31 protein-coding genes and 1 pseudogene (1 of these 32 running past the window's edge) are annotated in these 57671 nt (G+C 56.4%); 6 read left to right on the forward strand and 26 right to left on the reverse strand.

The window, feature by feature from the left end; all coding sequences use genetic code 11:
* From C8273_RS08590 to C8273_RS08620, 7 genes are all read right to left on the reverse strand, one after another.
* Window positions 1-779 (reverse strand): restriction endonuclease subunit S (locus C8273_RS08590; RefSeq protein WP_234343984.1); only part of this gene is annotated, 779 nt, incomplete at its 3' end.
* 121 nt (window positions 780-900) lie between these two features.
* Window positions 901-4350 (reverse strand): 4-alpha-glucanotransferase, encoded by a 3450-nt coding sequence (gene malQ / locus C8273_RS08595; protein WP_106627329.1) that lies wholly within the window; start codon window positions 4348-4350, stop codon window positions 901-903.
* 159 nt (window positions 4351-4509) lie between these two features.
* Window positions 4510-5955, reverse strand: a complete 1446-nt coding sequence (glgA, locus tag C8273_RS08600; protein WP_106627330.1) for a glycogen synthase GlgA — start codon at window positions 5953-5955, stop codon at window positions 4510-4512.
* Between the two features lie 108 nt (window positions 5956-6063).
* Window positions 6064-8412, reverse strand: a complete 2349-nt coding sequence (gene glgB, locus C8273_RS08605; protein ID WP_106627331.1) for a 1,4-alpha-glucan branching protein GlgB — start codon at window positions 8410-8412, stop codon at window positions 6064-6066.
* A gap of 59 nt (window positions 8413-8471) precedes the next feature.
* Window positions 8472-10937 carry a glycogen/starch/alpha-glucan phosphorylase gene (locus C8273_RS08610; protein WP_106627332.1) on the reverse strand — a complete coding sequence of 822 codons (2466 nt, stop codon included), beginning with the start codon at window positions 10935-10937 and terminating at the stop codon, window positions 8472-8474.
* A gap of 164 nt (window positions 10938-11101) precedes the next feature.
* Window positions 11102-12208: a glucose-1-phosphate adenylyltransferase subunit GlgD gene (glgD, locus tag C8273_RS08615; RefSeq protein ID WP_106627333.1), complete on the reverse strand. Its 1107-nt coding sequence runs from the start codon at window positions 12206-12208 to the stop codon at window positions 11102-11104.
* A 30-nt stretch (window positions 12209-12238) separates the two neighbouring features.
* Window positions 12239-13393 carry a glucose-1-phosphate adenylyltransferase gene (locus C8273_RS08620; RefSeq protein ID WP_106627334.1) on the reverse strand — a complete coding sequence of 385 codons (1155 nt, stop codon included), beginning with the start codon at window positions 13391-13393 and terminating at the stop codon, window positions 12239-12241.
* Window positions 13394-13799: 406 nt separating this feature from the next.
* Here C8273_RS08620 and rpsT point away from each other — a divergent pair, with 406 nt between their 5' ends.
* Window positions 13800-14066, forward strand: a complete 267-nt coding sequence (gene rpsT / locus C8273_RS08625) for a 30S ribosomal protein S20 (RefSeq protein ID WP_106627335.1) — start codon at window positions 13800-13802, stop codon at window positions 14064-14066.
* A 51-nt stretch (window positions 14067-14117) separates the two neighbouring features.
* On the opposite strand, the gene C8273_RS08630 is transcribed toward rpsT, so the two are convergent.
* The gene (locus C8273_RS08630; protein WP_106627660.1) at window positions 14118-15263 is read right to left on the reverse strand and encodes an MFS transporter; all 1146 of its coding nucleotides are present in this window, start codon (window positions 15261-15263) and stop codon (window positions 14118-14120) included.
* 250 nt (window positions 15264-15513) lie between these two features.
* Entirely contained in the window at window positions 15514-15912 is a 399-nt protein-coding gene (locus tag C8273_RS08635; protein WP_159060752.1) for a hypothetical protein, read from the reverse strand.
* Between the two features lie 124 nt (window positions 15913-16036).
* On the opposite strand from C8273_RS08635, the gene C8273_RS08640 reads away from it, so the two are divergent.
* Complete coding sequence (locus C8273_RS08640) at window positions 16037-17224, forward strand: MFS transporter (RefSeq protein WP_106627337.1); 1188 nt, start codon at window positions 16037-16039, stop codon at window positions 17222-17224.
* A gap of 12 nt (window positions 17225-17236) precedes the next feature.
* On the opposite strand, the gene C8273_RS08645 is transcribed toward C8273_RS08640, so the two are convergent.
* Window positions 17237-19039, reverse strand: a complete 1803-nt coding sequence (locus tag C8273_RS08645; protein ID WP_407695412.1) for a M48 family metalloprotease — start codon at window positions 19037-19039, stop codon at window positions 17237-17239.
* A 160-nt stretch (window positions 19040-19199) separates the two neighbouring features.
* The gene (locus C8273_RS08650; protein ID WP_106627339.1) at window positions 19200-20042 is read right to left on the reverse strand and encodes an ankyrin repeat domain-containing protein; all 843 of its coding nucleotides are present in this window, start codon (window positions 20040-20042) and stop codon (window positions 19200-19202) included.
* 161 nt (window positions 20043-20203) lie between these two features.
* Here C8273_RS08650 and C8273_RS08655 point away from each other — a divergent pair, with 161 nt between their 5' ends.
* The gene (locus tag C8273_RS08655) at window positions 20204-20716 is read left to right on the forward strand and encodes a nitroreductase family protein (protein WP_106627340.1); all 513 of its coding nucleotides are present in this window, start codon (window positions 20204-20206) and stop codon (window positions 20714-20716) included.
* 85 nt (window positions 20717-20801) lie between these two features.
* Window positions 20802-20945: a secretion protein HlyD gene (locus tag C8273_RS13215; protein ID WP_106627661.1), complete on the forward strand. Its 144-nt coding sequence runs from the start codon at window positions 20802-20804 to the stop codon at window positions 20943-20945.
* 16 nt (window positions 20946-20961) lie between these two features.
* Here the strand turns inward: C8273_RS13215 and C8273_RS08665 are convergent, their stop codons facing one another.
* The 9 genes and pseudogenes from C8273_RS08665 to C8273_RS08705 all read right to left on the reverse strand — a co-directional run.
* On the reverse strand, window positions 20962-22305 hold the full coding sequence (locus C8273_RS08665) for an ANL family adenylate-forming protein (protein ID WP_199821056.1): 1344 nt from the start codon (window positions 22303-22305) through the stop codon (window positions 20962-20964).
* A 2-nt stretch (window positions 22306-22307) separates the two neighbouring features.
* Window positions 22308-23015, reverse strand: coding sequence for an SDR family NAD(P)-dependent oxidoreductase (locus C8273_RS08670; RefSeq protein WP_106627341.1), 708 nt, complete (start codon window positions 23013-23015; stop codon window positions 22308-22310).
* Window positions 23008-23307 (reverse strand): acyl carrier protein, encoded by a 300-nt coding sequence (locus C8273_RS08675; RefSeq protein WP_106627342.1) that lies wholly within the window; start codon window positions 23305-23307, stop codon window positions 23008-23010. The genes C8273_RS08670 and C8273_RS08675 overlap by 8 nt, the downstream gene beginning before the upstream one ends.
* A 15-nt stretch (window positions 23308-23322) precedes the next feature.
* Window positions 23323-23898, reverse strand: coding sequence for a UDP-4-amino-4,6-dideoxy-N-acetyl-beta-L-altrosamine N-acetyltransferase (gene pseH / locus C8273_RS08680; protein WP_106627343.1), 576 nt, complete (start codon window positions 23896-23898; stop codon window positions 23323-23325).
* 532 nt (window positions 23899-24430) lie between these two features.
* On the reverse strand, window positions 24431-25735 hold the full coding sequence (gene eno, locus C8273_RS08685; protein ID WP_106627344.1) for a phosphopyruvate hydratase: 1305 nt from the start codon (window positions 25733-25735) through the stop codon (window positions 24431-24433).
* A 486-nt stretch (window positions 25736-26221) separates the two neighbouring features.
* Window positions 26222-26335: a secretion protein HlyD gene (locus C8273_RS13220; RefSeq protein WP_106627663.1), complete on the reverse strand. Its 114-nt coding sequence runs from the start codon at window positions 26333-26335 to the stop codon at window positions 26222-26224.
* 194 nt (window positions 26336-26529) lie between these two features.
* Complete coding sequence (locus C8273_RS08695) at window positions 26530-27309, reverse strand: ZIP family metal transporter (protein ID WP_106627345.1); 780 nt, start codon at window positions 27307-27309, stop codon at window positions 26530-26532.
* A gap of 141 nt (window positions 27310-27450) precedes the next feature.
* The gene (locus C8273_RS08700; protein ID WP_106627346.1) at window positions 27451-28122 is read right to left on the reverse strand and encodes a response regulator; all 672 of its coding nucleotides are present in this window, start codon (window positions 28120-28122) and stop codon (window positions 27451-27453) included.
* 65 nt (window positions 28123-28187) lie between these two features.
* Window positions 28188-28361, reverse strand: a pseudogene (locus tag C8273_RS08705) (pilus assembly protein PilQ); the annotation flags it as partial.
* A 75-nt stretch (window positions 28362-28436) separates the two neighbouring features.
* Between C8273_RS08705 and C8273_RS08710 the strand changes: the two are divergent.
* Window positions 28437-28775, forward strand: coding sequence for a transposase (locus C8273_RS08710; protein ID WP_106626145.1), 339 nt, complete (start codon window positions 28437-28439; stop codon window positions 28773-28775).
* The gene (locus C8273_RS08715) at window positions 28772-29680 is read left to right on the forward strand and encodes an IS3 family transposase (RefSeq protein WP_106626146.1); all 909 of its coding nucleotides are present in this window, start codon (window positions 28772-28774) and stop codon (window positions 29678-29680) included. The genes C8273_RS08710 and C8273_RS08715 overlap by 4 nt, the downstream gene beginning before the upstream one ends.
* A 26-nt stretch (window positions 29681-29706) precedes the next feature.
* Here the strand turns inward: C8273_RS08715 and C8273_RS08720 are convergent, their stop codons facing one another.
* The 6 genes from C8273_RS08720 to C8273_RS08745 all read right to left on the reverse strand — a co-directional run.
* Window positions 29707-30852, reverse strand: a complete 1146-nt coding sequence (locus C8273_RS08720) for a type II secretion system protein GspD (protein WP_106627347.1) — start codon at window positions 30850-30852, stop codon at window positions 29707-29709.
* Window positions 30853-30856: 4 nt separating this feature from the next.
* A complete protein-coding gene (locus C8273_RS08725; RefSeq protein ID WP_106627348.1) occupies window positions 30857-31429 on the reverse strand; it encodes a hypothetical protein in 573 nt (190 codons plus the stop codon).
* Between the two features lie 162 nt (window positions 31430-31591).
* Window positions 31592-33040, reverse strand: coding sequence for a glucose-6-phosphate isomerase (locus C8273_RS08730; RefSeq protein WP_106627349.1), 1449 nt, complete (start codon window positions 33038-33040; stop codon window positions 31592-31594).
* 30 nt (window positions 33041-33070) lie between these two features.
* Window positions 33071-34426 (reverse strand): phosphohexomutase domain-containing protein, encoded by a 1356-nt coding sequence (locus C8273_RS08735; protein ID WP_106627350.1) that lies wholly within the window; start codon window positions 34424-34426, stop codon window positions 33071-33073.
* 244 nt (window positions 34427-34670) lie between these two features.
* The gene (locus C8273_RS08740) at window positions 34671-56000 is read right to left on the reverse strand and encodes a leukotoxin LktA family filamentous adhesin (protein WP_159060753.1); all 21330 of its coding nucleotides are present in this window, start codon (window positions 55998-56000) and stop codon (window positions 34671-34673) included.
* A 24-nt stretch (window positions 56001-56024) separates the two neighbouring features.
* Window positions 56025-57671, reverse strand: partial view of a ShlB/FhaC/HecB family hemolysin secretion/activation protein gene (locus tag C8273_RS08745; protein WP_159060754.1) — the 3' portion only. It continues 27 nt past the right edge of the window; only the last 1647 of its 1674 coding nucleotides appear in the window; the start codon falls outside the window, past its right edge — the gene reads right to left on this strand; its stop codon occupies window positions 56025-56027.

Raw genomic sequence — 57671 nt, forward strand, 5'->3', positions numbered from 1 at the left:
CTCTCATAATACGAGTTATCCGCACCTTGGTAGATGACAGATTCTCTCTTGTCACGTTTTATTTTTCCCTGCTTGATGAGTTCTTCTTTCTCCGCTCGAATCCGATCCAACAGCGCTGAGGCTGGTTCGTCACTTTCATCTTGTTGGACGAGTTTTCCCTGTACTGCATATTGAAGGACTGATCTTTTTAGTTGTTGAGGAAATTTTATATCAAGTTCTTTAACTCGGCTATAGGCACTATCATATTCGGATATAATAGGAGTTACTTCATTGAGTTTTCTTACGATCCTTTGCTGCTCTTTTATCGAAGGAATTGGAATAAACAGTGAAGACATTGTCTCTGTACTTACTCGTGGCATTTTCACACCATATGTTGCAGAATTGATGAGGTTGTCAATATAAGGACATTTTAAAACGGTAATCACATATTCTGAAATGATTCCACCATAGAGACTGAATGGAACGATTTCTGAAGAGCAAATACCATCTTTTTGAGCTATTAATATTTTCAACAAATACGGACGCAATTTGCTATACAGAATATTTCCTGCCTTGAAGATATTTCTATCTCCTACAGTTTTTCTGTCTTTGGCAGTTTTATATTCCAGTAATCGTCCACCTTTTTCTATATCTTCAAGATCAAGTGACCAAACATCAGAAGGAGCCTCCTGTATGTTGATTTTTCTCTTAGTCTCTGCATAAGTGGATATGGTTCCTAGCCTCACCCACGCCCAACTCTCGGGAATCTCAAACGGAATCTCATCCTCAATGCACTTCACCGTACCATCGGCGAATTTCTCATAATGCAAATTATCCGTACTTCTTACAAACGAAAAGAGTCATTGCAGAAAGGTGTGCAATGACTCTTTTCGTTTGCTTATGTACGCTCGTCTTACCTCGTCACCGATGGTAGCGCACACAAAGTGCCTGCAGCTTCTTCGGATCGAGTTCGAGGAGGTAGTCCTTCTTGAGGCTCCAACGCCAGTTGATACCGACGGTGCCGGGGGTGTTCATGCGGGCGCGCTCGTCGAGGGCGAGGAGATCCTGCATGGGGATGATCGCCATGCGGGCGCGCGAGGCGTACGCCGCCTTGATGAGGCGCTTGCATATCGTCTTCGGGCGATCAGAGGTCGTACCCGTCATATTCGCGAGCGTCTCACGCAGCACTTCATCGATATCGTGCGTGAACCAGCCAACGGTGGTGTTGTTGTCGTGCGTCCCCGTATAGATGATGCTGTTCTCGGGCGTAACGAAGCCGACGCGTCCCGACTCGTTCGGCTCAAGCATGAAGTGGACAATCTTCATGCCGGGGAAGCCGCAGTCGTCACGCAGACGCTCAACCTCGCTCGTGATGATGCCGAGATCCTCGGCGACAATGTTCATCTCACCAAGCTCCCTCTCAATCTCATCGAAGAAGGGCTTGCCCGGCCCCTTGAGCCAGCGGCCGTTGATCGCGGTCGTCGCCTTGCCGTCGACCGACCAGTAGGACTCGAATGCGCGGAAGTGGTCGATGCGAATGATATCGACCTGTTCGTGCAGCTTGCGGAAGCGACGCTTCCACCATGCGTAGTTCTCCGCCTTCATCGCGTCCCAGTTGTACTGCGGGTTGCCCCAGAGCTGTCCATTCGCGGCAAAGTAGTCGGGCGGTACGCCCGCGACGGTACGCGGTGTACCATCCTCATTGAGGTCAAAGAGGTGCTGATTCGCCCATGCGTCTGCGCTGTCCTGTGCGATGAAGATCGGCATGTCGCCGAGGACTTCGATGCCTTTCTTTTTCGCATAGTCATGCAGACGATTCCATTGGAGATGGAAGATGTACTGCTTGAAGCGATCCAGTTCCACCTCATCCCTCTGCCGCTCGGCAAGTGCCTTGAGCGCCGCAGGATCGCGGTGCTTGATCTCGTCCGGCCACTCTGTCCAAGGTTTGCGTGCGTATTCTTTCTTTGCCGCATGGAAGAGGGCGTAGTCATCGAGCCAGTACGCTTCTTTTGCACAGAACTCTTGGAATGCCGGATCCTGTGCATTTTTCTCACGAAACGCGTAGAATGCCTTTTCGAGCAGTTCCTTCTTGAACTGTTTGACGCGTTCAAAGTCGATGAACGCTGTGTTCGCCTCATAAGGCAGGAAGAGATCCTTCTCTGTCAGCCAGCCGCGCGCGGCAAGATCCTCGGGATCAATCATCATGATATTGCCCGCGAACGCGGAGATGGACTGATAGGGCGAGTAGCCATGTCCAACGGGACTGAGCGGCAGAATCTGCCAGATCTTCTGCCCCGCCTCGGCAAGGAAGTCGAGGAAGCGATATGCCTCCTTGCCGAAGTCGCCCACGCCGTATTTCGACGGCAGGGAGGTCGGGTGCAGGAGGACACCCGCCTTGCGTTCATAGCGTTGTGGCTCCTCACGCTGACGCAGGAGCAGTCCAAAGAGCGGCGGAATCTTGATCCGCAGGCGTCCGCGCTCCACCTCGTATGTGCGCGAGGGCTTGAACGCATCCTCAAACACGCCGCAGGCGAAGTCGCTCACCTCCACATCAATGGTCTGCGTCTCGGTAAGGTTACGGTTGAATGCGGCGATAAAGACACCGTCCTCCTTCTCCTGATTGAACACATCGTAGCCCGAGCGAATGGTGCGTGCATAGGCGATGACATCACCCGCACCGTAGAGCGGCAGGATATCGCCCGTGCGCAGTGCATCGTTCTCGTTGCGGATCGCGATAAAGCGCTCAAACCAGCTGCGGATCTCCTTGTTGCCATGCACCCAGTCGTAGGGGCGGCGGTTGAACGGATCCTTGAAGCCCTCCATGCCGATCTCGTCGCCATAGTAGACGCTCGGCACGCCGGGATAGGTCATCTGCCAGAGGGCCGCCATGAGGAGGCGGCGCGAGCCGAGATCGAACTGCTCCGGCGTCATGCGCACGCGCGACTGCTCGATGGCGGGCATCCCTTCATAGTAGGGGACGCCGGCGAGTACGGTGATCGCGCGCTGTACGTCATGGCTGCCGATGAGGTTCATCATCGCATAGAGATTTTCCTTCGGATAGTTCTCGATCTGACTTGCGAGCCGTCGTGCTGTCTGGCGTCCATCGACCGCGCCCGTGAGGAAGTCGAGCATCATCGTGCGCAGCGGGTAGTTCATTGCTGAATCCATCTCGCTCCCAGAGAGGTATTCGCGCGGCGTACCGTAGGCGACCTTGTTCGAGGCATCCTCCCAGACCTCACCGATCATGACGGCATCGGGGTTGCGCTTCTTCAGCTCGGCAAAGAACGTCTTGGAGAACGTCGGCGGGAGCTCGTCGATCACGTCGAGGCGCCAGCCCGCAATCCCCTCGTTCATCCAGTGGTGAAGCACGCTGTCCTTGCCTGTAATGACGAAGTCCATGTAGGCAGGGTCGGTCTCGTTGACGTTCGGCAGAGTCTCGAAGTCCCACCAGCAGTCGTACTCGTTCGGATAGTTGCGGAAGTGGTACCACGAGTAGTACGGCGACTCCTTCGACTGGTACGCGCCGAGCGAACTGTACTGATGCTGGCGGTTGAAATAGATGCTGTTGCTGCCCGTATGGCTGAACACGCCGTCGAGGATGATGCGGATACCGCGCTCCTCTGCCGCCGTGACGAGGGCACGAAAGTCCTCAATATCGCCGAGCACGGGGTCGATCTTGTGGTAGTCTCCCGTATCGTAGTGATGGTTGCTCTCGGACTCGAAGACGGGGTTGAAGTAGATGCACGAGATGCCGAGCTGCTTCAGATAGTCCAGCTTCTCCATGACCCCGCGCAGGTTCCCGCCGAAGAAATCATAAGCGATGATCTCCTTTGTGTCGGGATCCTTGAGATACATGGGGTCGTCCGTCCAGTCCGTGCGGATGACCGCACCTTTCTTGCGGACGATGGTATCACCCGAACGCGCGAAGCGATCCGGAAAGATCTGGTACATCACGGCATTCTTGAACCAGTCCGGTGTACGTGCGCCCTTGTTGTAGATCGTGATCTGATAGGACTCGGGAGCCTCCATGGTGAGCGCTCCAATGCCGCCCAGCATCTCCGGGTTGTTCCCATAAAAATAGGTGCCGCTTTCCGCTGTAATGATGAAGTAATACCAAACCAGACAGCCATAATCCGGCAGATTGATCCATGCCGTATAGAATTTCTGCTCGTTCTGTCCGTCCTTTGTTTCGAGTGGGATCAGACGCTCCCCCGTCTGATCCTGCCAGAGGCGCACGAGTACCTGATGGATCGGCTCGAATGTCCGAATGCGAATGCCGAGCCGCAGACGGCTCCCCGCCTCCGCCGCTCCGACGATGGAGCGAAAATAAATATTCTGTGAGTTGTGCTCCACCTGATACGATTCCAGCATAGCATCCTCTCCTTTCCTAAAAATAAACGCACAGAAACCACTGGAGAATCAAATGTTCTTATTTGAACCAAATTCACCAGCGGTTTCTTAGGGGGTGCGTCGTGGAAGACTCAAATACGGTCAACCCACGCACAAACCGAAATTCTGCAAGGGACAATCTCAGCCTTCGAGCAGGAGGCGCTCGTAGAGTGTCTCATACTCTTTCGCGGAACGCTTCCAGCTAAAGTCGCTGTGCATCGCTGTAAAGATGAGCTGGCGCCACTCACGCAGATTCCCGTATGCAGCAAGCGCACGCTTCAGGGCATACATCATCTCATGCGCATTGTATTCGTAGAACAGGAACCCGTTTCCCTTGTCCACATCCGAGCGATCAAACTGGACGACGGTGTCCTTGAGACCGCCCGTCTCACGCACAACGGGAATCGTCCCATAGCGCATGGCGATGAGCTGTCCGAGTCCGCATGGCTCGAACATGGACGGCATGAGAAAGATATCGGACGCTGCGTAGATGCGCTGTGCAAGCTCGTTCGAGAAGCGGATGTTGATGGACACCTTGTTCGGATAGCGCCACGTGAGTTCCTTGAACCAGTCCTCATAGCCGCGATCCCCTGTCCCCAGGAGGACGAACTGTACGTTCTCATGCTGTAGGATCTCGTCCAGTATGCGTATGACCAGATCCAGTCCCTTGTTCGCAACGAGCCGCGTGATCATGGAGACCATCGGTGTGCGGCGGTTCTCAGGAAGCCCGAGATCACGCTGCAGGCGCACCTTGTTGTCGCTCTTTCCCTCGACTGCCTTCTTGATATCGTAGTTGACGTAGAGGTTCTTGTCCGTCTGCGGGTTATAGATATCGTAGTCAATCCCGTTGACGATGCCGAACAGTTCCTCCCGACGCTTGCGCAGAAGCCCGTCAAGGTGTTCGCCGTAGTAGTCGTATTGGATCTCCTCGGCGTAGGTCTTGCTGACGGTCGACACATAGTCGGCGTAGATGATGCCGGCTTTCATGAAGTTGACCGCATCGAAGAACTCGAAATCCCCGTTGTTGAAATACTGCCAGTCCAGTCCGAGCACATCCGTCATGACATTCTTGGGGAAGACGCCCTGATACTTGAGGTTGTGGATCGTAAAGAGCGTCTTGATCCCCTGATAGCGCGCATCGTCCCTGTGCTCCAGTTTAAGGAATACGTTGACGAGTGCGGAATGCCAGTCGTTGGAGTGGATGATGTCCGGCCAGAAATCGAGCGCAGGCAGGAGGTTGAGCACAGCACGGCTGAAAAACGAGAAGCGCTCCGCATCGTCCGGATACCCGTAGTGACCCTCGCGGTTGAAATACTCCTCGTTGTCCACAAAGTAGTAAGTCACACCATCCAGCACATACTTGTCAATGCCAACGAATTTATCCCGCCATGCAACATTCAGCACACCGTCATAAATGTGCTCCATCGTGTTCCGGATATCCTCGGCAATCGTGCCATACTTCGGCAGTATGACGCGGCAGTCCACGCCGTCCTTTACGAGTGCGGCGGGGAGCGAGCCAGCCACATCCGCAAGACCGCCGGTCTTTACAAAAGGAACTGCTTCTGATGCTACATATAGTACCTTCATCCCAATATCCTCCTTTTCCGCGCGGAAGGGTGCCGTAATCACCGCTCCGCGCGTCTATCATCCTCTATTTTTAGCCTTCGTCATTCTCCTATCAATACGTACAGCGCCTCAGACCTTTGCTGCACGCGTTTTCTTTGGCTTTTCTTCCGCCTCTGCTGTCTTCTTGCGGGTCGTTTTCTTCTTGGTCGCCGTCATGGACGCCGCCTTTGTTGTCTTTTCGGTGGATTTCTCCGCAGACTTTCCCGTCTTTGACGGAGCAGATGCTGTGGCTGCCTTCTCCCCCTCCGTCTTTGCCTTGGCAGACTTCTTGGGAGACGATTTCTTTGCAGGGGCAGCCTCTGCCTTTGTCGCTGACGTTTTGCTTGTTTTCTTCGCCGCAGTTTTGGCGGCAGGCTTCTCTTCCGCGGTATTCGTCGTACGCTTCTTAGGCGCCGGCTTTTCCACTGCTGTATCCGCCTGCTTCGCAGCAGCAGCAGAGGTCTTAGACGTTACTGCTTTTTTTTTTGCAACGGCATCCACCGTCTCGGGAATCTCGTGCTCAGGTGTCCCCGCACCGCTCTGACACTTGAGGCGATAGAACGTCGAGGCAAGCGGCGGCACCGTGATGACGATGGACTGCTCGCGTCCGTGGAACGCATAGTCCTCACTCACGATATCCCCTGTATTGAGAACGCCGCTGCCGCCGTACGCCTCCTCATCGGAGTTGAACACCTCAACATAGGTGCCCTTCGTCGGTACGCCAATGCGGTAGCCATGGCGCACCTCCGGTGTGAAGTTGTGCACGCAGACGATGAAGTCGCTGCGATCCTCGGCGCGACGAACGAGTGCGATAATGCTGTTCTCGTTGTCGTTGCAGTCGATCCACTGGAAGCCGTTCCAGTCGAAGTCGACCTGCCAGAATGCCTTGTTGTCGACGTAGAACTTGTTGAGCGCCTTCGAGTACGCAAGCATCTTCGTGTGCATCGGATACTGCTCGACGAGGTGCCAGTCCATGCTGTCGTCGAAGTTCCACTCGATGAAGTGTCCAAACTCGCCGCCCATGAAGAGCAGCTTCTTGCCCGGGTGTGCGATCCAGTAGCCGAAGAATCCGCGCAGCCCCGCGAATTTCTGCCAATAGTCGCCCGGCATCTTGCTGATGAGGGAGCACTTTCCGTGTACGACCTCGTCATGCGAGAGCGGGAGGACGAAATTCTCGGAGAAGGCATACATGAGGGAGAACGTGATCTTGTCCTGATTCCACTTGCGGTAGATCGGATCAAGGCTCATGTAGGAGAGCATATCGTTCATCCAGCCCATGTTCCACTTGTAGTTGAAGCCCATGCCTCCCATGTAGACGGGTTTGGAGATGAGCGGCCACGCGGTCGATTCCTCCGCGATCATCAGCGCGTGCGGATGGTACTTGAAGATCGTTTCGTTGAGCTTCTTGAGGAAATCCATCGCCTCAAGGTTGCCCGTGTCACCGTACTTGTTCGGCTGCCACTCGCCGTCCTTGCGCCCGTAGTTGAGGTAGAGCATATTCGCAACCGCGTCGATGCGCAGACCGTCGATGTGGAACTCCTCGAACCAGAAAAGCGCGTTCGAGATGAGGAAACTCTGCACCTCCGTACGCCCATAGTCAAAGTTCGTGGTGCCCCACTCCCAGTTCTCCGCGCGCGTCTCGTTGTCGGACTCATAGAGGTTCTTGCCGTCGAAGTGGCGAAGCCCTTGCTCGTCCTTGCAGAAATGCCCCGGCACCCAGTCCATGATGATGCCGATGCCGTTCTGATGTGCGGTATCGACGAGATAGCGGAAATCGTCGGGCGTGCCGTAGCGGCTCGTCACAGCGAAATACCCCGTCGCCTGATAGCCCCATGAGCCGTCGTAGGGATGCTCGCAGAGCGGCATGAACTCGATATGGGTGTAGTTCATGTCCTTGACATAGCTGATGAGCTGGTCTGCGAGTTCGCGATAGGAGAGATACTCCCCCTCAAGCGTGCGCCGCCAAGAACCGGCGTGCACCTCATACGTGAGCATGGGACGCTCATAGGAGGACTCCTCCTCCTTGCGTTTCAGCCACGCCGCATCGCCCCACTCGTAGTGGTTCATGTCGTAGGTACGGGATGCCGTCTGCGGCTTCTTCTCTGCATAGAATCCGTAGGGGTCTGCCTTCATGATGCGGGGACCGCCCCACTGTGGTTCGATCGCATACTTGTAGATCTCGCCCTCGCCGAGTCCCTCGACAAAGGTCTCCCAGATCTCGCCGTCGTCAATGCGGTTCATTGGGTGGATAAAGACATTCCAATCATTGAACTCTCCAACGACGCTGACTGCATTTGCATTCGGTGCCCATACTGTAAATCGGATACCTTTTTTCCCATCCTGTTCCACGAAATGCGCTCCGAGCATTTCCTGTGCATGATAGTTCGTGCCCTGATGAAAGAGGTACAGATCAAACTCACTCAGTGCGGATGTTTTCATACGATCCCCTCCTGTATTTTCCTCAGGGCGTGCGTTTCCTACGCGCACGCCCCTGCCTCTTACGAGATGATGACGGGGTGGATGTTCCAGATCTCCCGTGCATACTCGTCAATCGTGCGGTCAGACGAGAATCCGCCGGAGTGCGCGACGTTCATTGCCGCCGTACGCGCCCAGCCATCCTTGTCCTTGAACCGCCGCATGACCTCAATGCGTGCGTTGTCGTACGCATTGAAATCCTTTAGAATAAAGAATTCATCGTTCGCGTGCAGGAGATAGTCATACAGCGAACGGAAGTCTCCGTAGGTACCGTCAACGAGCTGGTTCATCACCGTGCGTACTTTCTCGTTCGTGTGATACTCATCCCACGCGGAATACGCGCCCGTCGCGTAGTAGTTCATAACCTCCTCGGCCTTGAGACCAAAGATCACGCAGTGCTCATTGCCGACCGCATCGCGGATCTCGACGTTTGCGCCGTCGAGCGTGCCGAGCGTGATTGCGCCGTTCATCATGAACTTCATGTTGCCCGTACCCGACGCCTCCTTCGACGCCGTGGAGATCTGCTCGCTGACATCCGCTGCCGGATAGACCAGCTCACCGATGGAGACGCCGAAGTTCTCGATGAAGATGACCTTCATAAAGTCATTGACGCGCTTATCCTTATTGATTCGATCCGCGACCACGTTGATAAGGCGGATTGTCTCCTTCGCGATGTAGTAGCCCGGCGCCGCCTTCCCGCCGAAGAAATAGGTCACAGGCTGCGTCAGGAAGGACGGCTCGCTGAGTGCACGATGGTAGCGGTACATGATGTGCAGAATGTTCATCAGCTGCCGCTTGTAGGAGTGGATACGCTTGACCTGAATGTCGAACATCGAATCAGGATTCAGCTTCACTCCATTGTGGTGCTCGATGTAGTGCGCAAGCCCCTCACGCCGCAAATGCTTGATCTTCATGAGCTGTTCGAGGAAGTTCTTGTCCTCGACATGATCATGCAGACCGTCCATCTTCTCTGGATGACGATGCCACTCACGGCTGCCGAGCATATCGTCAATCAGTGTTGCAAGCTCGGGGTTCGCCCCCATGAGCCAGCGGCGATGCGTAATGCCGTTGGTCTTATTGTTGAACTTGCGCGGCGTATAGTCGTAGAAATCCTTCAGCGTTGTCGACTTCAGGATACCCGTGTGGATCTTCGCCACCCCGTTGACGCTGTGCCCACCGACAATGGAGAGTCGTGCCATGTGGATCACACCGTCCTGAATGATGGAGAGTGCACACACCTTGCCCTCATTCCCCGGATAGCGGCGGCGCACCTCCTCAAGGTGGCGGCGGTTGATCTCGTCGATGATCATGTAGATGCGCGGCAGGAGCGGCTGGAACATATCAATGCCCCACGTCTCAAGTGCCTCCGGCATGATCGTGTGATTCGTGTACGCGATTGTGTCGCGCGTAATCGCCCACGCATCCTCCCACGTCAGTGCCTCTTCGTCGACGAGGATGCGCATGAGTTCTGCGACGCAGAGCGCGGGATGCGTATCGTTGATATGAATGCCGATCTTCTTGCCGAAGTCGTAGATGCTCATGCCCGTCTTCTTGTAGTGGCGGACAATGCTCTGCACACCCGCCGAGACGAAGAAGTACTCCTGAATGAGACGCATACGGCGTCCCTCGAACGTACTGTCGTCCGGGTAGAGGTAGCGCGTGATGGACTCGACGAAGCTGCGGTAGTCGTTGCGCTGCTGGATCTGTTCCTGCGTCAGCATGCCGTAATCGGAGAAGTCACGGTTGACCTCGGCGTTCCACATGCGCAGCGTATTGACCGTCGCGTTGTGGTAGCCGACAATCGGCATATCATACGGCACCGCCATGACGATCATGGGGTTCTCATGGACAAGTTCAAGCTTGCCGTTCCCCATGTCGCGCATATAGGCATGACCGCCAAACTTGACATCGACCGACTTATCCGGCTTGCGGTACTCCCACGCAAAGCCATCGCGCAGCCAGTTGTCCGGAATCTCCACCTGGTTGCCGCCGACGATCTTCTGCTCGAAGAGGCCATACTGGTAACGGATGGTACACCCGTGTCCCGGCAGGCGGTGCGCCGCCAACGAGTCAATGAAGCATGCTGCGAGACGCCCAAGACCGCCATTGCCAAGCCCCGCATCCGGCTCCACCTCATAGGCGTCCGAGAGGTTCAGCTTGAAATCCCCCAGAACCTCCTGCAGCGCCTCCTCAATGCCGAGATTGATGAGGTTGGATTTTAGGAGACGACCGAGCAGGAACTCAATGGAGAAGTAGTAGATCTGCTTCTCCTTGCGCTGCCCATACTGTTTATTCGTCTTGATCCAATTATCCGAGATGGACTGTTTGGCGGTTGCCGCGATCGTTTTGTAGATCTCGATCTCCGTCAGTTCCTCCACATCGCGGCCAAACATAACATGCGCGGTTGTAATAAAACGGCTCTTCAAGATCTTCTTCATCGTCTCGAGAGCCTTTCCGGTCGGCCTATTGACTTGATCCTTCTGTGCCAAATCGTCCACTCCTTTTCCAATTCTCTTGCCTTTCCCGATCTTCTCTCTTCCTGCCGGCGGCAGTAATCCCCATAAGAAGTACCAGAAACAAGAAGCCGTTATAGCCTCTCCCGTCTCAGCTGCTGAGGCGGGAAGGGGACACTAACGGCAATCATAAACAACCTTTAAATCGTGATATTCTTCTTGATAACGAGCGGATATTCCGTGGCACCCTTTAACCACTTCTCCGCCGTGATCACAACGTTCTTGTCGCAGATGACATTTTCGACAAGCGCGCCATCCTGAATATCGCATTTCTGCATGATGATCGAATTTCGGATCTTTACATCCTTGCCCACCTTTACCCCGCGGAACAGGATGCTGTTCTCCACCTCGCCGCTCACAATGCAGCCGTTTGCGATGAGCGAGTTCGTGACCTTTGCCGTCTCCTTGTACTGCACGGGCACGCCGTCCTTGATCTTCGTGTAGACGGGACGCTCTCCCATGAAGAGGTTCTGCCACACCTCAGGATCGAGGATCTCCATATTCGCCCGATAGTAGGTCGACATGGAGTCCACATGCGCCATATAGCCATCATGCTCGTAGGCGAACATCGTGTAGTCCGCTGCCCGGCGAATGATCCCATCGAGTACGAAATCCTGTCCGCCATGCTCGTAGGCATAGCGGACAATCTCGACAAACGCCCGCTTGTCCATGAGGTAGATCCCCATGGATACCTTCATTCCCTGATAGGCGACCGGCTTCTCCGCAATATCAAGGATAAGGCCGTTCTCCGCCAGCTCAATCACGATGTTGTTGCCCGTGTTCTCGTCAATCGTCGTATGCGAGACAAGCGTGATATCTGCGCCCGTATTCTGATGAAACCGCAGCACCTTGTTGAAGTCCACATTGTAGACAAAGCTGCCGTTCGTCAGCAGGATGTACCGCGAGGACGCATGCTCAATGAAGTCCAGATTGTGATAGAAGTTCTTGAGATCACCCTTGCGCCGCTGGGCATCGTCCTGTGCGGCGGGCAAATAGAAGAGACCGTCGTGGCGCCGTGCCAAATCCCAATCCTTGCCGGAGCGGAGATGGTCGAGCACCGAACGCGGCTCATCGGGCAGCATGATGCCCACCTTGTTGATGCCGGAGTTAACCATGCTCGAAAGGGAAAAGTCAATCAGTCGATAGCGTCCGGCGAAGGGAATGGATTCAACTGCACGCCGCTCGGCAAGTTCACGGATGAGACTCCCGTCCTCCTGCAGGTTGATAAGACCCATTACGGTATTCATTGTATGTTCACCCCATTCTCTTCCTATGGCTCAGCCGACACGCTGCTCGGTGGACGTTACCGCCACGGTCTCTCCCTCTGGGATGACCGTGATCTGCGACTCCTCGCCGATGACCTGCGCCCCTGCCTCGACCGCAGCGTGCTGTGCCAAGATCGCATAGTTCACCACGGCGCCATCCTCGACCACAGCCGAGGGCAGCAGAACCGAGTTGCGCACGACCGCTCCTTTTCCGACGCGGACACCCGGGAAGATCACAGAATGCTCAACCGTGCCAAGGATCATTGTCCCCTCGCTGATCATCGAGCGCGTGATCTTCGCCTCTTTGCCGACAAACTGCGGCGGCATGGACGGATTGAACGAATAGATGCTCCATTTGCCGGAGAGGTCGAACGGAGGCTCCTCCTGCAGGAGATCCATATTTGCCTGCCAGAGGCTCTCGATCGTACCGACATCCTTCCAATAGCCGTTGAAAGCGTAGGAGTAAAGGCGTCCCTCGTCCGCGAGCATCTTCGGGATAATATCCTTGCCGAAGTCATGGCTCGACGTATCGCTCTTTGCGTCAGCGCTCAGATATTCCTCAAGGTAGTCACGGTTAAAGATGTAGATCCCCATCGAGGCAAGATTGCTCTTCGGCTTTGCCGGTTTTTCCTCAAACTCGACAATCCGTCCGGTCTCATCCGTATTCATAATGCCGAAGCGCGGCGCCTCATCCCAAGGCACTTCAAACACACCGATGGTGGCCTGTGCCTTGTTTTTCTTGTGCGACTCAAGCATCCACGCATAGTCCATCGTGTAGATGTGATCTCCGGAGAGGATGAGCACATAGTCCGGATCTGCCATGTCGATAAAATTGAGGTTCTGGTAGATTGCATCCGCCGTGCCGCGGTACCACTCCGCGCCTTTTTCCCGCGCATAGGGCGGCAGAACGAAGAGACCGCCGTCACGCTTGTCGAGATCCCACGCGCTGCCCGAGCCCAGATACTGATTCAGCTCAAGTGGACGATACTGCGTCAGGACGCCGACCTTTTCGATGCCGGAGTTCACACAGTTGCTCAGCGGAAAATCAATGATGCGGTACTTCCCCCCGAACGGAACCGCCGGCTTTGCAACGCGCTTCGTGAGCGCACCAAGGCGGCTGCCTTGTCCGCCTGCCAGAATCATTGCCAAGCACTCTGTTTTTCTCATAGATAATTCTCCCCTCACGGATACCGAGTGGTATCCCCAACATATATGCAATGGCAAATCGGTTGGGCTTGCCGTACACCCATCCGTTTCGCCGTATTCCTGCCGAGTCTAATGAGATGGAACTCATTTCGTCGTATTTATCTTCCGTAATTCATTTTAGATACTTAACTAATTCGATAAACAAGCCGAATTTCCTGCATTTTTTTGCGGTACTTTCAGCCTTTTTCAAATTTGTCACAGAATATTGGAGGGACTTTCGGGAGGTATTCTCCCCGTTTATTGTACCATTATTTTACAATATGTTTGCGTGCGAATCAAGCAGTTCTGTAAAGAAAAAAATATTGCATTTCATGAATCTGTGTGATAAAATAACGCAGAACATTTTTCGTCGAGGGGGGTGAACGATTTGCCAAACATCAAGGCATCCATTCTGAGTGTAAAGTCTGACGCCAAGCGCCGCGCACGCAATGTTGCGGAGAAGACACGCGTCCGCCGTGCCATCCGCAGCGTCAATGACGCTGTTGCTGCCGGCAACGCAGAAGAGGCGAAAAACCTCCTCGTTGCGGCTTACAAGTCCATCGATCAGGCTGCTGCGAACAACGTCTATCACAAGAACGCTGCAGCACGTAAGAAGTCGCGTCTTGCCAAGAAGGTCAACGCGCTGGCACAGTAACATAGAAAACACCATTCCATAGGGAATGGTGTTTTTTGATGTCCGTTTTCCTCAGACCATCTTCCGGAACACATAGAAGCCGACAAGTGCCTGCAGGAGACTGAGTGCAGCGAGCATGCCGAATGCGGTCTGGAGATTCGTGAGTGCGGAGACAAAGCCAATGGCGGCAGGCCCCGCAAGGATGCCGAGATAGCCCATCGTACTGACAGCAGAGACAGCGGTGCCGATGGGCATGACATTCTGCCTGCCCATCAGCGAGAAAAATACGGGCACGATGTTCGCGCTGCCGATACCAATGGCAAAAAATCCAAGATAGAGCAGGGCATCCACAGGGGCAAACATGACGAGCAGGATGCCGGCAAAGGTGAGGAGCGCGCCGCCAACGGCAACGGGACACTGTCCGATGCGCTGCACGACGCGATCCCCAAGAAAGCGCATCAGGAGCATCGCGGCAGAGAATACCGAGAACCCCATGCCCGCAAGCGAGAGATCCATGCCGCGTACAGTCGTGAGATAGACACCGCTCCAATCCATCACGGCTCCCTCACTGAGAAACGCAATGAACGCTGTCACGCCGACAAAAACGACAATCCCACGCGGAATGGCAATGAGTGCCCCTCCACCTCCGCCGTAAGGAATGAGACGGCTGCCAAAAATCTCCGTCAACAGAAGTACGATCGCGGCCGCAATCGCGGTGGACTGAAACGCCGTGAGTCCGAACAGTCCGACCCACACGCCGTAAAGCCCCGCACCGACGAAGCCGCCGAAGCTCCAAAAGCCATGCATCCCACTCATGATGCGTCGCCCGATTCCCTTCTCCACGATGACCGCCGCAATATTGATGACAACATCAATGCAGCCCATGAGCGCACCAAAAAAGAGAATCACAGGCACGGCAATCCAGAAGGAATCCACGAAGCAGATCGAAAGCAGGACGGCAGCATATATAACGCCTGCGGCTATGAGCACGCGACGGCAGCCGAGGCGTGCCGAGAGCGCCCCCGAAAGCGGCATGGTCAGCAACGACCCAACGCCAATGCAGAGCAGCAGCAATCCGAGCATATCGTCCCCGATGGCAAGCCGCCCCCGCAGAAGCGGCACGAGCGGCGCCCATGATGCCGAGCCAAATCCCCCGATAAAGAAAAACGCACGCGTCGCATTCACCTCACGCATGCCGATCTGTTTCTGCTCCGCCATCATCGTCTCCATATACATCATCTCCCATTCCCGCCCCGTCCCCACGGGACGCTGAAAAACTCCTGCCATTCTATCATAGGAGTTCAAAAAAACAAGCTTTTTTCACGCAAAAGAGGGACTGCCGTTATTCTACCCCTTCCCCGTTATGTCGGGGAAGGGGCACAAAGGAGGGGCGTTGTACGAAGTTGTTTGCTTCGTACAACGCCCCTCTTTATGAACGGCTTGTCCGTTTCGATGCCATGATAAATCACTACGAAACCGCAACCCCATGCTCCTCGGCCATCTTTCGGATGACAGCTTCCGGCAGCTCTGCCATTTGTGCCACTGTCGAAACCGGCGTCCCAGAACGCAACATGTTCATCGCCATGTGTGCGATACCAAGCTGGCGTCCTTGACTCATACCTTGTTTCATACCTTGCTTTATGCCTTGCTCCATCCCAACTGCTCGTCCCTCCTTCCACGATCCCTCCATATCACTCACATAGTCATGCTCGAATTTCTCGCGCTGTTCGTATTTGCGCCGCTGCCCGGCATCGCGCATGAACGCTTCGATTTTGTCCCACGCAGTATTGATTGCCGCCTCACTCATCGCAATCGCCTCCATTTCTTCATCACTGAGTTTAGGAAGCACTGCCTCCTTTGTTCTCATTATAAAGTTTTCAGCTATCTGCGTCAAGAAATCAGTGTCATGAAGTACCTTCCGCCTTTACACGCCCGTTGATTCGTAGTATATTGAACAACACACTGCAGAAACAGGAAATGGTAGGGGTCTGATGGACAGAACAAAAAGCGAAGCACTCTGGACGCGTGAATTTCTCGGGATGAGTCTGAGCAATTTCTTCATCTATATCACGCAGTATGCCATGATCGCAGCGCTGCCCATTGTTATCATGACGGAGTACGGCGGCGGCGATGTGGAGGCGGGGCTTGCCATGACATTTTTCCAGATCGGAACGGTCACCGCGCGCCCCTTCGCAGGAATCCTGATCGACGCCGTCAACAAGCGGCATCTGATGATCGCGATTACGGTGGCGTTCTTCCTCGTCATGACTGCATTTGCCTTTGCCGCAGCACTCTCCGCCCTCTACGGGCTGCGCCTCCTGCACGGCGTGATCTTCGCCGTCGCAACGACGACGGCTGCCGCGCTCGTGGCTTTGGTTCTTCCGCCCGCACGTAAAGGGGAGGGCATCGGCTACTTCGCCCTCTCGACAAATCTCGCCATGGTCGTGGGGCCGATGATCGGGCTTCTGCTGATGGAGCATTCCTCTGCGACAACGCTCTTTGTCGCGCTCAGTATACTTGCCGCCATCTCCATCGCTGCGGGCGGCGGGCAGAAACTCCCCGACGAGGTCATCCTGCCGCAAAAAAAGGCTGGACGCACACTTTCCGTCAGTACGTTCATCGAGCGGCGCGCCCTTGCCCCCGCACTTATCGCAGGCATTCTCTTCTTCGCCTACGGCAGCGTCCTCACCTTTATCCCGCTCTATACACGCAGCCTCGGGCTGTCCTCTGAGACAAGCCTCTTCTACGCGTGCTATGCAGGTGCCATTCTCGTGACGCGCCCCTTTATCGGACGTATCTTTGACCGCAAGGGACCGGACTACACCGTCTATCCGGGGCTGCTGCTCTTCGCGGCGGGGATGTTTCTCCTCGGCACGATCACGGGGCTCGCAGGGCTCATCACAGCAGCGCTTCTCCTCGGCACAGGCTTCGGCGCGGTCACGCCAGCCCTCCAAACGCTCGCCGTACGCAGTGCTCCCGCCGCGCGCGCAGGTGTCGCGACTGCCACCTACTTCTGGTCGCTCGACATCAGCGTCGGACTTGCCGCTGCGGGTCTCGGCGTCGTTGCGGTCACCTACGGCTACGCATTTACCTACAGCATCGTCGATGTCGTTGTCATCGCTTTCGGCACACTCTGCTACGCTCTGTGGCGAAAGCACGGTAAAAAAAGAAGCGGCTGAGCCGCCTCCTCATCAATCTGTATTGCCGTCCGTCGGACGGCTTTTTTGATCGAGTTTTTCGCGGATTTCCTTCTCGCGCGCCTCACGCGCTTTCGTTTTCTCCTTCATCCGCTTTTCATACGCACGCTTGTCCACAGCCTCTAGGTATTCATCTGGAATGCGATCCAGAGCCTTTGGTTCAACGGCGTAGAGTTTCTTGTAATACTCCTGCGCCTTTGCCGTATCCTCCATCTCATCATAGAGTTCGGCGGCAATCAGATAGCCGTATGGATTCTTTGCATCTATTTCGATTGCCTTCATCGCATCGGAGAGCGCACCATCGCGATCACCGAGCATACGGCGCACATCGCTGCGGTTCAGCCATGTATAGACATCCTTCGGATCGTCCGCAACGCCCTTGTCCGCATCTGAAAGCGCACGCGCTGCGTCGCCCTCCACGGCATAGGCGCGCGCACGAATCACGTGACTGAGGGCAGGGCTGTCGTCATGCGGTGAGGCAAATACGCGCTCCATCAGTGCAAGTGCCCGCTCGCTGTCCCCATAATCGCTGTACGCATCGCTGTTCTCACGGATCTTCTTGATCGCCTTCGCATCGGCATTCTCCACCTCGGTGCGCTCTGCAGCAAGGGCTTCCGCGCGTGCCTTTTCCGCCGCGCGCAGCTTTTCCCGCGCGCCGCTTGCCGCTTCGCCCGCGTAGGCTGCATGGACGAGTGAGATCAGCCGCTCTCCGGCACGCTCCTTTGCGAGAAAATGCACAAGCAGTTCATTGATGCGCGGATCGCCCGCGAGTGTCGCACCGCCATCCTGCGTCACGGAGAGATTCCAATCCTCCGCACGGTCATAGTCGTGGAAGGCACGCGCCAACGCGCCCGCGACAAGATAGGCATTCTCAGGACTGTTGTCGTAGTCCTCGTTCGTCCATGTGACCGTCAGGAGGGGCGTCCCATCAATACAAATTGTTTTTCGGTCAATCACCGTTACATGACCCGCGCTGTAGTCTGTCATGAAGCCGGCGAGCTTCGCCTCGCGCCGCTCCGTCGCAGGGTGGTCTGAGAAGTCGTCCTGCGGCAGATCCTTTTGCGTCGGATCCTGATACTCCGTGAGATCCTGTGTCACATAGGTCAGATAGTAGCCCATGCGTGCCATCGCAGCAGCCCCGCCGCCGGGATTGAATCCCGCGCTCGTCATGATGCGGAAGCCCCCCTCATCTGCCTCGTACTCCGTCGGCAGCGTGACATTCTTGGCGACGGAGTAGCCCACGAGCGCGTTAAGCTTGTTCCAGTCCATCAGGCCGAAATTCATGTTGAGGAAGCTCATGCCGTAGAACTGCGCTGCCGCCTTCGCATAGTTGTGCGCGCTGTGCTGGCGGATGCCGTGCGTCATCTCATGCCCGAGCACGGCGGCAAGCTCATCCACATTGCCGCCCAGCCCACGAATAAGACCGCGATTGATCGTCACATAGTCCGTCGGATAGCAAGCGGCATTAAAGACGGGACTGTCCGTCACCGCCCATGTGAAGGGGAGCGAATTCACACGCAGCACGTAGGCACCATCGCGTACAAGCCGCTCCATGATCCCGTCCACGAGAATGATATCATTTGCGTTGTGTGCGCGTCCATTTTCGGCGAGATCTTGCCGTCGGCTCTCCACCTGTGCATGCACATCGTTGCCGAGCGCAAGTACTGCGCCGAGTGCCGAGTGGTATGCGCCGAGCACGCCGAGTGCCTGTGCCGCAATCCCCCACGCATCAATCGCCTCCGCGCGTGCAGGTGGGAAGAATGTCCCCACTGTGAGCACGAACGCCGATAGTATCATCACTGCTGTTTTTCGCATCCTTCACCTCACATTTCTGTCTGATCGAGGCTCAGTATAGCAGTTGTTTCCTAAAACAGACTGAAAGGCGCAATACAAAAGGCACGGGCAAACGGCAGACGTGATCCGCCGGATTTGCCCGTACCGAAAGAGTTCATGACGATTACTGACGCTGATAGGTCTGGATATAGCGCGCACTCTCAAGATCGCCGCGATCCATGCAGTAGTCGACCGCCGTCTTTCCGGACTTGTTCCGAACGTCGGGATCCGCGCCCGCATCGAGCAGCATTTTGAGGAGGTTCTGACGCTCTCCTGAGGAAATATACATCGCCGCAGCATTGATGAGCGGTGTTGCACCGGCTGCGCTCGTCACATAGTTTACATTGATTCCCTGTGCGATGAGGTAGCGCCGAATATTCATATCATCGGACGACGTCCCCAGCGTAAAAAGCGCATTGAAAAACCCCGGTCCCCAATCCCACGAGACACCATTGATGTCCGCGCCCCAGTTGTGCAGATACTGCACAAGGGCAAGATCTCCCTTATCGGCGGCTTCTACCAGATAGGAGTGCGTGCGGTTTTCTCCGCGATGAAAGACATAGCCCTGCACATCCGCACCGCGCTCCAAGAGGAACTGGATCGTCGTACGGTTGTTGAGCGCCATGGCGCGCCCGAGCGGCGTCGTTCCTTTTCTTGTGTAGTAGGCATTGATATCAACGCCCTTGTCGAGCATCAGCTGCATCGTATTGTAGTCCGCCTTCTCGATGGCAAGGAAGAACATATTTTCATCCGTTGTAAGGTCACGATCCACAAACGGCGTGATAATCTGTCCGGGGATGTAGACCGAGGGACGTGTACCGGGTTCCGCCGTAGGCGCAGTCACCGCAGACGATACCACAGGAGCATCCGCAAAAAAGACCCCCGCTGCCTCTGCCGAGGAAACGAGTGCCGTGCTGCCCATGCTCAGCACAGCTGCCGAAAGGGTCACTGCCATATATTTCTTCATTTGAAATCCCCCTCATAGACGTGAAAGCCATTCAACAGTAATAATAATTCGTTGTGCGTCTCCTATTTCCTGCAATTTCAAGGGCTGTTCCGAAAAATCCCGCCGATTCTCTCTGTTTTATGCTATACTTTAGGAAGAATCTACACGAGGAGGTAATCATCATGGAATTCAATGAACTCATTCAGGATCGCTTCTCCTGCCGCGCACTGTCAGACAGGGAGATCCCTCACGAATCACTCGACCGCATCTTTGAGGCAGCACGCGTCGCCCCCACGGCGGTCAACAAGCAGCCGTTCAAAATCTGGGCGTTCAAAAGCCCCGAGGCTCGTGCAAGGCTCGCAGAGACGACGAACTATACCTTCGGTGCGGGCGTCTTTCTCGTTGTCGGCGGCAGCGCAGACGACGCTTGGGTACGGCAATACGACGGTCGCAATTTCGCCGACGTGGACGCCGCCATCGTCGCGACCTACATCATGCTTGCCATCCACAACGAGGGGCTGCGCTCGACGTGGGTCGGACATTTCGATGCACCGAAGCTGAAGAAGGCATTCCCGCAGATGGCAGACTACGACCTCATCGCCATCTTCCCCATCGGCTATGCCACGGAAAAGGGTGTTCCCTCTGTACGCCACACGCAGCGCAAGGCTGCAGCGGAGATTGTGGAGGTGCTGTAACGATCCTCTGCATACAAAAGGGACTTCCTAAGCCCCTGTTGCATCCGCAGCAAAATATCTTAAGGAATCGCTGATAAAATGAAGTCTGTCAGATTGGCGTAGATTTTTTCGTCCGAACAAGGAGACAAACCGGACACATAGCGAGGGCTATGTGGAGGATTTGTCGACACAGTGCGGGCAAAAAAGATGCGCTAAGATGACGTGGCTGAATTTATCAGTGCTTCCTTAAAACGCAGCGATCCTCGTCACACTTCCCGCCGCATCTTCTTAAACCGGCTCCCTGTCATCATGTGGTCGATCAGTTCCACCTTTTGCGGAATCTTGTAACTCTCCAATCTGTTTTTACAGAACAGGCGCAGCCGTTTCTTGAAGTCTGCCAAAGATTCATTTCCCGCGATTTTTACCCTTGCCTTGACGATATTACCCAGCATGGGATTTACTTCGCCGCTGACCGCTACATCCTCCACGCCATCCATCTCCTGAATGACGCTTTCCACCTCTGCCGGAAAAACCTTCTGCCCGCCAACGTTGATCATTTCGGAGCGTCTGCCTAGGATACGAAAATATTCTCCATCGACTAGAACTTCATCGCCGGTTCTAAACCAGCCGTCCTCCGTAAACGGACTGGGTGCATTTAGATACCCCAACATCGCCGACTTTGCTCGGACTTCGAGCAGCCCGTCCACCACGCGCGTTTGAAAATCCTCGCCGCCAATTTTCACCCATAGGGAATCCGAAGACAGAGATTTTGATCGCATGATACCGATTTCCGAAAGTCCATAGGTTTGCAGCAGCTTTACATTGGGAAATATGTCGTGGAATCGTTTCAGAGTGCTTTCCGGCATTGCCTCTGTCCCGTATGTTACCATTTTAAGGCTGGATACGTTGTAACTTTTATATGCCTCGCTCAGAAGCAATAAATTGATAAAACTGGGAGATGTCGGAAGAACCTCAGCATGATATTTTTCTATATTGCGGCAGACCGCCTCCGGTTGGCGGGAATCCAATGTAATGATACATCCTGTATTTGACAGCACATACAGCAATGTATTGATCCCACCGATATGGTCAAAGAGCAGAAACGTCATCATCCGCATGCATTTGCGTGGTACCTTGAATTTTTCCAGCAAGGGCAGGAAATCGTGGACTGCTGCCTTGCTCTTTCCAGTAGAACCAGAAGAAAACAAAATCAATCCCGGATGATTTTCTCGTTTGAGTTTTTGAATGATCTCATGGTCAGCTCGGCGATTCTCCGTTTGGAATGAAAAGCTGTCATCCTCATGGAGAATCACAGTGGCTTCCACTTGCGCAATGTCCTTAAATTCTCCTTTTTTACTTGCAACACTTTCTGTCAGCGGAACAATTACACACCCAAGGTCAATCAGTGTCAGCAAAAGCGCAGCTGCATGTGGAGAAAAATCCGCCTCAATGCTCACCACCATAGGGGATGATATGCTCTCCTTTAGTTTCTCTCTATCCTGTTCAATATAGGACAGAATATCATGATACGTGTAGACTTTGTCATGCCAGATCATTGCCTCATTTTCGCTATTCGCACAAAAGCGTTCGAGAAAAAAATCGATATGCAAAACTATACGCCTCCCAGATAAATAACTTGCCCGGTGACAAATGAACTCTGTGGACGCAGGAAAAAATCGATGACATTTCCCACATCATCATAGGTGCCATAGCGATGAATTGCCTGTCTCATCAATAAGGTTTCTATTTTTTCAGAAGGTACGCCGCGAATCAGGTCCGTTTGGATTGGTCCCGGTCCTACCGCATTGACCGTGATTCCATAATCTGCATATTCGCGTGCCAGAGTTTGTGTCAGAGAGACAATGGCGGCTTTCGATGCCGCATAAATCGCTTCCCCTTCCAATTTAAGAGGAGTTGCCACCGTTGCAAAATTTACAATACGCCCATCCTTACTTTTTCTCATGAGTTTGGCAGCCTCGCGGCAAAAAAGAAACGTTCCGATGGTATTGGTGGCAAGCACCTGATATACCGAATCCAACGGCGTGAGGAGGGAATGGTTCATAGAGGCGATCCCGGCATTATTGATGAGGACATCGAGCCTGCCGTATGTTTTTCGAATATATGAGAAAATAGGCCGCACTGCCTGCTCATCGCTCACATCCGCGCAGAAATGAGTATAGCTGTCAGCGTATTCCAATGCCCATTCAGGTTCGTTGCGACTGCAGCCGATTACATGGTCGCCCATCGCAATATAATGCTTCGTCAGATACGCACCGATGCCCTTGCGGGTTCCAGTAATCAGAATAGTCCGTTCACTCATCCCCCTGCTCCTTCAGACGCGATTCGATGTAGGCGGCAAGTGTTCCCACCGTGCGGAATGGGCTGTTCTTCTGCGACATTGCGCGCGCATCGGAAAGTCCGACCACTTGTCCGAACCTGTCCTCAATCATCTGCTCAATATCCACCACCAAGCTAACAAAATCGACTGAATCCAGCGTCCCCCCCACACCAAAAAGTACGCTGTCAGCCCCTTTTTCCAAATCCACCGGGTTTTCGAGCGTACTGTTAAACTCCGCGATATGCTCAATAATGGCTTCCTGAATGTTGTTCATGTTATTCGCTTCCCTTCAAACATAGACAAAGTTCTTGAAGAAGGAAAAATATTTGGCTACATTCTTTTTTTGTTTGAGCCATTTATTCTTCGTCATGATGAGGCGATAAGCCAATTTTTCTTCTCCCTTTTTTTTGACCTGATGATCCTGTGTATGGTCGATATCATATCCCAAAAATGTGTCAAGTTTTAAGGCTCGGCGATTGTCGGCAAAGACATCGGTATTCAGTTGAAGCATATTCATATACTGAAAAGCGTAGTCCACACTGACATAAAACAAACAAAGTGCTGCATCGGGCGGTAGATCGGACACGTCCCCTAAATAGGCACCCGGAGAACAGGTACGACGGTCTTCGTCATACTCTGTATAGCCGATATATCCGATGGACTTTCCTTGATATGCAAAGATAAAATTGCGCTTGATCGACTCCGCCTCCATGCGCTGAAACCATGCGTAATGTTCCTCCCATGTGATTTCATGGTCGGTCAGCATCATGTCATGTACCTTGGGGGAGTTACGCCAGTCCAATACCAAACGCAAATCATGCTCTTCAATGGGGCGCAGATGATATTCCAAAGACATCTCCGACATAGATTCACCCTCTCATTACGTTCTCATATCTTTGAACAGTATAACACAAAGAAACAGACCTGGGAACAGCATTCCGAGAAAATGCAATTCGTAGAGAACTGCTATACATGGACAAAATAGCCTTCGAGCAGCAGCTCTTATTCCCCTGGGTGAGACGACTGAAAAACGAAGAGAATACATCTCTACAAGAAGCCAATAGGAATGACGACTTTTCCCGTTTCCTGTATAATAGACGCATCCAACGAATTCAGCTGTATCAATACAGACATTGTATGCAGAGAGCTGTTATCAACTAGGAGCAAAGAGTCGAACATGTTCCATCAGCATCAAAGTTTGTGGTAAATATTAAGAAAATTATCAATTTGATAGAGAGATAGATCCCTCTATTTCCAGAGTTGAAAAAAAGAGCAGGGATAGATGTGCTTTTTCATCCATCCCTGCTCTTTTTTACATAACGCTGAAGGAAACTATTGGAGAAGTTTTTCAGCAGTCTCACCATTGGTGGGGGATTCGTTTATCCCAAAGGGACTTCTTACTTCATGAAGCTGAACGCGCGCTTGCCCGGATAGACCGCACTTGCGCCAAGCTGCTCCTCGATGCGCAGGAGCTGGTTGTACTTCGCGACGCGCTCGGAACGGGACGGTGCACCCGTCTTGATCTGCGCCGTGTTGAGCGCAACAGCGAGATCCGCAATCGTCGTGTCCTCGGTCTCGCCCGAGCGATGCGACGTTACCGCCGTATAGCCTGCCTTGTGTGCCATCTTGATTGCCTCAAGCGTCTCGGAGACGGAGCCGATCTGGTTGAGCTTGATGAGGATGGAGTTGCCGGCGCCGAGTTCGATGCCCTTCTTCAGGCGCTCCGTATTCGTGACGAAGAGATCGTCGCCGACGAGCTGAACCTTGTGTCCGAGTGCCTTCGTCATCGCCTTCCAGCCATCCCAGTCCTCCTCATCGAGACCATCCTCGATGGAGTAGATCGGGTACTGGTCAACGAGCGACTCCCAGTGCTTGATAAGGTCATCGGACGTGAACTTCTTGCCGGACTTCGGCTGGTGGTAGAAGCCCTTGCCCTTCTCCTTATCCTTCCACTCGGACGATGCCGCATCCATCGCAATGACGAAATCCTCGCCCTTCTTGTAGCCAGCATTCTCGATTGCCTTGAGGATGTGCTCGATCGTGTCCTCATCGGAGTCGAGGTCAGGCGCAAAGCCGCCCTCATCGCCGACCGCCGTCGTCTTGCCTTCCTTCTTGAGGAGTGCCTGAAGGGCATGGAACACCTCGGTCGACCAGCGCAGTGCCTCACGGAACGTCGGAGCGCCGGCAGGCATAATCATGAATTCCTGCGTGTCCACGGAGTTCGTCGCGTGCGCGCCGCCGTTAAGAATATTCATCATCGGTACGGGCAGGACATTCGCCTGCAGTCCGCCGAAGAAACGATAGAGCGGGATATCCTCAGACTTTGCCGCCGCATCCGACGCCGCAATCGAAACCGCGAGAATCGCATTTGCGCCGAGCTTGGACTTGTCCTTCGTGCCGTCTACATCGAACATCGCCTGATCGACCGCATAGATATCGCTCGCCTCAATGCCGACAAGTGCGGGTGCAATCTTCGCGTTCACATTCTCGACCGCTTTGGAGACACCCTTGCCGCCAAACTTCGACTTGTCGCCGTCACGCAGCTCAAGTGCCTCAAACTCGCCCGTCGACGCACCCGAAGGAGATGCACCGCGACCGATTGTGCCGTCCTCAAGAACGACCTCCGCCTCAACCGTCGGATTGCCGCGCGAATCAATGATCTCGCGACCGATAACCTGGGCGATTCTTAAGTAATCACGCATGAGTATTCCTCCTCATCACCAAACAAAGGGAGCATCCCCTCCGAATACGCGAATCAAACGCGCGTATTCTCCTTCTCAATATTATACGTTTTTTCAAACCAAAAAGCAATGCGGGAGCCGTGAGTAACGTCGATTATCCACAACTTTTCTAAGATTTTTTTCAAAACCGCATTTCTCATACTTATCTGCGAAAAAAATCGACAAAAATTTTTTATTACTATATCTTTTTCTCTATTATGTGACCCGAGTCACAAAATTTTCAAAAACAATATGATATAATACAGATGTCAACGGGGAACAAAAAACGTCCTCCCCGACATTTTCCCCCGTTGATCATCCCTCTATAGGAACGTCTCCCTGCGTTCCTCTTGTAAGGCAAATAATCCTTACATCCCATTTCTCAAGCCGCAGGTTTTTCCCGACCTGCGTGCATCCCTTTCCAGGAAAAAGAGCCGCTTGGCATACGCCAACGGCTCTTTTTCTTTGTTATGGAAGCACTGATAAATTCAGTCGCGCTATCTTAGCGCATCTTTTTTGCCCGCTTTTCGTTAGCAAATCCTCCACATAGCTTTGGCTATGCGTCCGGTTTGCTGCCTCAATCGGACGAAAAAATCTACGCCAATCTGCAGGACTGTTTTATCAGCGAATTATTANATCTTAGCGCATCTTTTTTGCCCGCTTTTCGTTAGCAAATCCTCCACATAGCTTTGGCTATGCGTCCGGTTTGCTGCCTCAATCGGACGAAAAAATCTACGCCAATCTGCAGGACTGTTTTATCAGCGATTCCATTATTATTAACCGAGTGCGACATCGAGCATCATCATGACCGAGAATCCCGCCGCAAACGAAATGACACCGACATCGGAGTGTTCCCCTTCGCTCATCTCTGGAATCAGCTCCTCTACGACGACGTAGAGCATCGCCCCTGCCGCAAAGGAAAGCGCGTAGGGCAACACAGGCACAATGAGTGCTGTCGCAAGGATGGTGAGCGCACCGCCGACTGGCTCGACTGCGCCCGAGAGAACGCCGCCGGCGAATGCACGCCACTTCCCCATCCCCGCCGCACGCAGCGGCATGGAGATGATAGCGCCCTCGGGGAAATTCTGAATCGCAATGCCGAGCGAAAGCGCGAGTGCCGCCCCAATCGTAATGCCCTCGCTGCCGCTCAGCCAGCCCGCATAGATCGCACCGACCGCCATGCCCTCCGGGATGTTGTGCAGCGTCACCGCAAGGCAGAGCATCGTCGTCCACGAGAGTCGGCTGTGTGGTCCCTCCGCCTTCTTCGCATTCATGTGCAAATGCGGAATGATATGATCGAGCACGAGCAAAAAGAGTGTGCCCACCCAGAAGCCGACAAGCGCAGGAACGAAAGCAAAGCGCCCCATCGCAGCAGACTCCTCCATCGCCGGGATCAATAGGCTCCAGATCGAAGCCGCCACCATCACACCCGCAGCAAATCCCGTCAGACCGCGCTGCACACTGCGGTTCAGTGCCCCCTTCAAAAAGAACACACAGCCCGCACCGAGCGCCGTGCCGATAAACGGTATCATGAGTCCTTGGAAAATTTCCAGCATATATTTCACCTCATGCTGGATATTATAGCACGTTGCTTTCTCAGCTACAAATGATAATTTATTTCACTTATCTCTGCCGAACGAAAGAAACGGGGGGTTGCACGAAGTTTTTGGCTTCATGCAGCACCCCCGCTTTTCGTGTTACTCCAACGTAACAATCTTATTTTTCAGTACGTATACGAGCGCCTGTGTACGGTCATTGACCTTAAGCTTGTGGAAGATACTCGTAAGGTGATTCTTGACAGTCTTTTCGCTCAGCCCAAGCGCCTTGCCGATATCCTGATTCGACAGCCCCTTTGCGATACAGCCGAGCACGTCCATCTCACGCGGGGTGAGGCGTTCGCCACGGCTTTCATCCCAGATCTCCTTTGCCATACGGCTCACGTCACCATAGACCGCCGCACTGCCAAAGAGGCGCTCGGCGAGTTTCGGATAGACGAAGGGATTGCCCTCGTTGACCATGTGGATCGCCTTGATGAGCACATTCGGCTCGACATCCTTGAGCAGGTAGCCGAGTGCACCGTTTTTCAGCAATTCGAGGACATAGTTGTCACTGTCGTGGATGGTGAGTGCAATGATCTTCGTACGCGACCGTGCCTGTTTGAGCTGTTTTGTGACATCGAGTCCCGTCAGTCCCGGCATATTGATGTCGAGGAGGAGAATGTCAGGTTTCAGCATGAGTGTGCGTGCAAGGGCTTCCTGCCCATCTTCCGCTTCACCAACGACTTCAAGATCGTCTTCAAAGTTCAGTACGCGCTTGATCCCCTGCCTGAGCAGTGCATGATCGTCTGCAAGTAATATCCTGATTGACACTGACATCTCCTCTTTTCCGTGCATCCTGCAATGAAGGAAATTACTGCTGGGAGCAGTGTGCTTCCTCATTCGTTATCCAGTACATGTGCTGTGAGAAAAATCATAAGTTCGGTCTCGGTCTTGCTTGCCCGCACAGAGCGGAAAAATGCACCGAGAACGGGAAGATCGCCGAGAAAGGGTATCTTTGAGAGGGAGCGCGACTCATCGCTGTCGATGAGTCCGCCGATCACCATGGTCTGATGTTGTATAAATAAAGTTGACAACTTCTTCGCAAGGATTTTAGATAAGGTCAAAGAGGAGAAGGAGAGGTCAAAATGGCAGCAAACAGGCAATACGATGACGAATTTAAGGTGCAGGCAATCAAGCTGGCGCAGGAAATCGGTCAAGCGAAAGCCGCCAAAGAGCTAGGAATTTCCAAGAATACGATGTATACATGGACACGCGCACAACGTCTTGGATATTTGGATCTTGGGTGTGGCACGCAAACACCGCAGAGTGCCCTGAGCTTGCACGAGGAGCTCGTGCAGCTTCGCGCCCAGCTCAAGGCGCAGGATAAGGAAATTCGACGTTTGAAGAAAGAGAATGACTTTCTGGAAGAAGCAAGCGCTTTTTTCGCCGCGAGCCGTCTGAAGTCAACAAAAACGAACGTATGAAGTTTATTGCGTTCAAGACAGCAGACGGCACACACAAAGGGAATATCAGTTTTTATTGCAGACTGCTCCATGTCACAAGACAGGGATTTTATCAGTATCTGGTAAGCAAAGACCGCCCATGGAAATATCAGGAGCTTGCCGATGCCATGATGCAGATCCATGCAGAGGATGAATGCAACGATACCTACGGAAGAATCCGCATGTATCAGGCACTCAAGATCAAGCAGCCAGAAGGCATCCATGTTCCGAGTGAACGCACCGTTTACCGCATTATGGAAGAGATCGGCTTGAGTCATCGTCCCAATCATAAGCCGAACGGTATCACAAAAGTAGATCGGCAGGCACAGATGTCGGAGGATCTCCTGCACCGTGATTTTCATGCCGACACACCGCTTTCCAAGTGTGTCACTGACCTGACAGAGATTCCAGCGTGTGACGGAAAACTCTATATTTCAGCACTCTTTGACTGCTATGACGCCGGCGTGCTCGGACTTTCTGTGGATACGAATATGAGGGCTTCTCTGTGTGTGCAGATGCTTGATAACGCCATGATTTCCTACCCGATGCTCAGGGGAGCAATCCTGCACTCGGATCGCGGCAGCCAGTACACGAGTCAGCTGTATCGGGAGGCAATCCAACACTATGGAATCCGTCAAAGTATGAACAGTGCCGGTGGACGCTGTCATGATAACGCGCGTTGTGAGAGCATGTGGGCACGCATGAAATCGGAGCTTCTCTATGGACGCTATGACACAAAGAAAATGACAACGGAAGAGTTGAAGGTTCTGGTTTGGCGATACTTCATGAGCTATTGGAACAACCGCCGAATTTGTTCAACAAACGGTGGGCTTCCTCCGATGGTGAAGCGTCGACAGTTCTATGACTCCATTGCCGCGACTGCTTAAGCATTCGTTTCCTTGTGAGAAATTTGTCAACTGTTCTTGACAATATCAGTCTCACCATCGCGCAGACGAACGGTCGTATCCGCACTGCGTTTTTGAAAGCGATACGCCTTGAGTTCATCGACGTAGACGGGTGTGCTGACCTCCGTGTGCACGCGTGCGACGATGCTGCCATCCGCTGTGACGCGCGGCGTATACCGGAGGATAATCCCCGCCTCACGATACTCAATGCCGGTCGTCGTGACACTGTTGGACGTTGCCGTACGCGGCACAGGCACCTCTGCACCGATGTTGATCAGCGCCTCATGCCCCTGTACCGTCGTGATGTTCGGACGGGCGAGCATCTTGGCATGCCCATCCGTGATGAGTGCGCGAATTGCGGCGGAGTAGTAGAACTCGTAGGGAACGCCCCCGGGTCCTCTGCCAAAGCGGATGATCCCCGGCGCACTCGTCCCGCCCGTGCCTGCATTGCGCTCGCTGACTTCCAACGACCCTGCGCCGTCACTTTTGACACGCGGGTACTGTGGAAGAGACGACCATGACCAGTCAATACCGAGCTGCTTTGCTGCCTCCTTGGAAACGGCAACAACGCGTGCCTCAAGGGAGACCTGCTTGGGCGCAGTATCGAGTGCAGATATAATTTCGCGCACGGAAAGAGCCTCAGATTCTGTCCCATAAAAGAGAAGCGTATTCGTTGCCCGATCGACGAGAACACGCCGCTGCGTATTGGAATCAGAGTCTGAGTCCCTATTCCATCTCTCATCGTTATTTTTCGACACAACTGCCTGTTTTCCTTCACCGGTCAGGGATAAATTTGCAGCGTGCGCGAGTTCCTCGGGGTCAGCGTAGCGTACGGTATAGGAATGTACGCGCCGATTTTCCGCGCGTGTATCCACAGCAAGTGCGAGAAATACCGTGCCGCGCCGTTCAATCTGGATGCCGCGAGCCGCCGCAACAAGGCGAAGCACCTCCTCCCCCTCGCCCGTAAGATGTGCCGTCACCGTACCCGTTACACTGTCATCGACAATGAGCGGAATGCCGCCCATACGCGCCACAGCAAGCAGAACGGCACGCACGTCGCCGCCCGTCACGTCGATCGTGACAGGAGCGGCAGCAGCAGGAACAGGGAGGAGGATCGCCCCCGCGAATGCTGCCGCCACAGCCCATTGTTTCATACCGTCACTCCCTTGTCAGTGTGATTGTCCCCGATCTGTGTTCGAGTGTCGCGGATTGATCCGTCACGGAGCGAAGGGTGTACTCCTTCCATGTCTCTCCAATGCCAAGCGCCGCGCCCGCCTCTCCCTGTGCGAGAATGGCAAGATGTGCGCCGTCCGCTCCCATTACCACACCGCGCAGCACAAGGGGCGGCGGTGAAGCTGCCGCAGGTGAGGGCACGGCTGCGGCGAGCGCTGCGGGCGGCAGCGGCGACGGCACATTCGCCGGCGGCATGACAGCCGGTGGCACGGCAGCCGCATTGATATCGATGTGATCCGAAGTGTGCGGGATTTCTTCGACACGTTCATGCGCAGCAGAAAAAGGATTGCGCAGAGGTACTTTCAGAGCGGCGGCAGAGAGTCCCTTGATTTCCGTCGCGGGCGGCGGAACAGTCTCCTGCTTCACAAGGATGACAGGTTCCGCCGTGTCCCGCCACAGAACGTATGCGCCGCTCACGGCACACAGCAGAACGGCTCCGACGAGTGCCCACTGCCGCGCGGACAGGGCGCTGAGATACGCCCGCCATGTTTCGAGCACAAGAACCTCCTATAAATCGAAGGGGCTGCTGCATGAAGCCATATTGAGCCTTATGCAGCAACCCCATCTTTGACATCATGTACGGTAAAGGCGCCCCTTCCACCGCTCTGCGATCCCCCTCCCCCGTTTCGACGGGAGAGGCTTAAGGAAGCACTGATAAATTCAGCCCTTCAGAGCCTGAAGTTTCGGTCCCATGATGCGCTTGTACGCCTCGACGCCCGGCTGATCGAATGCGTCCACATCCGCGAGTTCGCCCTCGTATGCAATCGACATTGCGAGCATATAGAGCAGCTCGCCGAGATGATACGGCGTCAGCTCCGGCAATGCAAACACGGCACTGTAGCGCTTGTTCGATGCGAGTGCGTCTGCATTCGACTGACGTGCAACCTCAAGCGCAGCGCCCATCGTCACACCTGCGATATCCGCGAGCTTCTTCGCCTCGGGGAACGCATTCGGGATCACGAGATCGTCCGCCCACTTGTCGATGCGGATAAACTGCACCACCTTGTTGAGCTTGCCCTCCTGATGCTGCTGCGTCTGCGCGTGCATATCGGTCGTGCCGACGGCGACGACGGGTGTGCGCCCGTAGCAGACCTCCTTGCCCTCCTTGTTGAACTGCTTGCCGAGTGACTCGGCGAGCAGCTGGATGTACCACTCAGAGACGGACTTCAAGTAGTCACCATACGGCATCATGACCTCGATGTCGCGCCCATGCTTCTCCGATGCCGCGAATTTCAGCGCGGCGTTCAGCATAGCGGGGTTCTGCCAGAGATCGTCATTCTGGCACGCCTGATCCATAGCGCGCGCACCCGCAAGGAAGCTCTCAATGTCAAAGCCGATGCACGCAGCGAGCGTCAGTCCGACCTCGGTGAAGACCGTGAAGCGACCGCCCACGCCGTCCGGCACGGCAAACTGCTTCCAGCCCTTTTCCATCGCAAGCTTTTTCAGCAGCGTCGGCTTCTCCTCGTTCGGATCGGTGACCGCGACCACCTCGACCTCGACATTGTCCGCCTTGGTAAAAGCATCATACATCACCATGAAGTTGGACATCGTATCGAGCGTGCCGCCCGACTTCGAGATGACGAGGAGCATGATGCGCAGCGGTCCCGCTCCATTCTTTTTCTTAATCGCGGCGACATCTTTCAAGTGGTTGATGATATCGCCCGTACGGCGCGGGTCGATGTTGTTGCCGCTGAAATAGATGCGCGGATAGTTATCGCGCTGCTCATTCGAGAGCGAGTTCCACAGCTCGCCGCAGTGCACGTCGAACAGCACCTTGTTCCCAAGGAACGAGCCGCCGATGCCGAGCGAGATCAGGACATCCGTATGCTCCTGCGCGTGCTTGCCGAGTTCCTTGAGGCGCGCAATCGACGAAGGCGAGTTGATGTGTCCCTCCTCGATGTAGGGTGTCTGCGAGAAGAGAACCTTCTCCGGCTCGCCGTCCTTCGAGAGATGTGCGCGGATAAAGCCCTTTTCGCGCATGACCTTCATCGCCTCATGCGCCTTCTTGAGATCCTCCGCATAGAATGCGAGGTCGGCATCCGTCACCTTGCCCTCGCCGTAGAGATTGTCATAGTCAAACGTAAAACCGGATTTCAGTACAAGACTCATCAAAAAACTCCTTCCTGTACTAGAATATGCTTAGGCACGAATCTCCGCAAGGAGCTCGTCCGTCTTTTCCTTCAGCAGCGCCTCATCCTGACGCGTCTCGACGTTCAGGCGGATGACCGGCTCCGTGTTGGACATGCGGAGGTTGAAGCGCCATTTGTCGAACTCGATCGAGAGACCGTCCACCTTCGTCACCTTGCCGTCCGCGCCATACTTCGCCTCGATACGATCCATGACCGCCTTTGCATCCGTGACCTTGCTGTTGATCTCACCCGAGGTCGGGAAGCGATCCATACGCGCCTTCATCAGCTCGGAGAGTGTCTTGCCGCCCGACGCACTCATCAGCTCCGCCACGAGCAGCCACGGGATCTGACCGCTGTCGCAGTAGGAGAAGTCACGGAAATAATGGTGCGCACTCATCTCGCCGCCGTAGATTGCGTTGACCTCGCGCATCTTGTCCTTGATGAACGCGTGCCCGCTCTTGCACATGACAGGCTTGCCGCCGAGACTCTCTGCAATCTCAATCGTGTTCCAGACAAGACGCGGATCGTAGATAACGCTTGCGCCCTTGTTCTTCTTCAGGAATGCCTCGGCGAGGAAGCCGACCATATAGTAGCCCTCGATGAAGCCGCCCTTCTCGTCAAAGAGGAAGCAGCGGTCGAAGTCACCGTCCCATGCCACGCCGAAATCTGCGCCTGACTCGCGCACGACCTTCGCCGTCGCCTCGCGGTTCTCCTGCAGGATCGGGTTCGGCACGCCGTTCGGGAAGTTGCCGTCTGGCTCGTTGTAGACCTTGACCAGCTCAAACGGGAGGAACTTCTCCATCGCGTTGATGATGGGGCCTGCCGCGCCGTTGCCCGTGTTGACAACGATCTTGTACGGCTTCAGCTTGCTCACATCGACATAACCAAGGATGTGCTTGACGTACTCGTCGAGAATGTCCACCTGCTCGATCTTTCCGGGCACAGCCGCAGGTGCGGGATAGGTCTCGCCGACCGCCATTGCTGCAATATCCTTCAGCCCTGTGTCACTTGAGATCGGCCGCGACTCCGCACGCACGAACTTCATGCCGTTGTACTGCTTCGGATTGTGGCTCGCCGTAATCATGATGCCGCCGCCGAGCTTCAGATGCGCCGTCGCGAAGTAGATCATCTCCGTGCCGCACTGTCCGATGTCCACAACGTCACAGCCGGCTTCCGTGAGTCCCTTCGCGAGTGCGTCGCGGATCGCGGGCCCCGAGAGACGGATGTCGTGCCCGATCGCCACCTTCTTCGCGCCAAACAGCGTGGGGAAACTGCGTCCGACACGGTAAGCGAGTTCCTCGTTCACCTCATCGGGATAGATACCGCGTACATCGTATGCGCCAAAGCCTTTGTCTGTCACTGCCATGTAACGTCCCCTCCTCCGGGATGCGCCCCTCGGCGCTCCCCCACACACCCTTCCGCTCCGCTTATATTGGAAGCCGACGGGTCATAACAAAACACTATACAACATAGGTAAATATTCGCCATTCTTTACGCCTTTTCCTCTCTCCTACCTCAAAATCTTAAGAACTTTTCTTGCTCTTTTTATAAAAAAAGGGGCTGCTGCACAAGATTTTTCAACCTTGTGCAGCAGCCCCATCCGCTCTACTTTACATTTCGACGCGAATTGCATCCTCCTTTGCGTTTTCTACCGTCACATCTACGGCTTCAGCCTGCTCCTGCATAGCGAGCGCCTTGCCGTCCGACGTGGAAATACGCAGTCCGCCAAACGCGGCGTCCATATCCTGCTGCAGTGCATGCCCCATGAAGTCAACCAGATTCTCCCGCTGCGGATAAACGAAGCGATAGTTCGAAAGCGAAAGCAGATTGCCGTTGCTCTCCTGCCGGTTCGCCCCCGTGAAGGAGAGGTACATCCCTGTCCATCCTTCCTTGTTCGTGCGCGGATTGTTCCGATTGACATCGTTCCAATAGGTCACAACATTGCCGTCGATCTGCGGCGACGTGCCGTAAATGCTCGTCTCCTGTCCGGCGTATGCAATATCGGCTTTGCCCTCGATAAAGAGTTTGTCAAAACGCACCTTGCCGCCGGAGATGGTCAGCTTCATATTGTTCGCCCACAGTTTTTCAAATTTGACGCCCGCACCGTTTCCAGGATCGATATTCCCCATCGTAAAGTTATCAATCGGCCGATCATCGCTTGCTTCCGTGGGTTCAATGGAGAGCATGCCGTCCGCCCCTTCACGAACACGGATGTTATCAAAATTCATATCCGAGCCTTGAGCGATCATGCGACGCTCCGCAATAATGTTCTCGAGAGCCATTTTCTTCTCCGCATCTTTCAGAACGACGGCGACCAGCGCGCCGTTGATCTCATAGACGTGGATGTTGCCATGTGCAAGATCGACATGAATATCCCGATCCGCATAGACACGATGCAGGTCGATGTCACCCGTCCCCTTGTTCGTGAGCGTGACATTGCCCACCCCCTTGGCGGCGGCTTCGACGGATACCTTCGCATCGCCAAGCTCTTTGATATCTCCCTGCGCGGCAATCGTCGCTTGGATGCTACCCCCTTTGCTCCTGACATCGCCGCCAAAGAGCATATCGCCATTTTTGGTTTCCAGCGTGATGTCCTTGCCCGCCGTAAGCGCCTTTTCGAGCGTAATTGCCCCCTGCCGATCCGTCGAGATCGACGCATCCTGCACAGCGTTGAGCGTTCCACGGCTGTGGATATCACCGTCTGTGGCATGGAGATTGAGGGTATCACCGGAGATCGTTCCGGTCGTCATCGACGTGCCGGAATTCAGCAGCACCGCATTGTCCGACTTGACTTCGTTTACATCAATAGACTTGCCTGCCGTAAGGCTTGCGTTGCCCCCCGTAGTGACGTTCGTTGCCGCGAGGTCAGTGCCTGCCGCAAGGCTTGCGTTGCCGCCCGTCTGCACAGTACCACCCGTAATGAGGCTCCCCTTTGCCAGAGCGTCGAGGCTGCCGTCAACGGTAGCGTTCTTCACTGCCATGCTGCCCGTTGCTGCTTCGAGTTTTGCATCGCCTTTGGCGGTGACGTTCTCGGCGGTGATATTCTGCGCCATAGCGCTCAGGCTGCCGCCCGTGGTGACGTCCTTCGCCGCGAGGTCAGAGCCAGCCGTAAGGCTTGCGTTGCCGCCCGCCGTGATGTTCTTTGCCGCGAGCTCAGTGCCGGCTGTCAGCACAGCGTCTTTTCCTGCCGTGACGTTCGTCGCCGTCAGCTGTTCCTCCGTCCCGATGGTCAGCGTGCCGTCCGTTTTGACGTTGCCGCCAAGTGTGGCAGTGTGTGCTTTGATCTGGCCGTCTGCCTTGGTATAGAGGTCTGCTCCCTCCTTCACAGTGATGTTGTTCTTCGCAATGATCGAGAGATTCTTGTCCGAGGTCAGGCTGCCGTTGAATGCGGCATCGTGTCCCGCGTCGATCTCCATCATGCCGTGCGACAATGCTGCGCCGTTCAGAGTGAGATCATTGCCGGTATGCAATGTGAGGTTCTTCTGCACTGTTACCGCGCCGTTCACAATGAGGTCATTGCCGGTGTCTGCACTGAAATCGCCGCCCGCCGTCACTGCGCCGCCGATTACAGCATCATGCTTTGCAGTAAGGATTGCGCTGTCGCCCGTCTTTACTGCGCCGTCAATCGCCGCATCATGCCCCGCCGTAAGGCTCACATTGCCGCCCGCCATGACATCATGCACCGAGACATTCTTTTCTGCCGTCAGTGCGGCATCCTTGCCCGCCGCAACGTTCAGCGTCTTGAGGTCAGCACCCGCACGGAGTACTGCATCGCCTTTCGCCGTGACGTTCTGTGCGGTCAGCTGCGTACCCGCCGCAATGTTTGCGGCTCCACCCACGTTCACATTGTTTGCAAAGAGGTCTGTGCCCGCATTTAGCGTCGCGTTGCCGCCCGCCGTGATGTTCTCTGCTGTCATATTTACAGCCTTGGCGTTCAGATTGCCGCCCACCGTCACATCATTGACGGTGATGTCTGTCCCCGGGGTCAGCACAGCGTCGCCGCCCGCCGTGATGTTCTTTGCCGCAAGCTGCTCATCCGTCTCAATGGTCAGCGTGCCGTCTGCGCGTACATCACCGCCGAAGCCTACAGTACGGGCTTTCAGTCTGCCGTCTGCCTTCGTGGAAAGGTTTGTCCCCTCCTTTGTAATGATATTGTCCTTTGCCGTAATCGCAAGGTTCTTGTCCGACATGAGGTCGGCGTTCAGGTTGACGTTCTGCGCCTCAATCGTTGTCGTGCCGTGCGAGAGCACTGCCGCATGCGCCGTGAGATCATTGCCGACATTCCACTTGAGCGCGCCGTTCGTTGTAACGATGCCGTTTGTCACAGCGTTGTTGCCGACAATCGCCGCAAAGTCAGCGCCTGTCGTCACGGCATCATTCACTGTGAGGTCATGCGCGACATTCGTCGTAAGAGTTCCACCCACGTCGGTCTTGCCGCCGAGTGTCATGTTCTCGCCCGCTGTCAGCTCTGCGTTATGCGCAGAGAACGCTCCTGTAACGGTGACATCCTTGTCTGCGGTCAGCACGGCATTTCCTTTGCCCGTGACACTCGTTACCGTGATGTTCTTCGCCTTCGCGTCCAGATCGCCGCCGACGTTTACGTCATGTGCCGTGAGATTCGTCCCCGCCGCAATGCTTGCATCTCCATTGACGTTCACATTCTTTGCAAAGAAGTCTGTGCCCGCGTTCAGCGTCGCGTTGCCGCCCGCCGTGATGTTCTCTGCTGTCATATTTACAGCCTTGGCGTTCAGATTGCCGCCCACCGTCACATCATTGACGGTGATGTCTGTCCCCGGGGTCAGCACAGCGTCGCCGCCCGCCGTGATGTTCTTTGCCGCAAGCTGCTCATCCGTCTCAATGGTCAGCGTGCCGTCTGCGCGTACATCACCGCCGAAGCCTACAGTACGGGCTTTCAGTCTGCCGTCTGCCTTCGTGGAAAGGTTTGTCCCCTCCTTTGTAATGATATTGTCCTTTGCCGTAATCGCAAGGTTCTTGTCCGACATGAGGTCGGCGTTCAGGTTGACGTTCTGCGCGTCAATCGTTGTCGTGCCGTGCGAGAGCACTGCCGCATGCGCCGTGAGATCATTGCCGACATTCCACTTGAGCGCGCCGTTCGTTGTAACGATGCCGTTTGTCACAGCGTTGTTGCCGACAATCGCCGCAAAGTCAGCGCCTGTCGTCACGGCATCATTCACTGTGAGGTCATGCGCGACATTCGTCGTAAGAGTTCCACCCACGTCGGTCTTGCCGCCGAGTGTCATGTTCTCGCCCGCTGTCAGCTCTGCGTTATGCGCAGAGAACGCTCCTGTAACGGTGACATCCTTGTCTGCGGTCAGCACGGCATTTCCTTTGCCCGTGACACTCGTTACCGTGATGTTCTTCGCCTTCGCGTCCAGATCGCCGCCGACGTTTACGTCATGTGCCGTGAGATTCGTCCCCGCCGCAATGCTTGCATCTCCATTGACGTTCACATTCTTTGCAAAGAAGTCTGTGCCCGCGTTCAGCGTCGCGTTGCCGCCCGCCGTGATGTTCTCTGCTGTCATATTTACAGCCTTGGCGTTCAGATTGCCGCCCACCGTCACATCATTGACGGTGATGTCTGTCCCCGGGGTCAGCACAGCGTCGCCGCCCGCCGTGATGTTCTTTGCCGCAAGCTGCTCATCCGTCTCAATGGTCAGCGTGCCGTCTGCGCGTACATCACCGCCGAAGCCTACAGTACGGGCTTTCAGTCTGCCGTCTGCCTTCGTGGAAAGGTTTGTCCCCTCCTTTGTAATGATATTGTCCTTTGCCGTAATCGCAAGGTTCTTGTCCGACATGAGGTCGGCGTTCAGGTTGACGTTCTGCGCCTCAATCGTTGTCGTGCCGTGCGAGAGCACCTCCGCATTCGCGGTGAAGTCCTTGCCGACATGCACCATAAGTGTTTCGCCCACCTCGGTCTTGCCGCCGAGTGTCGCATTTTCGTCCGCCGTCAGCTGTGCGCTATGCGCAGAGAACGCTCCTCCAATGGTGATATCCTTCGCCGTCAGCACAGCCTCCGCATCGCTGCGGATCGAGCCGTCTGTTTGGATCTCCGTCTGCGCCGTGAGGGTTGCCTTGCCTTTGCTCGTGATGTCGTTTGCAGCGATGTCTTCGTTCGCCTGCGCGTTCAGATCGCCGCCGACGTTCAGGTCACGTGCTACAACGATTCTCTTGCCCGCTTTGATGTCCGCATTTCCGGCTGCGTCCACAGACCTTGCCCAAAAAACGTCACCTGCGTTCAGCACAGCATCGCCGCCCGCACTGATGTTCTCTGCCGACAGTTTATCCTCTGTCTCAATCGTCAGCTTGCCGTCTGCACGGACATCGCTGTCAATCCTCGCGACACGGGCTTTCAGCGTGGCATCCGCCTTGGACGAAAGGTGTTTCAGCCAGTCTGCGAAGAGGTAGTTATGCACCGTCATCGCGAGGTTCTTGTCCGAGGCGAAGTCTGCATAGAGTTTGACATCCTGCGCCTCCACCTGCACCGCGCCGTGCGAGAGCACTGCCGCATTCGTCTCGAACAGCTCCTTGACTGTCACAGAGAGATCGCCGCCCGTGGTGACCGCTCCGTTGATCATGAATTTTTCGCCGACATTTGCCGTAAGTTTTCCGCCCGCGGTAACCGTGCCGTTCGTTATGAGATTCTCTCTGGCATTTGCGGTCAGTGCGCCGCCCGCCGTCACAGTGCGCTCCGTCTTCACACGCTTGCCCGAAAGAGATACGTCTTTACCTGCGGTGACCGCCTCCTTCGTCGTAAGGTAAAAGCCGGCTTTTGCCGTAAGTTTTCCGCCCGCCGTCAGAGCGCCTTCTGTCGTCAGGTGATATCCTGCCGTCAGCATGGCATCCCCGTCGCTGCGGACTTCGCCCTTTGTCCTCAGGTAGCCCGTCTGTGCCGTGAGTGCGATGGATTTCCCGCCCGTGACGGTATCAACGTTCATCGCTGCCTTTGCCACGGCGTCAAGCGCATCTCCGGCGCTGAGGTTCACTACCGTGAGGTCCCCCTCTGTCGCCGTCATCGCGGTCTTGCCGGTACTCTTGATGTTATTCGCAGAGATGTTCCACCCCGTGACATTCAGGTCGCCGCCGATATCCAGGTCATGTACCTTGACATCTCGAAGGGCTTTGATGCTTGTTGTTTCGACCGGGCTATTATGTTTCCGGATGACGCGCACATCGTTTACGGTGAAATTTTGCTTCGCAGACAGGACTGCACCGCCAACCGCCGTGATGTCATGCGCATTGATCTTCAGCGCCGAAGCGTTCAGATTGCCGCCCGCCGTGATGTCATGCACCGTCAGCTGATCGTCCACATCAATGGTCAGCGCTCCGCCTGCGCGTACATCGGTGCCGAAGCTGGCAGTACCGGCTTTCAGTTTGCCGTCCGCCTTCATGAAAAGGTTCACACCCTCGTTTATAACGAGCTTGTCCTTTGCCGTGATCGCGAGGTTCTTATCCGCAGTAAGATTTGCGCGGAGTTCGACATTCTTCGCATCCACCGTTGCCGCGCCCCGTGAGACCACCTCCGCATTTGTCGTGAGATTCCCCTTTGTCGACAGAGAGAGATCGCCGCCCGCAGTGACCTCGTGATTCAGCGTGATGTCCCCGTCGGTATTTATGCTCAGCGCATCCCCCGCCTTCAGAAGATCTTCCAGCGTGATCGCCTGTCCCGCCGTCAGCGACGCACTGCCGCCCGCAATGACAAAATTCTTCACCTTAATGTTATTTCCGACGTATGCCGTCAGCGCACCGCCCGTCTTCAGATACCCACCGATCGTCAGATCCCGTCCCGCTGTCAGCGACGCACTGCCGCCTGCAACGACGTCTCCGCCGACTTCGAGATCATGATTCGCCAACGCCGTGAGGTTGCCATTCTTTGCGGTAACACCGTAGTAAAATTTCGTCGTGCCATCTTTGGCAACCGTATCGACATTCTCTCCGGCTGTGACAGCTTTCCGGTAGGTGATATCACCCGTCTCCGCTAAAGCGCTGAAACTCTTTCCGACCGTGACCGCTTCGTCGAGACTGATCCACTTTCCCGCGATCAGTTCTGCGTTGCCCGTGGCAGTCAGTGCCCCCGAGATGTGCAGTACATCATCCGTCTTCAGGAACACATCACCTTTCACATTGAGACCATTCACGTCAAATTTGCCCGTTCGCGCAATGCCGACACTACCGCCAACCTGAGTATCTGTGACGCCCGACATCGTCAGCTGGTGGAAGCTGTTCTTCTCACCTAGGAGCATGATCGCAGCGTCCGACTTTATGTCCAGCGCACTGGACTGGATGCTGCCGTGTTCGCTCTGCGTGACACCGCCCTTGGCAGAGAGGTTGACGTTTCTCTTCGTAGCAACATTCGCCGCGCCGAGCGCGATGCCGCCCTCCTCGGAAACGATGGTCACACCTTCCCCTGCCGTAATCTCTGCGGGCTTACCCTGTTCCTCCTGCACCGCTATCCCATTCTTGGAGCGCACCGAGATGTTCTCGCCCTTCAGCGCATTGATGAGAAGCATTCCGTCATCGCCGTTTGCGATGTGGACATCGTAGCGATCTCCGGTATTGGCACGGAGGAGGCTGCCCGAGGCGATGCGGATGCGGTTCGCCTCCGTGCCGAGGTTGCCATACTCCGATTGCAGCGTGACGTGCGCCCCCTTGATGTAACCGCCGGTCTTGCCCGTCTCCGTCGTCATCTGCATTCCCTTGTGTGCGGTCAGGACGACATCGCCGTTACTGCTGACCGCCTGTATGGTCAGCGCATAATGCGGATCCTGTTCGATATGGATGTTGCCGTCCGCATTCGCATCAAGCACGCCGCTCACGTTGATCAGCAGGGGGGTGTCCACCGGACTGATGCCGTAGATGCCGCCGGTGCCGCCGTACAGGGAAAGGTTTTTCGCCGTGATTGCCGTGCCGGTGCCATAGATGCCCTTCGTCCCCTGCAGGTAGACATCCCCGTTGGAAGAGACTTTGCCGAGGCGCAACGCACTCTCCTTGCTGGCAACATAGATATGTTCATCGCCCTTCAGATCTACATTGCCCATCAGTCTTACATCGTCTTTATCACGTCCCGTCTGCACCTTGACGGGACGTGTATGCGTGATTTCCACGCCGTCCGCCGTCCAGTGCATCTCTCCCGCACGTGCGTTCGCGAGCGTAATGAGATTCTCCTCTTTGAAGAGATCGGCGTTTGCAATGCTGATCTTGCCACCGTTCTCGCCGATGCCCCTGCCGGTTCCCGCCGTGAGGCTGATCGAACGCCCGATGATGTTCGGTGTCTTGACCTCCGTCACCTGTCCCGCCTTCGGATTGACAGCACTCTGCTGGATGGCGTAGCGCAGACCGCTCACGCTCCAACCGTAGCTGTCGCTCTCGTCGAGCGTCTTGTAGTCGCGGATAAAGGTGCGTACATTCTCCGGCAGGGAAAGCCCATTCTTTGCAAAGAACGTATCCTCCGCCGCGCCGATGGTTCGCGCATAAGCCTCCTCTGCCGACCAGCCCGCTTTGTGCGAGGCTTTCAGTTCGGCAAGATAGTCCGCACGCGCCTCCTTGATCCCCTCATCTGCGAGGTATTTTTCGGAGAGACTCTTATAGTGCTCATAGAGCGCCTGCACCTCGGCATCCGTCGCATTCGCGCCGCTCATAGAGCGCGCCGCCGCCTTGCCAAGACTCTCCAAACCATCGAGCCGTTCCTTCTTTGCTGCAGCAGCCGACTTCGCACTCTCATGAGCCTGGTCGCCCGCATTCGTCAGCCCCAGCGCACGCCAGCGCTCCATGCGCTCCGCTGCGTCGGAGAGCTTGCTCTCCTCGGGCATGGCATCGACGATGGCGCCTTCTGCCGTCAGATATACGCCGCCGTCTTTGCTTTCAATCCTGCCGACCCTCATGTCGCCCGTATACTTGTTGGTCAGATTGATGTCATTCTTTGCCGTCGCGTCCACGCGGCTGCGTGCCAATACGGAAAGGTCGATTCCCCCTTCCTCACTCGTAAGGGAGATGTTGTCGCCCCACACGGTAGTCTTATGGTCTGTCCCCACACCCCTTATGCTGCCGCGCGCATGAATGGCGGTATCCATCAAGGCACGTGCATTGACGATCTGCAGAGCGCCGCGCTGCGAAGTGAGGTCGATTGCCCCATTCCCCGCATTCAAATCAAGTTTCGAGGGGTTAGCTGCATCGGCTGCGCTCTGATGCAGCTTGATGCCTGCTCCGGCAACCACATTCAGGTTGTTCGTGTAGACGACGCCGTTCTTTTCGAGATTGCTTTCAACCCTGCCCCTATCCGAGTGCAGATTGACAGTATATGCGCTGTTCGTGATGTTGCGGATGGCACCGTCGAGGATGAGATTGCCGCCTGCATGAACGTTCACTTTGCCGCCCGCATACCCGTTCACATTGCCGCCCGGCACGTTCACATTGTCCTTGTCGCGGCCCCTGGGGAACTCCACGTAGATCCTATTGCTTGCGTAGATCCGGTAGGTGTTGCTCGACCCCTTCGTCGAGACCTTGTTCCACTGATGGAAGTAAATGCCGTACTTAAGGGCCGACCCCCACCCTTCATTGATCATGTGGGGCGTGCCGTCACTGTTATAGACACGTTTCCCGTCTTTCTCCTGCCATTTTCCATAGTACTTGGTGACGGCAGGCGGATCCGGGAAAACCTCGGCGTCGGACTCATATTTGTCTCCGTCCACGCGATAGTACTCGCCATACATATTTCCCGTGCCGAAATAGACACCGTTCGGCAGGATGTCCCCATTCGACTTCGCCGTACTGACGCGCACCGTGCCATTTTCGATATTTTTCTCGGTGACATTGGAGCCGACATTGCCCGTTGTCCAATGACCGTTGGCAAGGAAGCGCTCCCCGTAGGAGTAGCTCGTCTGTGTCTTCGTGCCGCTCCTGCCGCCCGTCCAGTTGTAGGTCAGATTTTCTTTCGGATCATAGTACGCATAGAACGCTTCGCCGCCGCCCCCCTTCGGAGCCTTTTTGAATTCACCCTTATCCGCCTCCTTTGCGCCGATGGTGTAGGAGCGGTAGGTACCGTCGCTCAGATACTCGGTTGTCTTGCCCGTATTCCGGTCATTGAGGGTAACCCTGCCGCCGCCCGCGCGGTTCGTAATCGCCCCCAGATGAAGGTCACGCGCCAGCCCGGAGGTGGATATGTCGATGTCTGACTCGCCGCTGCGTGCGCGTATCCTGCCGCTGCCGGTGCTGTAGATCGCGCCCGTGATAGTGATATTGCCGCCGCCCGTCTCCATCGCATCGGTGAAGAGATAGCCCTCCTTCGCGTTGTAGTAGACGGCAGGACTGTACCCCAATGCCTTGCCGGTATCGTCCCAGTAGGTCTCACCGCCGCCGACGAGCAGACGCTCCTCTGTGCGCAGCCGGTCAGCATCTTCCAGCTTCTTTGCAGCACGCTGATCAAGGCGCACCTTATAGGAGGTGTAACCGCTCTGGATGATTCCGTTGATGTTGACGTTGCGTGCTGCAATCGAGATGTCCTTGCCCGCGACCCATGAGCCCGTCGCCTTATTTGCCAGCTGATGGATTTGCTTTATCTTCTCAGGATCATTGGTGCGCGTCAACAGCCAGGAATAGAAATCACCGGTGTTGTTGAACTTGAGCGGTGTCTTATTTCCCTTTTCCAATTGGTCGGAAACGTAATTCTGGATCTCCTTCTCCATCCACGGAGGACTGAACTCCATCCGCGGATCGCCGCCGATGAAGACCGTTCCATTCGGAGAGGACTGACTGACGGCGCCCTTCGGGGCTTCGACCTTGATGTTGGCGCCACGCATATTGCTCCGCTCGGTGGAGCGAATGCTGCTGCTGTCCGTTTTAATGGTAATCGTCCCCGGGGTAATGATGTCGCCGTGCAGTTCGATATCCGCATCTGCCGCAGCCGCCGTCGAGTGAATCGTGACGGCGGAGTCGGAGGTATTCGTATCGGCGTGAACTTTACCGCCAAACTGATCCTTCTTGAGATCCGTCTCGCCGAGACGTACCCTGCCGCCCGGGTCGGAGATCTTGACATCCTGCACGATGAGACGGCGCTCCGCCGCACTCTGCACGTTGACGACGGGCGCGCCCTTTGCCGTCAGGCTGCCCGTTCCGCTGACGGCATCCGCCTCAAGGTTCACATCGCCGCCCGAGACGGCAAGATTGGGCAGAACGAGTCCGATGGTCGTACGGCTTGGCAGAATGGTATCCCCCGCCACGAAGCCCTCCGCTTCCATCGTTGTTTTCAGTGAACCGAGCGCGTCTTTGAGGTTATTCGCCTCCGTCGAACCTTTCTTCACATTGAAGTATGCCCGCATGAGTTCGTTGTACTCCGCGAGGTAGGGATTGTTCAGCGTGAGATTTCGGTAGCTGATGGCGTTTTTGCCGAACCACTCCCCGCCGTCCGTGATGTCCGCCTTGACCGTACCGACGAGCTTTCCATAGAGCCACTGTTCCTCGCCCGCACTCAGTGTCCCGCTGCCCTCCGAGAGGAGGTAAATGTCGCGCAGCAGGCGTTCCTCCTCCGTGACATCCGTCTTTTGCACCAGCGCCTCTTTCTGCGCCGGTGTCATCGCAGCAAGCCTTGCCGCAAGTTCGTTGGTCTTCGCCTCCGACATACCGGGTGTCGTCTGCCGGATGCTCATGCTGAGGCGGTTGTGGATGCCGGCGGTGACGGAGCCGTCTACCTGCACCTCATTGTGCCTCGTCTCCCCTTTTCTGTCCCCTTCGCCGTTCGCCGTCGTCGTCAGCGAACTCTGCGCGCCCTTGCCCGACCAGATATTGTATGCGGTCGCGCTCTCATACGCCTGTGTATAGCCCGACACTGCAGAGAGATTCGCATGGCGGACGCTCTCAACCTGCGCGCCACGCTCGATGCTGACGGTGTTGGTCTGCGTCATCTTATTGTCGAGTTTGGGGGCACTGCGCAGGGGAATCCCCGTCCGGTTCGTCGCATCCGCCAGAAGCGAGAGCTTGAACGTGCCGAGATTGCGCTCGCCCGTCTGCGGGTCGATGCCGCGTCCCGTATAGAGATTTACGTCGTTGGAACTAAAGAGCGTGCTCGCCCCGTCGACACGGACGGTATTCCCGCGCGTGATGTTCGATGTGAGTGCCGCACTTGCCGTACCCGCAAGACCTCCCTGCGTGTCGGCATTCATCTCATAGCGGATCTCGGTATTGTCTCTCGCCGCAAGTGCGATATTCGCATCTGCCTTTGCAGTCGCGAGATGACTGTCGACGGCATCGACGGTGTTATCATAGGTCACGCCGAGGCTGCCGTTCATCATGGTGAACGGAATCACACCCGCAGATTTCACGATGCCGGTGGTCTTGGATGTGCCCTCTGTGAGGCTCTGCGCGGTGATCCCCGCATAGCCCGTTGTCTTTGCACTGCTGTTCTTAAATGTGACCTTTGCCGTCTCCGTCATGTTCGAGGAGACCTCGCCCGCACTCAGCGTGCCCGCGCCGTAGCCGCTCGCCGCGTCCTTGTCCGCGTGGCTGAACACATTCTTCGCCTCGTAGTTCTGCGCGCCGACCGTCTCGATCTGCGCGTTCTCTACGGAGACAGCTGCGTTCTGAGCGAGCGTCTTTGTCAGCCGCGTGCCGCTGCCGCCGACGATTGCCGCCTGAAGCGCATCGACATCATGCAGTGAATTGTCGTATGTGGATGCCTTCGCGTCGAGCGCGCCCGCCGCACGCCACGTCCCCATCAGCTTCGTCTGTGCGCCGAGGGTCGTATCATCCGAAATCCCGGCAGCTATAGGGCTGATGGCGACGAGTGCGCCGCCGCTGCCGTCTGCCTTGCCCTTCTTCACTGCCTCGGCGCGCGTGGTGAGCGCAGCATTGTTCAGTGTGCTATCGCTTCCCGCACCATAGGCGACGATGTTGCTATGGAGCACATTCTTGATCGCGCCGACATTTGTCGCCGTAGCAAACAGACTGCCCGTCGATAGACCGCGCGCGTCAAGATCCTGTGTATGAATGTTCTTGGTACTGATCTGCAGCTCTTTCACGCCGTCCGGCTTCTCCTCCGTGGGCTGAATCGCCGCCGTCCGGTAGTTCGTTCCGCTCGCGAGGAGCGTCTTTGCGTCGCTGTACGCATTGATATTCGCCCCGCTCGCCTGCACGCCCGCGCCCGCTGACGCACTCAGCGCTTTCAGATGCGCACTTTCCTGTGCGTTCGTCTCAGCGGAGATGGTGATGGTCTTGCCCGTGAGGCTGTTCTCCCGATCCGTCCTTCCGTTCGCGCTGTCCTCGGCACCAATGAGGATGCGGTTCTGATAGGCGTTTTTCTCCGTGCCAAAGGAGGCGGAGGCGTAGGTCGCCGTCGCCGCCGCGAAAATGCTTGCCGAGACTGCCTTCGTCTCTGCCTGAATGTTGGCGCGGTTGTCGGTCTTCAGAGCCAGATCTCCCGCCGCACTGAGCGTGTTGCCCTCCACGAGGTTCATCGTCATGCTGCCCGTCTCGCGCGCAAGTGCCGCGACGCCATTGCCGGCAAAGCTCATGCCGCCCGATGCCGCCTCGGTCGTGGTGCGCAGGGTCGGATCGCCGGCAGTTTTCGCCGTGCGCGTCATGGAGAGCGTAAGGTCTCCATCTGCCGTGAGCGTGCTGCGCTCGGCACGCAGGGTCTGCGCATTGTCATAATGTGCATTTCCGACGAGGATGTTCGCGGCAGCGCCCCCGAGGGATGCCGCAACGCCGATGATGTCCACCGCGCCGGTCGTCTCATCCCGCGTTGTGCCCGTGATCGTATGCGCCCGCATCTTGGTACCCGAGAGGACGAGATCGTTCCTGCCGCCCATGTTCAGCTCGCCGTAGGCGGCATTGACAGCAAGTCCCGCTGCCGCGCCCTGATAGATCTTCAGCCCCGCAGCGCCGTCCTTGACGGCGTCGAGCTTGATTGTATGCGCACTGAGCGTACCACCCGCTGCGACGGTCTCCACGTTCGACCTGTTGCGCACAATGCCGGCGGCGCCCGATACCACCGCACCGCCGATGCCTGCCTGCACGGTATCCTGGCTGATGTTATCACTGCTTTGCGCGCTGATATTGAGTTCGCCTGCGCGCGTTTTCCCGTTGCTGCTCTTTGTTGCGACGAGGATGTCCGACCGCTCTGCGCGTGCGGAGGTCTTTGCATCCGTGCTCGGCGTGGCCTTTTCCGCAAGCATCGTCGCGCTCTCTTTTTCATTGGACGAGACGTAGGACAGCCCCGTCTTGGAACGGTCTCCCGCCTTTGTCTGCATCTCCGTCGTCTTGTCCGTATGTTCTTTTGCGTTGACGCTTTGCTTCTTTCCGCTCGAGCCTTCCTCCATCGTGTACGAATCCTGCATCTCTGCGCCGACATTCGTCACCATGATATTGAGCCCCACGGCCGCAATGCCCCCTGCGCCGTTCGTCGCAAGCTGCTTGACGGTCTTGCTGTCATGCGCCGTGATGTCTGCCGACTCGCGCGCGTAGAGTTTGCTGTTATTGACAACGCTCTCGACGGTCGCCTTGAAGTTGTTGACGGAGACGCCGACGCTCGCACCCACGATCCCCGCTCCACCTGTGCCGCTCTTTTGGTCAAAGTTTACATTGTTCTCTGCTGTGACGGTAATCTTCTTGGCGGCAGTCTCCTCCTCGGTATCCGCATCATTTGCTTTCGCGTGTCCGAGCGCGCTGTCCGTGACCGCTGCCTTAACGGTATTCTTCACATCGCCGCCGCTGATGCTCGCCCCGACGCCGGTAATGCCTGCGGCGCCGATGCTGAATACATAGTTGTTCAGATGCTCCGTATTCTTCGCATGGACGAGTGTCTCCCCCTTATCGTCCGTGTAGAAGACCTTCGTTCCGGCAATGTCCGCCTCGGTCGTACTGCGGTCAAGGAGGACGGCCGTGCCGACACCCACGGCGACCCCGTAGCCTGCAGTACCGAGCGTCTTGGCAAATGCATTGAGGTTTGCCGTATTGTCCGCCGTAACGGAAAGCCCGCTGACGTTCACTGTGCTGTTCATGAGCGCGGCACGCGTGCTTTGCTCCATGCGCACGAAATTGTTCGAGTTCGCAAGACCAAATTCGTCGGCGAAACTGACCCCCACCGTGAGCACGGCGATGCCCTGCGCGGAGCGCGCCGCGATATCGGCCTTCTTTGCCGAAATCGTGCTGCGTGCCGCCTCTGCCTCAGTCGTACGATTGATGAGATTGATGCTCGACCCCGTACCAAGCGCAGCGCCCTCTCCCGCGACGGAGATGGTGCCGACGAGCGAGCCGCTGTTCGTCGCGTCGTCCGCGCGCACGGATACGTCTGCCCCCACCGCCTTTGCCGTCGCATCCGCAATCTGCGCCGTGGTCGAGCCGCCGACGATGTTCGTATTGATGGTACCGTTCACCGCTGCACCCGTCCCTGTACCGCCGCCGTTGGCGATAAAGGAGTTCGCTGTGTGTGTCGCCGAGGCGGAGACGGCGACGCCGCGATATTCAGTAGCCTTGCGTCCCTCCGCCAGACCGTCCAGACCGATGAGTGCACCTGTATCGACGGTCAGAGACCCATTGTAGAGTTTTTCGTGATCCAGACCGTCCTTGATCTGCGTTGCTGCGACTCCATCTGTCGCATGGGAAATAACCTCAGTGCCCTTGCCTGAGATCTCTGCCTTTGTATTTGAACCGATGATGTTCGTGCTGGTCGACAGACCGATGGCGGCACCCGTCCCCGCCACGGTGAGCTGACCCGCGTAGTTCTGTATGCGGTCATCGCTCTTTGCCGAGACGACGGCGTTCTTCTCCGCCGTCACCTTTGCGCCGCCCGCGATCTTCGCCGTGGTATCATTGTTCAGCTTGTTGACGGCAATCGAGCCGGACCCGGCTGCGCCGGAGCCTGTCGCAGCAATGCCCATACCGATGTTGTGAAGGTTCAGATTGCCCGCCGCATTCGTGAGGACATTCGCCGCGTGTATCTTCCCGCCGCTGATCGTGGCATTGGTGTCGGCATCGAGAAGGTTGACGGCAACGCCGGCGCCGATCGCCGCACCTTCGGACGACCCCGAGCCGACGATGGCAAAGGTGCGTGCCGTCAGTTTGCCGTCCGCCTGTACGTTGACATCCCCCGCCGGTTTATCCGCTTCTGCCTCAATGTCGGAACTGACGATCTCCGCCGTCGTATCCTGATCGACATCGGCGACCGCTGCCGCCCCCGCAAATGCGACACTACCGCCCGAGCCGGCGACATTGAGTGCAACGGTATTCAGCGTGCCCTCGTTTTTGGCGTTCACGTCCACCATGCCGCCCTCGGCGAGACCGATCTTCGCACCGCTGATGCGTGCCGTATTCTGCTGTTTCAGCAGGGCGTTGAAAGCGACGGAAGCACCTACTGCACCGCCCTGCGTGGAGGCAGAGACACCGCCGACGGCGGCATCCTGACGCGTCTGGTCAAGTGTTGTCGCACGGACGGACTTCGCGCCCCTAATCTCTGCGTCGACCATCCGCCCCTTCGTCACCTCATACTGCGCAATCTCCGCGCAGGTATCGTTTTTCCCGACGTTGACGGAGATGGCGCCGCTGACGGCTGCCTGTGTCCCTGCGGCAACCCCTGCTGTCAGCGCCTCAATGCCGCCGATGTTCTGCGCGTTGAGGTTTACGATGCCGTCGTGCGAGAGCGTCAGTCTGCCGCCGCGCAGTGCTGCCGTCGTATTGTTGTCGATCATGTTGACGGCGGTGGCAAGCCCTGCCGCCACACCTGCGCCGCCCGCAGAGACACTGATCTGTCCCGCGACGTTGACGAGGAGGCTCTTCGTGAGTGCGTTCGCCTGCAGCTTTTGCGCTTTGATCGTGCTGTCCTCGACGATCGCAGAGGTCTCATTGTTCGTCGCGATGACAGAGGCGGAACCTGCTGCTGCGATGCCGCCACTGCCCGCTACGCCCGCCGCTACGTTTATGGCACGGGTATCGGCGACACTCTCCACATTAAGCCCCTGTGCGCCCTGCAGCTCCAGGTCGCTGCCGCTCACGCCCGCCGTGAAGTCATTCTTAATCACGCCGACACCAACGCCGATCCCCGCCGCTGTCGCTGCGCTGCTGCCCGCCGCAGCGGAGATGCTTGCCGCCGCCGTGACGATGGTGCTGCCGCCGCTGTGCGTCAGATTGCCGTCCTGATCGACCGCAAGGGAGCTGTTGCTCTTGCCCTTTGCAAAATTCTCTTGATACTTGTCACCCGAGGTCTCGATGCCGCGCTTCTCGAGATACTGCTGATATGCGCCCGCCTCGTGTTTGTCGTCCGCACGGACATTTGCGCTGTCTGCCGTCAGCGTGACCCTCGTGAGTTGTGCCGCCGTCTTGTTCGCGAAGTTGTTCACGGCAAAGCTGCCCGTCACCGCGGCTGCATGTTCGGAGCCGGAGGCAGCGCCGACGCCGATCGCTGCGCCGATCTGCGTCATCCCGGAAACAGCTTCGTTCGTGAGCGCACCAATATTGCGCAGTGCGCCCGTATCCTTGCGTGTCTGCGAGATGTCCGCGTGCACGTCATTCCTCAGATTGGATACGGCGACGACCGCGCCCACCGCATTCGAGCTTTTGCTGCCGAAGACAAGCCCCGCACTCACACCGCCCGACACCTGCGTATTCGAACTGACGGCGCGATTGGAAAGCGCCGTTTTCTGTATGCCCGTGAGTGCCGTTCCGTCCGCCGCCGCATTGATGTAATTATCCCGCATCTGCGCCAGCGTGACCGATCCGCCCTCGTTGTACGTCAAAGAAACGGGGACAGCGGTGGATGTCACCGTGTTTCCGCTTGTTTTCATGACCGACAGTCCGAGCGCAGCGGCGACGGTCGCGCCTTTCTGAACGGCGACGTTTTCAATGCTGTCCGCGCCTTTGATGCGATTGTCCGACATGAGCGCCAGAACGTCGCGATGTCTCTGCACGTTGACGCTCGCCGCACCCGCAATGCCGGCGTTCGCGCTGTCTTCGTTCTGGCTCTTCGTGGTGGTTTTCCACGTGACCGCCAGTGCGCCGCCCCATGCGCCCGTAAAGGAGGAGTCCTGTGCGCTGACGGTGAGGTTTTTCATGGCTGCGGGCGATGCCGCATTTTTCGTCAGGGTGACATTCGCCCCCTTCACCTCTGCCGCCGTCGTCACCTTGCTGAGGTTGACCGAGGCACTGCCCGCCAGATCGAGGGTAAACGGAGGCTGCTTCTGATTAAATCCGAGGTTCTTGACCGCGTTGAGCGGAACCGTCTTTTTTTCCGCCTGTCTTTTTAGGGAACTCCCTACGAGATCCTGCAGCTTGTTGTCGATCTTCGTGATTCCGTTACCGACCATGTTTTTGCCGGTCGTGACCGTCTGACCGATCTTGTCAAAGATGCCGCCCTTTTCGCTGGTGTCATCGCCGGTCGCGATTGCCCCCGCAGCCGCAGCCGCGTTGATGAGCCCCTTCTGCTCGGCATGGACGTCCAGCGTCTCCGCCTGCACCGCGCCCGCCATCTTCTTCGCGGCCGTGCCGTAGAGATCCGCAGCATTCACATTCCCAAAGGGCTGCACCGCACGTTTCTGCGCCGCACGGATCTGCTTCTCCGTGCGCTGCTCTGCGGTCTTATCCTGCGGTGTCTCCTCTGCCGCATCGTTGTCGGCAATCGCCGCGATGCTTGTCTGCGCAACGTTGTTGAGCGCAGCGGAAAGCCCGATCGCGGCTCCCGTGCCAAGAACCGCCGAGCCGGCGATGTTCGTGATATTCGTCGTGTTCAGCGCGTTCATCTGCGCCGCAGCTGCCGCCGTGATCTTTGCCTCGTCGTCGACGGAGGTCACAGCCCCCGATGTGCCGCCGACGTAGTTCGCCATGCCCTGAAAGCCGATCTTGCCGCCCTTGCCCGCTGCAACGGCGAGGTGGATGCCGTCATAGCTGTTCGTCGCCTTGATTGCAGCCTTCCTGCCTGTAATCTCCGTGCCTTCCGCGACGATGGTGTCCGCCGTTGTATCGCCGACGGTGATGCCGAGGTTGCCGCCGATCGCGATATCCGCACCCGCCTGCCATGCGGGTGCGCCCACCAGTGTCACGAGCTGCTTTTTGCTGCTTGCCGCAACCGTTACTTCATCCGTTGCTGTGACCTTCGTGCCGCGTCCCAGAACGACCGCCGCATGGTTATCGACATCGGCAAAATTGACGCCCGCCGCGCCCGCAATTTTCGCCTGCTCTGCATCGGGTTTTTCCTGCGTCGCTCCCTTGCCCGAGAACTTCGCCGATGCCTGGAAGGTCAGGTAGCTCGAAGGGTTGGCAAACACCAATGCACGTTCCGCAAGGTTTGCAGGAACTGTGACGTCCTCTTTGAGCACGTCTGCCACGGCTTTTATGGCAGCAGCGAGTTCTTTTGCCTCCTTCAGCCCCTCCTTCGAGACGATATAGGCGGAGTCATTGTCGCACTTTTTCAGATACGCCTCGGCCTTATCCTGCGCCGCAGTCAGCGTAGCGGCGTGCGTGCCTTGAAAGGCGGCGCAGTACTGCTTGAACTCTTCGAAGCTCGCGCGGAGTTCGCTGATCATATCGTCAATATTTGTGTAGAGAACATGCCCATCTGCCGTGATGTCAACGCTCTTTCCCGTGATGTTCGGTGCGTAGGATGTGCCGGACTCCTCTGCCGCAAGGGTCGTGACGCCCGCCGTATTCTTGATGTTCGCCACGTTCACGGCAAAGCTGCCCATGCCCTGCGTTTCCTTGGTCTGATGCGCCTGAACCCGTTCCGTCTTTCCGTCCTCCGTGAGGTACCAGTTCGGATCCGTATGGCTGTTGACGGCACTCTGCGCCCGGACATGCGTACCGCGTATGATGCTGTCCGCATCAATCTTCACCGCTCCATCCGAGCGAACGACCGCGTGCGGCGCAAGGAGGACATTCGCCTGCTGCTCCTCATTCAGCACGTTGACCGCGCCGCCGAGCGAGATTTTCTCCCCCAGCTTGTCGAGTTCGATCGGCGAGGAAAGTCCATCACTGGGAAATCCGATCTTGGAGCGAATGCCTCCGATGACATTCTTGATCTTCTGTGTCAGTCCCGTGACGGTGTTCGTATTCGCTGCGGCATTGGAAAAATATGTAATCATACCGCTCTTGCCGGCTGCCGTGCTCGCCTCCGCGCTGTTTTTCAGCTGCGTATTATAGGCATGGATGTTCGCCCCCGTCTTGCCCGTGACGGTGCCGCGCACCTCCGTATGCGCCGCACTTGTCTGCTTCGTCACGTTGACAGCGACATTGAGCAGGGAGTTTTCCTTGCCGGAAGCGCTCGCAGAGGTCTCCAATTTGCTCGTCGCATCGGCTGTGATGTCCGCCTGTTTCTCTGCCGTGACTGCTGCGCCCTGCCCGATTTCCACCTGTGCGTCGTTATTGCCGCGCGCTACAAGAACGGCGACATTCATGATCTGCGTCGAGTCCGCTCCTGCGCCGAGCTGCGTTGTCTTTGCATGGGCGGCTGCAATCAGATCCTCGCGGGATTTTGCATGAACGTCCACACTGCCCTGCTCTGCCGTGAGATGCCCCTCTACGGTCACATTTGCCGCGCTCTGAGCCTTGGCGTATGCGACCGCCATCGCAGGAACTGCGTTGGTGTGCTTGATGTTTGCAAATTTGATTTTGGATGTGGTCGCACCCGCATCCACGGAGGAGCGTGCATCTGCGCCGACGATCAGCGCACGCTCCTGAACCACCGTCTTGCCGTCCTGCGTCACCGTGAGATCCGCGCCCTTTGCCGTGAGTGCGGCATCTGCGCCGATCTTCACCGTCGCCTCACTGCCCATAATCATGTAGGAAGGATCGACGTTGACGGCGATGACCCCTGCGACTTCATCGGCAAGCCCCGCCGGATTTGAAAGAGGTCCTGCCTCCGAGGCGATATTCTTCGCCTTTGCCGTGGCGGAAAGACGCCCATCCGCCGTCACACTGCCGTTCACCGTCGTATTCGCCGTCGTCTTGACACTCTGACCGAGGAGCTTCGCGGAGGTATTCGAGGATGTTCCGCCGAATGCCTCGTTCTCGTCTGCCGTGTGCTCGGCATACGAAGAGAGCACGACATTTCGGTCTCCCGTAATCGCCGCACTCTTTCCGACGGTCAGCTCCGCCTTGATTTCGTTTTTGCTGCCGCTGAGGGGATTCGTGTATTTCGGAACATCGTCTGTTGTGTTGTTCAGCCGATTCGATGCCGCTGCGAGCACAATGTCGCCGCCCGCGCCTGTCGTAGCGGTCAGCGTGCCAAGCCCCGCACTTGTGCTGCCCGCATTGACCAGCGCGGCAAAATTGAGGTCGTTCTGACTCGTGAGCTGCGCCGCACTTTCCGCAGAGCCGACCGTAATCACGGGCGCACCCAGACGAATGCCGCTCTGCGCGTTGAGGTGCCCGTCAATGACGATGGAGCCGTCCGCATTCAGCGGGATCGTCCCCGCCTTGAGTGCGTCCATATCCGCCGCCGTGAACTTGGCGTGATTGTCCTGCAAATGGTCCTTAAACCAGTCTGTACTTGGCGCAAGTGCCGTAATGCTGCCCGCATTGATGACACCCGTCCTGCCGACCGCCATCCCCTCAGGAGACAGAAAGAACACATTGCCGCCGATGGTCGTCGCGTTTTTCAGCACATTGACCGTCCCGCGGATGTCGATGCGCCCCTGCACCATATTGACGAGCGTGTTCGCGCTCACCCCGCCCTTATACATCTGCAGATTGGCGACGTTATTCTGATCGAGGATGAACTTTGAAAATGCGTTGGTCGCAAGATCGCCTTCGACCTTGTCCGGCACAACGGTCCACACGTTGTTCGATGTTGTAATCGTCCCCGCATTCGCCGCATCCATCTTTTGGATGTCCGTCGCGCCGTCTGCGTACGCAGCTGTGTGCCAGCCCGTCATGCCCCCCACCATCGCGGTGACTGCCAGCCCCAGACGCAGCGCCTGTTTTCTTGCCAGTTTCCGATAACTGCTCATAATGCCTCTTCCTTTCATCCTTGACTATAGCGTTGCGTTCAGGCTGAAGTGCAGCCGTGCGCCCTTTGTATTCGTATCATTAAGTTGCTTGCGCAGTGGGAATCCGACGGTAAGCTGTGCGTAGACCGGCTCGCTTGCCGCCGTCCGTATGCCCAGCCCCCATGCGGACAGTATATGATCGTCAAACGCGCTGTCCCCGTAGACCGCGCCGCAGTCGTAAAACAGAAATCCGTAGGCACAGCTTTTGGGCAGCATGGGAAAGGCGTACTCGATGCTCGCCGCATAGCCGCTGTCGCCGCCCAAAAAGGACTCCTCGTAGCCGCGCACCGTCTGTGCGCCGCCGATGTAGAACCGCTCCGCGCTTGGAATGTAGTGTGCAAAGGCAACCTGTCCGTCCAGCCGCGCCGTAATCATCTGATTGCCGTGCGTGCGCGTCTGGTAGAAGACGTTCCCCTGATACATGCTGAACCGCGTTTCCTCATGGGCGATGTTCTCACACGCTCCCGCGCGTATGCCGTTCGTCAGGAGGAGTGCGGATTTTCGCCCGTAGAGCGTCTGTGTCACGGAGATGTTATAGCCGTTCGTCCTATCGTCAATCCAGTGATTCCCCGAAAAATCCGTCTGTGCGTGTGTATATCCATAGCCCGCATACAGCTCCGTCTTGCGCGTGCGCGTGACGTAGAGCGGGATGTTGAAGCCGATGTTCACGCCCGTCGAATGTCCGCGCACATTCAGGGGTTCGAGTGGTCCTTTGACAATGCGCGTCGCATTCGCACTGCAGCCGATGCGCATGGTCGAGCCGTCGCGTCCGAGCGGCACCTGATAGCTGCCGAGGAAGGATTTCATCCCGCGCGCATCGAGCGTCATGAGCGTGAGGCGATCACGGCTCTTGGTGAGGCTGCGGTTCGTATAGATGAGTCCGAAGCGCTCGCGCCCCGTCGAGATGCTGCCCATATTGTCCGCATAGAGGGCAAGCGTCTCGCTGCGCGGTTCGGCGATCTCAAGCACATAGTCCGTCGTGCCCTCCTCCTTGCCCGCCGCCATACGCACGCGCAGCGGCGCGTCATAGCTCGCGTTCCAGCGCAGGAGGTTTCGGTTCAATTCGTTGAAGTCCGGGATCTCCCCGCGCTTGATGCCGAGGCGGTATTCGAGGAAGGACTGCGCCGTGCGGCGGTTGCCCTCCACCGTAACCGCGCCCGTGCGCCCCTCGATCAACGTGATGTGCAGGACGCCGCCGCTGATGGTCTGCGGCGCGAGCACGGCACGGCAGGTCAGCCGTCCGCGCGCCTCATACGCCTCGTTGATCCGTGCGACAAGCGTATAGAGATCGCTGATGGTAACATCCTTTTCGAGAAGATCTGCGGCAAAGGCATCCAGTTCCTCCGCCGTGAAAATCGCGCTCCGGTCAAAGGTCACGCCATGCAGAACGAAGTGCAGCGTCCCCTCTTCCTCCGTCTGCGTGACGGGCGGCGTATCCAGCCCCTCCTGCGCCCCCGCATCCAGCCGCTCCTGCTGTTCACGGCGCTGCTGCTCGCGCTCCATGCGGCTGAGCTGTGCGCCCGCATCCTGCCCTGCAACCATATTCGCATCGGGGGGCGGTGCGGCAAGCGCCGCCTGTCCGTCCCCCATAAGACAGCAAAGAGCACCGAGTCCGATGAGAAGACGAACATA

This window comes from Candidatus Centipeda massiliensis (assembly GCF_900290285.1).
GTDB classification, from domain to species: Bacteria; Bacillota; Negativicutes; order Selenomonadales; family Selenomonadaceae; genus Centipeda; species Centipeda massiliensis.

Bases quoted from the DNA above. Each gene is read 5' to 3' on its own strand.
- glgA (WP_106627330.1), bottom strand. From the start codon at position 5,955: ATGAAGGTACTATATGTAGCATCAGAAGCAGTTCCTTTTGTAAAGACC.
- eno (WP_106627344.1), bottom strand. From the start codon at position 25,735: ATGCGTGATTACTTAAGAATCGCCCAGGTTATCGGTCGCGAGATCATT.
- C8273_RS08630 (WP_106627660.1), bottom strand. From the start codon at position 15,263: ATGGCGGAGCAGAAACAGATCGGCATGCGTGAGGTGAATGCGACGCGT.
- glgB (WP_106627331.1), bottom strand. From the start codon at position 8,412: ATGAAAACATCCGCACTGAGTGAGTTTGATCTGTACCTCTTTCATCAG.
- C8273_RS08650 (WP_106627339.1), bottom strand. From the start codon at position 20,042: ATGAAGAAATATATGGCAGTGACCCTTTCGGCAGCTGTGCTGAGCATG.
- C8273_RS08730 (WP_106627349.1), bottom strand. From the start codon at position 33,040: ATGAGTCTTGTACTGAAATCCGGTTTTACGTTTGACTATGACAATCTC.
- pseH (WP_106627343.1), bottom strand. From the start codon at position 23,898: ATGTCGGAGATGTCTTTGGAATATCATCTGCGCCCCATTGAAGAGCAT.
- C8273_RS08670 (WP_106627341.1), bottom strand. From the start codon at position 23,015: ATGAGTGAACGGACTATTCTGATTACTGGAACCCGCAAGGGCATCGGT.
- C8273_RS08710 (WP_106626145.1), top strand. From the start codon at position 28,437: ATGGCAGCAAACAGGCAATACGATGACGAATTTAAGGTGCAGGCAATC.
- malQ (WP_106627329.1), bottom strand. From the start codon at position 4,350: ATGCTGGAATCGTATCAGGTGGAGCACAACTCACAGAATATTTATTTT.
- C8273_RS08695 (WP_106627345.1), bottom strand. From the start codon at position 27,309: ATGCTGGAAATTTTCCAAGGACTCATGATACCGTTTATCGGCACGGCG.
- C8273_RS08735 (WP_106627350.1), bottom strand. From the start codon at position 34,426: ATGGCAGTGACAGACAAAGGCTTTGGCGCATACGATGTACGCGGTATC.
- C8273_RS08715 (WP_106626146.1), top strand. From the start codon at position 28,772: ATGAAGTTTATTGCGTTCAAGACAGCAGACGGCACACACAAAGGGAAT.
- glgD (WP_106627333.1), bottom strand. From the start codon at position 12,208: ATGAATACCGTAATGGGTCTTATCAACCTGCAGGAGGACGGGAGTCTC.
- C8273_RS08720 (WP_106627347.1), bottom strand. From the start codon at position 30,852: ATGAAACAATGGGCTGTGGCGGCAGCATTCGCGGGGGCGATCCTCCTC.
- C8273_RS08635 (WP_159060752.1), bottom strand. From the start codon at position 15,912: ATGAGAACAAAGGAGGCAGTGCTTCCTAAACTCAGTGATGAAGAAATG.
- C8273_RS08620 (WP_106627334.1), bottom strand. From the start codon at position 13,393: ATGAGAAAAACAGAGTGCTTGGCAATGATTCTGGCAGGCGGACAAGGC.
- C8273_RS08740 (WP_159060753.1), bottom strand. From the start codon at position 56,000: ATGAGCAGTTATCGGAAACTGGCAAGAAAACAGGCGCTGCGTCTGGGG.
- C8273_RS08645 (WP_407695412.1), bottom strand. From the start codon at position 19,039: ATGATACTATCGGCGTTCGTGCTCACAGTGGGGACATTCTTCCCACCT.
- C8273_RS08655 (WP_106627340.1), top strand. From the start codon at position 20,204: ATGGAATTCAATGAACTCATTCAGGATCGCTTCTCCTGCCGCGCACTG.
- C8273_RS08640 (WP_106627337.1), top strand. From the start codon at position 16,037: ATGGACAGAACAAAAAGCGAAGCACTCTGGACGCGTGAATTTCTCGGG.
- C8273_RS08675 (WP_106627342.1), bottom strand. From the start codon at position 23,307: ATGAACAACATTCAGGAAGCCATTATTGAGCATATCGCGGAGTTTAAC.